We start from the raw sequence: 57433 nt of genomic DNA, 5'->3' as shown, positions 1-57433 counted from the left end.
AGTTCGATGAAACCCGGTTCGCACAGGCCCGCTTCCTCGAGCGCTGCGATTTCGGTGCGCAGGATTTCCAAGACCGCCGGATATTCATCGCGCATGTAAAGATAGATGCGCTCCGCCTCGACCGTGTGCGCAGCAATCAGCGCGCCTTCCAGCGTGCGGTGCGGATCGCTCTCCAGATAGTGCCGGTCCTTGAAGGTGCCCGGCTCGCCCTCGTCGCCATTGATCGTCATCAGGCGCGGGCCGGGATAGGAGCGCACGAAACCCCACTTCTTGCCGGCGGGAAAGCCGGCGCCGCCCAGCCCTTTCAGGCTCGCATCGGACAGCGTTTCGATCAGAGTTTCGGGATCGAGGTCACCGCCACGTACCCGGTCCAAGACCTGATAGCCGCCAAATTCGAGATAGGCGTGCAGAGGGATGTAGCCGGGCATGGCGACATCGAATTCGCCGGTCTCGGCCATGCGCAGCATTTGCGCTGCGTTGGCATGATCGACCTCGCGATCGCCGATGCGGGCGGCGGGTGCGGTGGCGCAACGCCCCATGCAGGGCGCGCGCACAACGCGAATCGTCGCCGGGTCGGCATCGCCTTCAAGCTGTGCGATCAATCTCTCGCTGCCCGCCAGCATGCATGAAATCGAATCGCAGACACGGATCGTCAATGGTGCGGGTTTGTCCTCGCCTTCCCTGACCACGTCGAAATGATCGTAGAAGGACGCGACCTCGTAGACCTCCGCCTGGCTGAGACGCATTTCTTCTGCGAGCGCACGCAGATGGCGCGCTTCAAGGCAGCCGAACATGTCCTGGATGGCATGCAAATGCTCGATCAGAAGATCGCGGCGGCGCGGCGCTTCGCCCAGCGCAGAGCGCACTTCATCCAGCGCGGCATCGTCCAGCTGTCGGCCCTTGGGCAGATGCGACTTGCGGCGCCGGGGCACGGGCTGCATCTGATTCATGATGCCGGTTCTCCTCCAACGCGCCCAGCCTAACGAGCCGGAAACAAGACGACTTTCCCCAGAGCGTCAACCACGCGTCGTGATCGTCGCCCGGCGCGATGTCGCTATGCAAGCGCTGGAGGTCGAAGAATTGATCGTCGGCGCGCCGGGCAACGGCGACAGTGTGCGGACGGGAGAACCCCATGGACCCATTGATCAGCGACGCCGTACCAACGCCGCCCAAACGCAGCAAGCGCGGTGGACGCGCGGCCAATATGCGGCGGGGCGGCGCGGCGATTGCCCAAATGCCCTGGGAGATCCCGATCAACACGGATCGGCCGACCGAGCCGCTTCCGGCGGAAGGCGTAGAGGCGATCCATGACGGCACGATGCGCATTCTCGAAGAGGTCGGCGTCGAGTTCCTGAACATCGAAGCCGTCGAGATCTTCCGCAAGGAAGGATGCCTGATCGACAATGAGACGCCCGAGAGCGCCCGTGTCCGCTTCGGCCGCGACTACATCATGGAGAAGGTCGCGCTCGCGCCGAGCCAGTTCACGATCACGCCGCGCAATCCCGACCGGGTAATCGAGATCGGCGGCAAGCACATCGTGTTCGGCAACGTGTCGTCGCCGCCGAATTGCTCCGACCTCGATCGCGGGCGGCGGATCGGCGACCGTTCGGCCTATCGGGACTTCCTCAAGCTGACGCAGTATTTCAACTGCATCCATTTCGCCGGCGGCTATCCGGTCGAACCGATGGATCTGCACCCGTCCATCCGGCATCTGGACTGCCTCTATGACAAGCTCACGCTGACCGACAAGGTCGTGCACGCCTATTCGCTGGGCACCGAGCGGGTCGAGGATGTCATCGAGATGGTGCGGATCGCCGGCCAGCTGTCGCACGATGAATTCGACGCCAGGCCGCGCATGTACACCAACATCAACTCGACCTCGCCGCTCAAGCATGACTGGCCGATGATCGACGGTTTGATGCGGCTGGCCCGGCGCGGCCAGCCGACGATCATCACGCCGTTCACGCTGGCCGGTGCGATGAGCCCGATCACGCTGGCCGGCACGGTTGCCCAATCGATGGCCGAGTCGCTGTGCGCGGTGGCGCTGGTGCAAACGATCAATCCTGGCTGTCCTGTCGCCATCGGCACGTTCTCCTCGAACGTCGACATGAAGACCGGCGCGCCGGCGTTCGGCACGCCTGACTACATGCGCACGACGCAGATGACCGGCCAGATGGCGCGCCATTACGGCCTGCCGCTGCGCGCCTCGAATACGTGCGTTTCCAATGCGCCCGACAATCAGGCCACCTGGGAAAGCTCGAACTCGCTGTTCGCCGCGATCACGTCGGGCGTGAACGTCGTCTACCATGCCGCCGGATGGCTCGAAGGCGGGCTGTGTGCATCCTATGAGAAGTTCATCATGGATTGCGAACAGTTGCAGCAGCTCATCGCCTATATGAAACCGGTGCGGTGGGATGCCGACGAGATCGCGCTCGACGCCATCGCCGAGGTCGGCCAGGGCGGGCATTTCTTCGGCATCCAGCACACACAGGACAGGTATGAGAGCGCGTTTTATGCGCCCTTCCTGTCGGACTGGAGCAATTTCGAGAACTGGCGCGACCGCGGGTCTGTCCAGACGGCCGAGCGGGCCAACAAGGTCTGGAAGAGCATCCTGGCGGAGTTCGAACCGCCGCCGATGGACCAGGCGATCCGCGAGGAGCTGGAAGATTTCGTCGCCCGGCGCAAGCAGGAAGGCGGCGCGCCGACGGATTTCTGAATAGACGTCGGCCAATGCATCGAGGGGAGCAAAATGAAAACATCCACGCGTGTCGTCGTCATCGGGGGCGGGGTCGTCGGCTGCTCGGTGCTCTATCATCTGGCCAAGGCCGGCTGGACCGACATCATGCTGATCGAGCGCTCCGAGCTGACGTCGGGCTCGTCCTGGCATGCGGCCGGCGGGTTCCACACGCTCAATGGCGATCCGAACGTCGCCAAGCTGCAGGCCTATACGGTCGGGCTTTATGACGAACTCGAAAAGGTCTCCGGCCAGTCCTGCGGGCTGCATCTGACCGGCGGTGTGATGCTCGCCGAAAGCCCCGAGCGGATGGATTTCCTGCGCACGCTGCACGCCAAGGGCCGGCATCTGGGCATGCAGACCGAACTGATCACGCCGTCCGAAGCGAAAGCCATGTTCCCGCTGATGGACGAAAGCCAGTTCGTCGGCGCGCTGTGGGATCCGGTCGAGGGCCATCTCGACCCGTCCGGCACGACGCACGCCTATGCCAAGGCGGCGCGGACGCTTGGGGCCGAGATCGTGCTGCGCAACCCGGTCAAGGAACTGACGCAGGATGCCGACGGCACATGGAACGTGGTCACCGAGCAAGGCACGGTCCGCGCCGAACATGTGGTCAATGCGGGCGGGCTCTGGGCGCGCGAAGTGGGCCGGATGGTGGGTCTCGAACTGCCGCTTCTGGCCATGGAGCACATGTACCTTCTGACCGAGGACATGCCCGAGGTGATCGCGTTCAACGAGGAGTTCGGGCGTGAACTGATCCATGCCGTCGATTTCCGGGGCGAGATCTACACCCGCCAGGAACGCAAGGGGATGCTGCTGGGCACCTATGAGCAGGCCTGCGTGCCGTGGTCGCCGGTCAACACGCCATGGGATTTCGGCCACGAACTGCTGCAACCCGACCTCGACCGGCTGGCACCGTCGCTCGAGATCGGGTTCAAGCATTTCCCGCCGTTCGAAAATGCCGGCATCAAGCAGATCATCAACGGCCCCTTCACCTTTGCGCCCGACGGCAACCCGCTGGTCGGCCCGGTGCGCGGGCTCACCAATTTCTGGTCGGCCTGCGCCGTGATGGCCGGGTTTTCTCAAGGTGGCGGCGTCGGGCTGACGCTCGCCAACTGGATGGTGGAAGGCGATCCGGGTGCCGATGTGTGGGGCATGGATGTGGCGCGCTACGGCGAATGGGCGACGCTGCGCTACACGAACGCGAAAGTGCGCGAAAACTATTCGCGGCGCTTCCGCATCCGCTATCCGAACGAGGAACTGCCCGCCGCGCGGCCCCACCAGACGACGCCCATCCACGACATTCAGGTGAACGAGAACCACGCGGTGATGGGCGACAGCTGGGCGCTTGAAACGCCGCTGTGGTATGCGCCCTCGGTCGAGGAAGCGCATGACGTGGTCAGCTTCCACCGGTCCAACGATTTCGCGCATGTCGCCGCGGAGGTGAAAAACGTGCGTGAGAATGTCGGGATCACGGAAATCTCCAACTTCGCCAAGTACGAAGTCACCGGCGATGGAGCGGAGGCCTGGCTGTCTCACCTGATGACCAACACCATGCCGAAGCTCGGCCGCATGGTACTGACGCCGATGCTCAACGAATTCGGCAAGCTGATCGGCGACTTCACCATAGCGAAGCTTGGCGAAAACCGTTTCATGATCTGGGGCTCTTCGGCCGCGCAGATCTACCACATGCGCTGGTTCGAACGACATCTTCCCGACGACGGTTCCGTCGCGGTCAAGCGGTTCGGCATGAACTTGAACGGGCTGTCGATTGCCGGCCCGAACAGCCGCAAGGTGCTGGAAAAGCTGACCGATCAGGATGTCTCCAACGAAGCCTTCCGCTTCATGGACAGCCGGCAGATGGACGTTCAGGGCTCACCCTGCATCGTCAGCCGCATCTCCTATACCGGCGATCTGGGCTACGAGATCTGGTGCGAGCCGGCCTATACGCGCAAGCTCTATCGCGACATCAAGGAGGCCGGCGCCGAATTCGGCATCAGGGATTTCGGCATGCGTGCGCTTTTGTCGATGCGGCTCGAAAAGAACTTCCCGACATGGGGTCACGAGCTTCGCCCCATTTACGGGCCGTTCGAAGGGTCGATGGACCGGTTCGTCAAATTGTCCAAGAACGACTTCATCGGCCGCGAGGCGGCAGCCAAGGAAAAGGCCGACGGGCCCAAACTGCGCCGTGTCTCGTTCATGATCGATGCCGACACCGCCGACGTGATGCATGACGAGCCGGTCTGGGCAAAGGTGGGCAACACCGATTACGGCACCGTCGGCGCGCCCGAAAAGGTTGGCCCGCGCCGATTTACCGATGACGGCACCGAACTCGACCCGCCCGGCATGGGAACGATCACCGACGGCGAATGGCGCGTTGTCGGCTGGGTGACCTCGGGCGGTTATGCCCACGGTGTCGAAAAGTCGATGGCGCAGGGCTATGTGCCCGCCGCGCTCGCCGGGCATGGCGACGAAGGCATGTTCGAGATCGAGGTGCTGGGCGTGCGCCGCCCGGCGGTCATAGCGGTCCAACCGCCCTTCGACCCCGAAGGCAAGCGGATGCGCGGTATCGCCTAATCGCCGTGTCGCTCAGCAAGCCGTCGCGGCGCCCGACCGTTCGAGCACCCGGTCGCCTTCGGCAATGCGCCCGATGGCCTGTGCGCATTCGTCGACGAGCATCATCGACACCGGCGCGCCCTCGCCGACGATCCGGCCGATCTCCGCAAACAGCCGTTCAAAGCGGCGCCCGCGGGCCAGCCGACTGAGCTGCACGCCGTTGGCGATGCGCAACTTGTCGGCGTTCGGGCACGCAAAGTCATCGAGAAAGCCGATCCATTGGGCCGGCTGGTCGCCGGGCGAGAGATCGAAGAAGGCGGTATCGACCACACCCGGCGCGGGTTCGGCGCTGTCGGCAGCGGTTCGCCAGTGCCGCGTCAGGCACAGCATCATCGCGTAGACATGGGTCGTATGGTAGGAATGAAAGAAGTGCTCGGCGGCCCGCCGGTCGCTGTTGAGCAGGTTGGACAGGCGCTCCACGTCATAGCTGCGCGAGGGAAGGAAGCCCGTTCGGCCGAAGACCTCGACCAGCAGATGCCGGCAGAAGCGAACGGTATTGCCCGGCGTGTCGGTGATCATGGCCGCGCAGGCGACAAACTCCGCCATCAGGTCCAGATCGAATTCCCAAAGGCAATCGTAGAGCGCGATTTCGATGCGCTCCAGAAGCCGGTCACGACAAATCTCGCCGGCAAGCGCTTGGGCGCCGAAGTCGGTCGCATACATGATCTCATGCGTGAAGGCGTAGCGGTCGGCGACGTTCATGTAGAGCGGGCTGATCGCCGAGGTGGCGAGCCCGGCGGCCAGACAGGTCTTCATGGGCGTTTTGGCCGGCCGCGCACGGTGGTGCAGGGCGATCAGCCAGTGATCGTCCATCAGCCGGAATGGCAGCTTGTTGGCGGGCACGAAACTCGGATCGGAAACGGAAAGCGCGAACACGGCATCGAACCGCGTGTCGAGATGGCCCATGCGCGTGAGCAGGACGTGTCCGATCCCGAAGGATGTGCACAGGCGCGGATTGGCGCGCAACATGAACAGATGACGTTCCGACCGCACGATCTTTGCGGCCTCGGCGACCAGATCGGCGAATGCAGCGCCCTTTGCAAGCTGCGGCATGTACCGGTCGACCACATAGAGCAGCAGAACCGTCTCGGCGGCGATCTTGTCGAGCGGATGGATGATCTGCTGCGACCCATCATCGTCCGGCAGAAGGTCGGGCCGCGCCGCGACAAGGCGGAGTGGCGCAACCGTGGCGGCAAGCACCGCGCCGACCATCTCGTGCGGTGCGGAGCCGGCTGCCATGCGCGCCGTTGCTGTCGCGCCGGGACGCGCAGGCGCTTTGCCCGCCCCGGTCGCAATGGTGGACATCGCCGTCGCGCCGTCGATCAGCGATTGACCGGCGTATCGATCGCGTCGCGCGCGATCAGTTTCGTCTTGCCCGAAGTCACCAGGACATATTCCGACCAGGCAATGACGTTGTCCTGGAGCGGACCCGACGGATCGATCACCCCGATGCCTTGCGGCTCCAACAAGTCGCGGATCGGCATGTCCAGATTGATCGCCTTCTTGTTGTGAAGTTCTGTGGCAAGCTTTTGCACATCTGTAATGGTCGGCATGACTTTCTCCAATACTTAGCAATATACAATCATTACTTTATCATTTTGAACGTGAATCATCAAATCATATCTAGACTCAACGAGTCTTATTGAATCACAAGTAGAATCCCATTCTGATACGATCTTTTATTTCAAGGTGAAATGTTCCGTGACAGACGGCGCATCGCCCTTGCAGGGCGACACGCACGCCGGTCGCCACCGGCAACCGGAGCAAAGAGCACCGGAGACTATCGGGTGTTCAATGGGCGACGTCGTCGGGCCCGACCGGACATCGAGATGGCGCGTCAGGCGCTCTTTTTCATGTCGGGGTGCATCGTCGCGCCCAATATGTGCTCCGAACGGCCGATCACCTGCGCCGAATGGCCGACGATCAGCGGATCGGGACCGCGCACGATCCGGCGGTCCTTCTTGGGATAAGGCAGGCTCGACAGGAAATGCTGCATCGTGTTGACGCGCGCCCGCTTCTTGTCGTTCGACTTGACCACCGTCCACGGCGCGTCGGCCGTGTCGGTGTAGAAGAACATCGCTTCCTTGGCTTCGGTGTAGTCATCCCACTTGTCCAGCGAAGCCTTGTCGATCGGCGACAGTTTCCACTGCTTGAGCGGGTCCTTGCCGCGCGACTGGAAGCGGCGCAGCTGTTCTTCGCGCGTGACCGAAAACCAGAACTTGAACAGGCGAATGCCCGAGCGCACCAGCATGCGCTCGAAGTCCGGCGTCTGCCGCATGAATTCGAGATAGTCGTTGGGCGAGCAGAAGCCCATGACGCGCTCGACACCGGCGCGATTGTACCAGGACCGGTCGAACAGGACGATCTCGCCACCCGCAGGCAAATGTTCGACATAGCGCTGGAAATACCATTGCGTGCTTTCGCGTTCGGACGGTTTTTCCAATGCCACCACGCGCGCGCCGCGCGGGTTCAGATGCTCCATGAAGCGCTTGATCGTGCCGCCCTTGCCGGCCGCATCGCGGCCCTCGAACAGGATCACGACCTTCTGGCCGGTGTCCTTGACCCATTCCTGGACCTTGAGCAGTTCCACCTGCAGTTCGGCCTTGTGCTTCTCGTAGGCCGAGCGCCGCATCTTGGTGCGATAGGGGTATTCGCCGCTTTCGAATGCATGCGCGATCGCCTGGGGATCGTTGCGCATTTCGGCAATGGTGGCGGGCCGGCCGGCGTCCAGGCTGGCGTCGCCGGCAATCGTGTCCTGTTCAATCATTTGCGTATCCTGTTCAAAAGCGGAAAGATCAACTGGCAATATCGCCTCATCTCACGCCTTTTTGTGATGCGCCGCAATGCGACTTGCGCCATATGACGAAAGGTCATTGCGAAGCGGCGTCACACCAGTGACATACGAGTCTGATTCTGCGAGGCATCTGAAACCGGTGGTACCGACCATGAACGAGCCTCGACGGTTCCGGACACTGTTCTTGTCCGACATTCATCTGGGAACGCGTGGTTGCCAGGCAGAAATGCTGATCGACTTTCTGCGCGAACACGATGCGGACCGCATCTATCTGGTCGGCGACATTTTCGACGGCTGGCGCCTCAAGAAGGGCTGGTACTGGCCGCAATCGCACAATGATGCCGTGCAGAAGCTGCTGCGCAAGGCGCGCAAGGGCACCGAGATCATCTACATTCCCGGAAATCATGACGAGGTCATGCGCTCCTATCTGGGCTCTCATTTCGGCGGAATCGAAGTGCGCGACCGGGACGTCTATGAAGCTGCGGACGGAACGCGCTATCTGGTCATCCATGGCGACCAGTTCGACATGGTTGTCGTGCATGCCAAATGGCTCGCTCATGTTGGCGACGGGGCCTACACGCTCGCGCTGTGGCTCAATGGCTGGATGAACTGGCTCAAGCGGCTTTGGGGCGGCCAGTACTGGTCGCTGTCCAAATGGCTCAAGCTGAAGGTCAAGCAGGCCGTCAACTTCATCGGCGCATTCGAGGAGACGCTTTCAGGGGAGGCCCGGCGCGCCGGCGTTCAAGGCGTTATCTGCGGCCATATCCACCACGCAACGATCAAGCACGACAATGGCATTCGCTACATCAATACGGGCGACTGGGTGGAAAGCTGCACGGCGATCGCCGAGACCGATCAGGGCGAGATGGTGCTGATCGACTGGGCCGCCATCAGCCGCTCGCGGCACAAGGGGCGGGTCGTCGATCTGGGCGCCGCCAAGAAAAGCAGAAAGGCCGCCGGCGCCAAGACGAAAGCCGCCTGATCCTTGGCAGATGCGGCATTTCCTCTAAAACGACTCTCATCCGAACACTGACAGGGCCATGACCATGGGTTCGCCTTCCGCCACGCCGACGGTCCGCACGCAGCTTGGCGGCGCCGTGCAACAGAACAGCGCGTTTTCCGTAACGGGTGTTCTGGAGCGTGCTTTCGCTCAGACCTTCACCGGGCTCGTCTACCCGCAAATCTGGGAAGACCCGGTCGTCGACATGGATGCGCTCGAGATCGGACCGGACGATGCGATCGTCGCGATTGCATCGGGCGGCTGCAATGTGATGAGCTATCTGACGGCCAACCCGGCTTCGGTCGAAGCGGTCGACCTGTCGCCGGCCCACGTCGCGCTCAATCGGCTGAAATATGCGGCGCCAAGGCTTCTGCCCGACCATGCAGCGTTCTTTCAATTGTTTGGCCGTGCCGACGTGGCGGGCAATGCAGCGCTGTTCGACGATTATCTCGCGCCGCATCTCGATGTGGCGACCGTCGATCACTGGAACGGCCGCAAGGGTATTGTCGGGCGCCGGATCGAGATGTTCGAACAGGGTTTCTACCGGTTCGGCGCGCTCGGCCTGTTCATCGGATGGGCGCACAGGATCGCACGGCTGAAGGGTATCGATTTCTCCCGGTTCATGGCGTGCCGCGACATCGAAGAGCAGACGCGCTTCTTCGAAGACAAGGTCAAGCCGGCGATCGACAGCCGCTTCATCAAATGGGTGACGCGCAACCGGGCATCCTTGTTCGGCCTCGGCATCCCGCCGCAGCAATATGAGGCGCTGGCGGGCGCCGCCGACGGTGACATGCATGCGGTTCTCACCGAGCGGACGCGAACGCTGATGTGCGGTTTTCCGCTGTCGGAGAACTATTTTGCCTGGGCCGCCTTCAATCGCGGCTATGACCCGTCCGGCGAAGGCCCGCTGCCGCCCTATCTGCAGCGGGACAATTTCGAGACGGTGCGCGCCAACGCGCACAAGGCATCGATCCGTAACCGGACGCTGACCGATTTCCTGCGCAGCCAGCCCGGTGCGTCGAAGGACTGCTATGTGCTGCTCGACGCGCAGGACTGGATGACCGACGCGCAACTGAACGATCTTTGGGCCCAGATCACGCGCACTGCGCGCGCCGGCGCTCGCGTCATCTTCCGCACCGCCGGTGTCGAGACAATCCTGCCCGGCCGGGTGTCGGACAGCGTGCTCGGCCGGTGGCGCTATCATGAAGAGCGTTCCCGCAAGCTGCACGACCGGGATCGCTCGGCGATCTATGGCGGCTTTCACCTCTATACGCTGGAAGGTTGACCATGGCCGATGCGGCAGACACCCATTCGGGGCTGATGGATGCGATTTACCGTAACCAGCGGCACATTTACGATCTGACGCGCAAATACTATCTGCTCGGCCGCGACCGCATGATCGAGGACCTCGATGTTCCGCCCGGCGGCACGGTGCTCGAAGTCGCGTGCGGCACCGGCCGCAATCTCGTCCACGCCGCACGCCGCTATCCCGACGCCCGGTTTCATGGCTTCGACATCTCGTCCGAGATGCTCAAATCGGCGCAATCGACGGTGTCGAGGAAAGGCCTTGACGACCGGATCGCGCTCGCGCGCGGCGACGCCGCCGATTTCGATCCCGAAGCCCTGTTCGGCATCGCCCGGTTCGATCGCGTCTTCATCTCCTACTCGGTGTCGATGATCCCGGTATGGAAGGAAGCGATCGCCCACGCCGCCACGGTTCTCGAGCCGGGCGGAGAACTGCATGTGGTCGACTTCGGCGAACAGACCGGCCTGCCCGGCTGGTTCCGAACCGCGCTCCGCGCATGGCTGGCGAAGTTTCACGTCGCGCCGCGCGGCGATCTCGAGCCGGTCATGAAAGACGTGGCCGACAGCCATGGCGGCCAACTCGCCTTCACATCGCTCTATCGCGATTACGCCCGATATGGTCGCATGACGATGTCGGCTGCGCCTGCGTGAGCGCGCGGGCCGATTGGCGATTGCATTGATATAAAGACTTCCTTATGTGGTTATGCGATCGACACCATTAGGACCACGCGCATGACTGCCGACAATCCGCTTGCCGCCCTGATCGCCGAAAAGGGCGTGCTGCTCGCCGACGGCGCGACGGGCACGAACCTGTTCGCCATGGGTCTTGAGTCGGGCGATGCTCCGGAACTGTGGAACACCGACGCCCCCGAAAAGATCACGGCGCTGCATCAGGGGTTCGTCGATGCGGGCTCGGACATCATCCTGACCAACTCGTTCGGCGGCACGCGGCACCGGCTGAAGCTGCATCACGCGCAGGACCGCGTGTTCGAACTCAACAAGGCCGCCGCCGAGATCGCCTGCAAGGTCGCCGCTTCGGCACCGCGCCGGGTGCTGGTCGCCGGTTCGGTCGGGCCGACCGGAGAACTGCTGGTACCGCTTGGCGCGCTGACCTTCGATGACGCCGTCGCTGCGTTTCGCGAGCAGATCGCGGGGCTGAAGGCCGGCGGCGCCGAAGTCATCTGGATCGAGACCATGTCGGCGCCCGAGGAGATGCGCGCCGCCGCCGAAGCGGCCGTCGCCGAAGACATGCCCTACACCTGCACCGTCTCGTTCGACACGGCGGGCAAATCGATGATGGGCCTTCATCCGAAGAATGTCGCCCATGTGTTCGATGCGGTGTCGGACAAGCCGGCGGCCGTCGGTGCCAATTGCGGCGTCGGCGCGTCGGACATTCTGTCGTCACTGCTCGACATGCGCGCCGGCGCGCCCGATGCGACCATCATCGTCAAGGGCAATTGCGGCATCCCCGAATTTCAGGGCGAGAACATCGTCTATTCGGGCACGCCGGACCTGATGGCGGACTATGTGCGGCTGGCGATCGATGGCGGCGCGCAGGTGATCGGCGGCTGCTGCGGCACCTCGTTCGAGCATCTCAAGGCAATGCGCCAGGCGCTCGACACGCACCAGAAGGCCGAACCGCCGACGCTGGAAAAGATCACGGAACGCATCGGCCCGCTGGTCAACAGCCCCGCCGCCGACGGCGATGCGGCACCCAAGCGCGAACGGCGCAGCCGGCGCCGGGGCTGAACGCTAAACGCCCGAGCCGATCGTCTCCACCTCTTGGTCGGGGCCTCCTCCGTGAAGGTCGAGCCATTCGCGGTCGATATCCGGCAGGTCCTTGTCGTCGATCGCTGCCTCGAAGGACTGCAGGCGCTTGTAGATCGACAGCAGTTCGACGATCGTCGTCCATGAGTTGACCAGATACTGAAACGAGTTCGAGACCTGATTGAAGGCGGTCAGGATCTGCTGCAGCACGCCGAAGGTGAAGCCGGTCGCAGCGCCCCCTATGATGGTCGGAATCAGCAGGATGTAGACGAAAATGTTGTCGGCCTGCAGGTACATGAACCGGAAAATGTTGAAATACATATATTCCAGGTACAGCCGGAAATAATTGCGGCGCACGTCGCCGAACAGTTCGCGCACGGTCGGCGGCTGGGCGCGTTCCTCGCGGTCCTCGCCATAGACGAGTTCCTTGCGATAGGCCGCTTCGACACGCTGGTTCTTGAACTCAAGCCCCGGCAGCCGGATACCCGCCAGCGCCAGAACGCCGGTCCCGAGCACGGACCAGACGATGGCAGCCGTGAAAAGCGGAGCGGGAATGGCGCCGACGATGGGCAGTTCTGAGACGAACTCGGAGAGGCCCCAGAGCACCGGCAGGAAGGCGATCAGCGTCATCACCGCGTCAACCGCGGACACGCCGAGGCCCTCCATGATGCCGGCGAAGCGCATCGTGTCCTCCTGAACACGCTGGGACGCGCCCTCAATGTGCCGCACCTGCTTCCAGCGGGCCATGTAGTAGTCGTTCATCGCGGTGCGCCAGCGGAAGATCCAGTGGCTGACGAAGAAACGGAACACGACGATGATGGCTATGAACAAAAAGGCAAGCTGCGCAAAAACCACGATCAGCTCGAACAGATCGGCCTGCGTGATCGTGGACCCCTCGGTCAACGCGTCCTGAACGCCGTCGAAGAACGGACGGCGCCAATTGTTGATGGCGACCGATACCTGCACGTTGAAATAGGTGACGAACAGGATCAGCGCCGAGCCGAGAATCGACCAGAGCTCCCAGGGGTGCTTGGCGCGGCGATGCCAGAAGGCAAAAAAGGCCGCAACAAAGATGATGTAGTAGACGTAGAACCAGAGGAACTCGGGGGTGGTGAAGTGACCAAGGCCGATGACCGGTTCCGCTTCCGGGTTCGGCGTCCCCAAACCGATCAGGGCGCCCCACTGGCTGCCGCCCGCATACCAGATGATCATGGCGACTGCGGTCCAAATCAAGGAGGATAGGAAAAAGAGCCTGGGCTGCGGAAAGAAGGATTTGAACAAGGGCGAACGCCTCTCGGAATGTCAGTCGGTCAAAAACGCATGCAGCCAGTTGTAGGCCAAAAGCCGGTGAAAACCAGCGCCGGCGGTCACTTCGGCGTCAATTCGCCGTGTGCTCCACATCAAAGCGCATTATCGTGGTTGGCCGGCGCGACCGATGACAAAGGTATCCGATGACCGCTTCCGCCCTTGCAGCAGCCGGCCTTTATGCCGGGCTCAACATGCTGATCATGTTCTGGCTCGCCAACGCGATCGGCGTGTTGCGCCGCGGTCACAAGATCGCGGTCGGCGATGGCGGCAACAAGCATCTGGCCAAGATCATGCGCGGGCAGGCGAACGCGGCCGAGAACATGCCCCTTTTCCTGATCATGCTGGTGGTCGCCGCCGCCACCGGTATGGCCGAATGGCTTGTTCATCTGTTCGGCCTTGCCTTTACCGCCGGCCGCGCGCTGCATGCTTGGCATTTCATCCAGCCCAAGGCACCGCTCTGGCAACGGTTCGCCGGGTTTGGCATTGCCGGGCTTTCAACCTTCATCCTGGCCATCTGGATGATCGTTGCCGGTCTGCGCGCGGCATTTGGGGGCTGACACCGCAACCGGCCAGACGCCGTCAGGGGCGCCTGATGGCAAAGGCCATGTTCTCGCCATTGACAGCGATGTAGCCGTCGGCGGTCTTCTCGAAGATCACGCAGCGCCGCGGCATGTTGGCCATGTTCAGGCATACCTGTTCGCCGTCGGACGTCCAGTTTCCGCGCATGTTCATCACACCACGGCGCATCTTGAGCGTGCCGTCGGGATTGAACGTCATTTCGCCGCGCCGGCCATTGAACATGGTCACCTGCCAAGGCTGGCCGTCGGCGATCTCGGTGACGCTTTCGGACGCAAATGTGGGTGAAACGCTCGCCCCACCGGCAAGGACGACGCAAGCGAGGACACAACTCGCGATGAAACGGGTGGACATGGCTCTCTCCGGCTGACCGCTTGACTGTGGCCAAGTATAGCCGGCCTCAAAGCCGATGTGGCGTTACGATTTCGCAATGTTGGCGCGAGCGAACCGTTCGAAGATGTCAGCCATTCAGGACACCCTTCATCGCCGGATAGAGTGCCAGATAGCGTTCATAGATCGGCCGGTACTTTTCGACATTGGCAGCGATCGGCTCGATCGTGCGGCCTGGCCGGACCATGGCGCCGATGCCCTCATCGATCGTTGAAAAATGGCCGGCGCCATGGGCGGCGAGCACAGCGGCTCCGGTCGAAGGCGCATCGGGCGACGAAGGCACGCGCACCGGCACGCCAGCCGTATCGGCATGGATCTGCAGCCAGAGGTCGGATGCGGTCGCGCCGCCGCCCACCGTCATCTGCGAACTCTCATATCCGGCGCGCGCGAACGCATCGAGAATGGCGCGTGTGCCGAAACCGATCCCTTCCATGATCGCGCGGAAGATGTGGTGCTTTTCATGGGCCAGCGTCAGCCCGACGATGGCGCCGCGTGAAAGGGGATCGGTGTACGGCGTGCGGTTGCCCTGAAAATGGTCCTGCACGATCAGGCCGTCGCAGCCGGGCTCGAGCGCGGCGGCCCTGGCGTTCAGATCGTCGAAATCGAGCCCGCCGGTCAGCCGGCCGAGCCAGTTGATGATCGACCCGGTGGATGTCTGCCCACCCTCGACAACGTAACGGTCCGGATAGACGATATCGGGATAGGCACCCCAAACGCCGGGCGCGTGGACGGGCACATTGGTGATGCCGAATTGCAGGTGCGACGATCCGGTGATCAGCGCTAGCTGGCCGGGCTGCGCGACGCCCAGCCCGATCATGCCGATCAGCGCGTCGGCGCCGCCCTGGACGATCTTGACCGAACGCGGCAGGCCGAGGGCTTCGGCCGCAGCCGCCGTCAACGTGCCGATGACCGCGCCGGGCGGAACGACACGGGCAGGCCACTTTTCAAGCAGCGCATCGAGGCCCAGAGCCCTGACAAGGCTCTCGGGCGCGCCGCCGCGGTCGGTCGAGTGATGCCAGCGCAGGCCGACATTGTTGAGGCTGGCCGCCCATTCTCCGGTCAGCTTGTAGGTCAGGAAATCCTGGTACTCGCAGATGCGGTGCGCGCGGTCGAATATCTCGGGCTCGTTGCGCTTGATCCACAGGGCCTTCGGGATCATCCACTCAGCCGAGACCGGCCCCTCACCGTTGCCGTTCAGCGCAAGCGCCGGATCGTCCGTGGCAAGCACCAGATCGGCTTCCTCGTTGGCGCGCACATCCATCCAGATCAGCGCCGGACGCAGCGCATCGCCGTTCTCGTCGAGCGCAACGACGCTGCAACAGGTCGTCGCATAGGCGATCGCCTCGATCGCGTCTGCGGGAACGCCGGCCTCGGCAATCGCCCCGCGCGATGCACTGACGAAATTGGCCCACCAGTCCGCCGGGTCCTGTTCGGCGCGGGCGCCGGCCGAAAACTTCGTCTCGTAAGGGACTGCCACGCTGCTCAGGCATGCGCCGTCAAGGTCATAGATGCGCGCACGCAGGCTTTCCGTGCCCCCGTCTGCCGTCAGAAAGTATGCCACGTCTTTCTCCTCCCGCCGTCCGGCGGGCACGCCGTTTCCGGTCAGCCCTGCCGAAATGCCTCCAATGCCTTGCCGGCATACATCACAGCCGGCCCGCCGCCCATCTCGATCGCCACTTCGAGCGCCTCGATCAGGGCCGCCTCCTCGGCGCCGTGGCGCCGCGCGCCATCGACATGATAGAGGATGCAATCCTCGCAGCCTTCGACGACCGAGATCGCCGTTGCGATCAGTTCCTTGTGGGCGGCACTGAACTGGCCGGGCTTCGTTGCCGCCTTGGCGACGCGCGCAAAGCCGTCGAACGTGTCCGGCGCGGCCTTGGCAAGAGCGCCCATGCGCGCCTTGGCGCGGCGCAGGGCTTCGTTGTGATCGGTCATGGGCGGTCTCCTGCGGTGAGAATGTCGAGTGTTTCGCGCAGCGCCTCGGCATGGGGCATATGGCCGGCACGCGGGAAGTGATGGACCGCGATGCGCGGCGAAAGGGCGGTTGCGTCCCGCCAGTCGAAAACGCGGTCGCGATGGCCGACGAGCACGCGCACCGGCATGCGGGCGGACAGGCGATCGAGGGCGCCGATAATGCTGACGGTCTGGCCCCTTGGTCCGATCATCTGACCAGCCAGTGTCCTGAGGCGACCGCGTTTTTGCACATCGAAGATGTCGGCGACCGCCGCATCGGACAGGGCAGCCGGCGCCTCGGAAAGCATGCGCAGCAGGTGCGCCACCTCGCCGGGGCTCGCCGGATCGGCCATGCCGTCGACGAAGTCGGCGTTGATCGACAGGCCTATGCCGGCCGGCGCAATCAGACTCAAAGACGAGACGGGAAACGTCTCGGCGAGTGCCATGGCGGGGATGGCGCCGAGCGAGTGGGCGACAAGGTGAAACGGCTGGTCGCCGAACAGCGCGCGGACGAAATCGGGAAGCGGCGCGGCGAGCGCGTCGATGTCCGGCGCTTCGCGTTCTGTCGCACCGTGACCGGGCAGGTCGATGGCGACGACATGGCGGTCGGCCTTGGTAAGGCCGTTGATGAGCGAAGCGAACGTGGTGCGGTCGCCGGCAAAGCCGTGGATCAGAAGGATCGGCGTGCCGGTCGCAGGGCCTTTTTCGATGTAGGCGATCCCGTTGGCAAACCGCAGATCGTCCGATCTGCCCTGCCCTGTGCGCGTAACGTCACGGGCCTCGATGCGGCCGCGCCGGCCCGAACCTGTGAGCGTGGCAAGATCGACACCTTGCCGGCGCGCCAGCCGGCGCGCGACCGGTGTCGCCCGTACGGGACCGGTGCCGTTGGCGGCGGACAGTGGCGGCACCGGCATTGCCGCGTCGGGTTTTTCGGGCAGTACGGACGTTTCGGCGCCTGTCGATGGCGCGACGGGCTCTTCTTCGGCCTCGTCGCCGTCATCGTTGCCCGTCCAGTCCGGACCGGCGCCGACATCGACCTTGGCAATCGGCGCGCCGACCTCGACCGTCTCGCCCACTTCCGCCAGCCTTTCGGTGAGCGTCCCCGCGCCGAGCGCCGGGAACTCGACCACCGTCTTGTCGGTCTCCACCTCGATCAGCGGATCGCCGCGCGCGAAACTGTCGCCCACATCGACCAGCCAGCCGACGATCTCGCCGCGTTCCATGGTCTCGCCGAGACGCGGCATGGTGAGGACGGCGCCGCTCATACCAGCATCTTCCGTGCGGTTTCAGCAACGAGATCGGCCGACGGGACGGACGCCGCCTCAAGGGCGGTGGAAACGGAAATGGGCACATCCTCGCCGGCGACGCGGATGACCGGATCGTGCAGGAAATCGAAGCATTCCTCGGTGATGCGCGCCGACAGTTCGGCGGCAACGCCGGCGGTCAACGGGCCTTCAGAGACGACCATCGCCCGGCCGATCGGCTCGACGGCAGCCCTGATCGTTTCGAAGTCGAGCGGGTTGAGCGTGCGCAGATCGATCACCGTCGCCTCGATGCCCTGCCCGGCCAGCGCTTCGGCGGCCTGCATGACATAATGGACCTGACGCGAATAGGTGACGATGACGAGATCGGAACCGGTCCGCCGCACGACCGCCCTGCCCCAATCGGGCGGCGGCGCGTCGAGATCGACCTCATCGGACATTGCATAAAGCGCCTTGTGTTCGATGAAGACGACCGGGTCGGGCTGGCGCAGCGCCTGCCGCAAAAGATGGTAGGCGTCATAGACAGTGCCCGGCATCACCAGCCGCAGCCCCGGCGTGTGCATCACGTATGCCTCAAGGCTCTGGCTGTGCTGGGCGCCGGCGGAGCGGCCGGTGCCGCCCTGGGTCCGCAACACCATCGGTACGCCGATCTGGCCGCCGAACATGTAGCGGATCTTGGCCGCCTGGTTGCAGAGCTGGTCCATCGTCATGCCGATGAAATCGACATACATGAGTTCGGCGACGGGGCGCATCCCGGCCATCGCCGCGCCGACCGCGGTGCCGACGATTGCCGGTTCGGAAATCGGCGTGTCGCGCAGCCGCTCGGGGCCGAACTCGTCGATCAGACCCTTGGTGACCCCGTAGGCGCCGCCATAGCGCCCGACTTCCTCGCCAATGACGAACACATCCTCGTCCTCGGTCATGGCGTCGTGCAGCGCCTTTCTGAGCGCGTCGCGGTAGGTCATTTGGGCCATGGCGTCAGTCCCTTGCGAGCACGCGGTCGATGCGGTCGGCCAGCGGTTCCGGCTCCGGCTCGCCGACGGCAAAAACATCGCGGAACATGGACGACAGAGGCGGCTCTTCCGACAGGTCGGCAAAATCGATGGTCGCGTCCATCTCGGCGGCGGCGGCCGCGTCGATGGCCTCCAGATCCGCTTCGTCATGGCCCGCCTCCAAAAGCGCCGCGCGGGCAAAGGCGATAGGGTCCTTCCTGCGGCCCTCCTCCTCCTCGCCGGGAGAGCGGTAGGGGCTCTTGTCCTTTCGGGCATGACCGAAGAAGCGATAGCAATCGATGGCGAGAAAGCCCGGCGTTCCACCGCGCGCCGCATCGACGATGCGCTGGGCGGCATCGCGGACGGCAACGACATCCAGCCCGTCGACCGTCTCGCCATTGAGGCCGAAGGCGACGGCGCGCTCGTGCAATGCGGTCGCCTTGGTGGCCTGGTCGATGCGCGTGCCCATGCCGTATTGGTTGTTGATGCACACGAAGACGGTCGGCAGATCCCACAGCGCGGCCATGTTCATGCTCTCATACAAAATCCCCTGCTGCATGGCGCCGTCGCCGAAAAAGGCGATCGAGACGGCCCCGGTCCTGCGCTGTTGGGCCACAAGCGCGGCACCAACAACGGCGGGGATACCGCCGCCGACGATCGCGTTGGCGCCCAGATGGCCAAGCCCCATGTCCGCAATATGCATCGAGCCGCCCTTGCCGTGGCAATAGCCGGTCTGCTTGCCGGCGATCTCGGCCATCATGCGTTCCGGATCGGCGCCGCGCGCCAGGAAGATGCCGTGGCCGCGATGGTGCGTCGTGAAGGTGTCGCCATCCTTCATCGCCGCGCAGACTCCGACAGCGGCGGACTCCTCGCCGATCGACAGGTGCAGCATCGAACCGGCGCTCAGGCCGCGCACGAACAGTTCGCCGACGCGCTCCTCAAAGGTGCGCACGCGCCGCATCTGGCGGTACAGGCCGAGCAGGTCGGCGTTCGAGCCGGTGGCGATGTGCGGCTTGGGTGCGTTCATCGGAGCCTCGCAATCGGTGGCGGCCGCGCGTGACTTGAAACCGCACGCGCCGACAAGACGATTAGAACGCGCTTGTTACAAATGTCAACAACAGATACATTTGTACGAGACTTTCGCTTGATCGCCCCGAACGGGAGGATAATTTGCGCCCATGAGCCAGATGACCGAGGGCCAATTGATGAGTCGTGCCGCCTGGCTCTACTATGTCGGCGGCCTGAACCAGGAGCAGACGTCGGCGCGCCTGGGGCTGACGCGCGCCCGGGTGAACCGGCTGTTGCAGCAGGCCCGCGAGACGGGCCTGGTCGCGATCACGGTCGATCGCCGCGACCTGGGTCTGTTGCCGGTCGAGGATGCGATCCGCCGGGAGTATGGACTTGATCACTGCATCGCCACGCCGGCGCTGGGCCTGACGGCGGCGGATCGGGCGGAGAACGCCGCTCTTGCCGAATTTCCGCTGCGCGCGGTCGGCTCGGCGGCGGCGACGTTTCTGCGCGACGCGCTGGCGGCCAAACCCGATGCCGTCGTCGGCACGGGCTGGGGCCGGACGCTGGCGCAGATGGCGCGGCACATGGCCGGCGTCAGTGCGCCCAAGGCGCGCTTCATCAGCCTGATGGGCTCGCTGACCGCCAATTCGGCGTTCAATCCGTTCGAGGTTGTCCAGTCTCTGGCCCAGGCGACGGGCGCCGAGGGCTATTTCCTACCGGTGCCGTTCATCGCCGACAGCGCCGCGGACCGCGACGTGCTTCGCTCACAGAGGGCCGTCGTCACAACGCTCGAACTTGCCCGCTACGCCGATCTGGCGCTGATCAGTGTCGGCGAACTGACCGAGGCGTCGCTGCTGCGGCGTCAGGACATGATCAGCGCGGACGATCTGGCATCATTGCGCCGCGCGGGCGCTGTGGGCGATACGAACGGTATCTTCTTCGATGCCAGCGGACAGCCGGTCGACCATCCGCTCAATGCGCGGACGCTGGCGGTCGGCCTCGACGATCTGCGCCGCGCCGAGACGATGGTGCTTTCGTTCGGCATCGAAAAGATCGGGGCGACGCGCGCCCTGCTGAGAAGCGGTGTCGCCAAGGGGCTGATTATCGACGGCGACGCGGCGATGACGCTTGCCGAAGGGTTGCCTGGGGTCGAAGCCGCGCAGGAAACCTGAGCAGGCTTTTGCTCGCAACCGCCCAACATGGATGCCGCGTTTCAGGCGGCCGCGACGGAGGCCGAAGACGGATCGTGCGGCCCTCCCCGGTGGCGGAACCGCGCCGTCAGCGGATCGGCGTCGTAGTCGGCGACGAACCTGCCGCAACTGGCGGCAAGCCAGGCGACCCCGTCGATGATCGCGTCGGCCTTCTCGTCGGTCAGAAGGTAGCTGAGGTTGAGCCGGACCCAGCCGGGTTTTTCCAATTCATCGCCAGCGCCAATCCGTTCGAAGACATGTTCGGAGCGCGGCGCATCGATGCCGAGCAAGCGGTGACCGTAGGAGCCGGCGCATGCACATCCGCCGCGCGCCTGAATGCCGAGCACATCGCTGAGCATACGGGTGAAAAGCTGGTGATGGACGCGCTGCCCGTTCGGGCCGCTCACCCGGAACGAAAAGATCGGCAGCTGACCGTGCGTCGACGTGTTGCCGAGCAGTTCGAGCCCGGGCACGTCGCGCCATGCATCGATCGCCCTTTGCCTGAGTACCGCATTGCGCGCCGCGATCCGGTCGCAGCCGACGGCGTCGCGCGCGATCATCGCAAGCGCCGCGCGAATGTCGCCGATGACGTTGGGCGTGCCGGCTTCCTCCCGCGCTTCGACCGAGGGGCTATAGACATGATCCCACGGGGAAACGAACGTCACCGTGCCGCCGCCCGGCGCCGTCGGCGTCGTGCGCGCAACGATCGTGTCACGCACGACCATGACGCCCGACGCGCCGGGACCACCGATGAATTTGTGCGGCGAGAAGACGATGGCGTCCTTGGCACAATCGGCGGCCGGCGTCATGTCCATGTCGAGATAGGGGGCGCCGCAGGCATAATCCCAGATCGCCAGCGCGCCGTGCGCCTTCAAGAGCCGCGTGACCGGGTCGGTATCGGTCAGGATGCCGGTGACGTTGGAGGCGGCAGAAAAGCTGCCGACGATCAGATCGGCACCTTTTGCGGCGACAAGCTCGGCTTCGAGCATGGCGAGATCGATACCGCCGCCGGCCGCTTCGCCGATCTCGCCCACTTCGGCGCCGGACTCGCGCCACGGCAATATGTTGGAATGGTGTTCGTACGGACCGATCAGCACGACGATCCGCTCGCCCGACGCCACGCGCCGGCCGATATCGAGCAGCCCGACAATGCGGTTGATGCCGGAGGTCGCGCCGCTGCCGGTGAAGACGGTGTGGCAATCGGGGCCGGCATTGACGGCATCGGCAATCACCGCCCGCGCGGCGGCGCGCATCCGCGTCATTGCCTGCCCGCAATGGGACGCTTCGGTGTGGCTGTTGGCATAACAGGGAAGCACACGCCGCGTGACGAAGTCCTCGATCTGCGCCAGCGCGCGGCCCGAGGCGACATAATCCGCATAGAGCAGCGGTTTTTCGCCATAGGGGGTCTCGAACGCCATGCCGTCGCCGATCAGGCCGGCGCGCTGGATCTCGACCGGATCTCCGGCGGCAAGGCCGGCGCGGAATTCATCGAAAACGGACATCGGTTTCTCCAAAATGTGGTGATGGAGGGTATCCCGACCAAAGGCGATTTTTCTCCCTTTTTGACACGGAAATTATCCGTTCTATGATGATTTTGATAGGTTGGAAGGCATAATATGGATGAGATTGATATTCAACTGCTCGAGACGATGCAGAGACAGCCGGACCTGTCACAGCGCGATCTCGCCGATCGGGTCGGCCTGTCACAGAATGCCTGCTGGCGGCGCCTGAAGAAGCTCGAGGATGGCGGCATCATCAAGGGCCGGAGCCTGAAGCTGAACCGGGAGGCGCTCGGGCTCAGCCTCGTCGTTTTCACGATGATCCGGACGCGGAGCCATTCCGCGCAATGGCTGGAAACCTTCCGGCGGCATGTGTCCAACATCCCCGAGGTGACGGACTTCTTCCGCATCGGCGGCGATCAGGATTATCTCTTGAAGATCGTGGCGCGCGACATGGCCAGCTACGACCATGTCTACCAGCGCCTGATCGACAAGGTCGAACTGGATTCGGTCACCTCATACTTCACCATGGAGGCGATCATCGAAAATCGCGGCCTGCCCCTGCGCGCGGGGTGACACGCAATCGGCACCAGATCGTTCCGCCATCCGGCAGGCGCCGTCCAGATCGAAATCGATCACTCGCCGTAAGGCACCCAGACGTTCTTGACCTGGGTCGCCCGGTGCAGGAATGCGCGGCCATGGCCTTCGGGCTTTGTCCAGTCGCGCGCCATGCCGGGCTCGGTCCATGTCTGCTTGAGGTTGCCGGCCGAGCGCTGCTCCACCATCGCGATTCCATCGCGCGAGCCGAAGTACCACAGCCCGTCCACGCCATCATGATCGGCCAGCGTTGTGACCAGTTCGTCGCGTTCGCCGGTGACGATGTTGATCACCCCGCCGGGCACGTCCGAGGTTTCGAGCACTTGGTAAAGGTCGGTCGCGGCCAGCGGATGGGTCTGCGAGGGGATTGCAACGACGCGGTTGCCCATCGCCACCGCCGGCAGCACCAGAGAGACGAAGCCGAGCAGCGGAAACGGCGTCGGGCAGGCAATGCCCATCACGCCGAGCGGCTCGTGCATGGCGAGCGTGACATGGGCGCTTTTCGTCTGGTGCACCGCGCCGTCGAACTTGTCGGCCTGGGCGGCATACCAGAAGCAGCGCTGGATCGCGGTTTCGACCTCGGTTTTGGCTTTCGCCGGGCTCTGGCCGAAACTCTTGAGCCGGTCGGTGAACTCGTCCGCCCGCGCCGCCAGGTTCTCTGCCAGATAGTAGAGCACCTGCGCGCGGTTGTGGCCGGTCGCCGCGCCCCAGCCCACCGCCTTGTGCGCGGCTTCGACCGCATCGCGAATGTCCTTGCGGTTGCCATGGCCGGCAAGACCGATCGCCTCGCCCTTCGCATTGGTGACCGGATAGGAATAGCCGCCATCGGGCCGTTTCTGCTTGCCGCCGACATAGAGCTTCGCCGTCCGGTCGATGCCGACCACCACGCCGCCGAGCCCCGGCGCGGGCGGTATGGCCGCCGGCGCGTCGTCCGCCTTGGGTGGTTTGGGCGCGGGGAAGGACAGATATTCCATCATCCCTTCGCGGCCGCCCTCCCGTCCGAACCCGCTTTCGCGGTAGCCGCCGAAGCCGGCGCCCGCATCGAACACATTGGTGCAGTTGATCCAGACGACGCCGGCCTTGAGGTCGGCGGCAATGCCAAGGCACAGATTGACATTTTCCGACCAGATCGAGGCGGCCAGCCCATAGCGGGTGTTGTTGGCGAGCGCGATCGCGTCGGCAGGCGTGCGGAAGGTGGTCAGCGTCGCCACAGGTCCGAAAATCTCTTCGGTCGCCAGCGTCGAGGCCGGTTCCACGCCGGTCGCCAGCGTCGGCGGGTAGAAGCAGCCGTCGGGCGCTTCGCCCTGATAGAGGTCGGCGCCCTCCGCGACGCCCTTGGCCATCAGTTCCTCGATCCGCGCCAGTTGCACCGGATGGACGATGGCGCCGACATCTGTCGACTTGTCGAGCGGGTCGCCGACCCGAAGCGCGGCCATGCGCTGCCTGAGCAGCGCGCCGAACCGTTCGGCAACGCTTTCGGCGACGAGGATGCGCGCGCCGGCGCAGCAGACCTGACCCTGGTTGAACCAGATCGCATCGACCACGCCCTCGACGGCGGCGTCCAGATCGGCGTCGGCGAAGACGATGAACGGGCTCTTGCCGCCCAGTTCCAGCGTCAGCTTCTTGCCGGACCCGGCCGTCTCGCGGCGGATCAGCCGGCCGACATCGGTCGAGCCGGTGAAGGCGAGCTTGTCGATGCCCTCATGGGCAACGATCGCGGCGCCGGTCGCGCCGTCGCCCGTGACGATGTTGACGACGCCCCTGGGCAGGCCGACCTCGTCGCAGATTTTCGCGAAAGCCAGCGCCGTCAGCGGCGTGTATTCGGCCGGCTTGAGGACGACCGTGTTGCCGGCGGCGAGCGCCGGCGCGATCTTCCAGGCCAGCATCAGAAGCGGGAAGTTCCACGGGATGATCTGGCCGCAGACGCCCACCGGTTTGGCGTCTGAAAACTCGGTCTCTGCGATTTCGGCCCAGCCGGCATGGTGATAGAAATGGCGCGCCACCAGCGGCACGTCGATGTCGCGCGCCTCGCGGATCGGCTTGCCATTGTCGATGGTTTCAAGAACCGCCAGGAAGCGGGCGTGCTGCTGGATGCGCCGGGCGAGCGCGTAGAGCCAGCGGGCACGCTTATGGCCGGACAGGCCGGCCCACCTGCCCTGTGCGCCGCGTGCGGCCTTCACCGCCGCGTCGACGTCGGCGGCGGTGCCCTGCGTGACGTGCGCGATCGTTTCGCCCGTCGCCGGATTAGAGACCGCGAACGTGTCACCCGGTCTGGTGAAGCGGCCGTCGATGAAATGGCCGAAACCGGCCTCATGCCCGGCCAGCCAGTCCTCGACGATATCGGCGCTTTCGGGCGCCGGGCCATAGTCCATGGTGTCGATCAGGTCTGCGATGGAAGTCATCGGGGCGTCCTCAGGCGATGGCGTGGCGGTGGCTGGCGGCATAGCGCCCGGTAACATGGTGCTCGAGCTGACGTTCGATGTCGGCCAGCATGGACGAGGCGCCGAGGCGGAACAGGTCGGGCCTCAGCCAGTCATTGCCGAGCTCTTCCTTCATCAGGATCTGCCAGGCGAGCGCGTCCTTGGCGGTCTTCATCCCGCCGGCAGGCTTGAAGCCGACCCGGTGTCCGGTCTCCATGCCATAGTCGCGCAGGGCGCGGACCATGATCAGGCTGACCGGCAGCGTTGCGTTGACCCCTTCCTTGCCGGTCGATGTCTTGATGAAGTCGGCGCCGGCCTGCATCGCCACCATCGAAGCGGCATAGACGTTGCGATAGGTTTCGAGTTCGCCGGTGGCGAGGATCGCCTTCAGATGCGAATGCCCGCACGCCTCGCGCATCTGCGCGATCTCGTCATAGAGCGCGTTCCATTCGCGCTTGAGGACATGTTCGCGCGTGATGACGATGTCGATCTCGTCGGCGCCTTCCTCGACCGCATAGCGGATCTCGGCGAGCCGGATCGGCAGCGGCGTCAGGCCCGCGGGAAAGCCGGTGGCGACGGAAGCGACGGGAATGTCCGTGCCCTCAAGCGCGGCGACCGCATGCGGCACCATGGTCGGGTAGACGCAGACCGCGCCCGTCGTCAGGCCCATCCCGGCGATGCCGAGGCCCTCCAGGATGCGCGGGGCGAGCGGCTGTCGCGCCTTTGCGCAAAGCCGGTGGACGCGACCCTCCGTGTCGTCGCCCGAGAGCGTCGTCAGGTCGATGCAACGGATTGCGTTGACCAGCCACGCCGCCTGGTTGGCCTTCTTGACCGAGCGCCGTGCGGTGAGGCTGGCGGCGCGCCGTTCGGCGGCCGAGCGGTTCACGGCGTGACCCTCGAACATCTCAGGCGCCAGCGCGATGCCCGGATTACGCATCCGGTTGTGATCGGCCGTTGGTGGCACCGGGTCGAACACGGTCTGCGAATGGGCCGCAGTTGCAGCGTCAGCGGTCATGGGCATGCTCCAATGCATAGGTGGCAGTCGCGGCGTCGGTGATCAACACGCTGAAAAGCCTTGCACGCAGTGCACCGACGACGACTTGAAATTTCTCGGCCCCCGCAGCAACGCAGATCGCGCGATCGCGCGTTTTCAGGTCCGACAGCGGCAGGCCGATCGTGCGCCCGTCGATTCCGGCGTCGACGATCTCGCCGGTGCGGTCGATGAAACGGCCGACAATGTCGCCCACCGCACCTTTGGCGCGCAGGCTGTCGTATTCATGTTCGAGCAGGTTGCCGGAGTTCAACAGCGCCGAATCCCCATTCAACGCTCCAAGCGAGAAACAGATCGCCTCGACCGATCGCGCGCGGCGCAGCACATCGGCGACGATCCGGTCACGCTCGAGCACCTGGCGGGTTTCGGGCTGGCCGACAATGGCCGGCACGGGCAGCGGGATGAACCGGCCATCGCCCTTGCGCGCGAAGGTCTCGGCCACATCGTTCTGATGCTGATCGCCGGGGATGGGCGCGACGGCACCATTGATCTGCACGACGTCGACGCCGGCAGCCCACCCGTCCGGCAGCCAGTGCGCAACGGCAGCCATCGTCCGACCCCAGGACACGCCGAACGTCGTCGGCCTTGGTTTGAGCGCAGCCAGATACTGGCCGGCAGCCTTGGCCAAACCTTCAAGTCCACCGGAGCCGTCCACATTGTCGGGAAGGACCACCGCATCGGCGAGCCCGAACATGGTGACCAGAGCCGTTTCCAGATTCGGGCACCGGTCGCTGCGCGGCACGATTTCGATCCGCACGACGCCCAGATCGCGCGCCTCTTGCAGCAGGCGGCTGACCTGCCAGCGGTTAAGGCCGGTGCGCGATGCGATATCGGTGTGCGTCAGGTCCTGCTGATAAGCCATCCGCGCGACCTGAACCATCAGCTGGTCGCGTCCCTCATCCACCGGGAGGCGATTGGCGGAGCGCGCCTGCTCATTGCTCACGCAATCGTCCTCGCAGCTTACAACGCAAGAGATAACAAAACTGTCTCGGCATCTTCGTCATACGCCTTGGTCTTCCCGAAACTCCGGCGCGCGGGGCGATGGCCGGTCGTTTCCCAAACCAAATATCACATCTGTGATATTTGGCAACAGATGTGATGGATTGATCGAACCTTGCCCTTGAGTGCGGTCCGGAACTGGTTGCGTGACCATGCGGGCAGCAATGGCAAGGTCGTCACTCGGAAACACCGAATGCGATGTCGCCGCCAAAGGCACCGCACGGCGATTTGATGTTGCGAAAACTACCGGACGCAGTTGCCGAACCACCCGGAGTCAAAACGGTTTAAAGAGCTGTTGAGACCGGCCTCCAACGCGAAACAGCGAAACATTCGCACGATCCTGGACTCATTGCCGACGTACGGAACGCATTTTTATTATTAAAAAGCAGTACATTATTGTTTATCGAGTTGATTTGTGCTAGCAAGCTGAAAACGCATAGCGCTCTATTTGTTTTCAAAATTTGAACCTGACCTGGGGAGGTGGCAATGGCTGATCTGCCGGCTGACTTGCGAACTATTGTTGCGCTGAAATCTTGGGAAGACCCCAAGTTTGCAGCCGAATTGAAAGAAAATCCGAAAGGCGCCGTCGAAGGATTGGCCAAGTCGCTCGGGCTTGACGTGAGCGACGTCAATTTCAAGGTCGTCGACGAGGCTTCGGACGAGTATCTTCTCGTCATTCCCGACAATCCGATGGGCGCCAGCCCCGCCGAGATGCGATCGAAGAACTCCGAGGCGGTGATGCTGCGCGGCGGCGGAACCGTAAATTCCTACACCGCCGATTGCGGCTGCGGCAATTCCTACACCGGCGGCTGCTCTTGCGGCAGCGTTTTCGGAACGCCCTGCCTCGCATGCGCAACGGTCCTTCTTTGCTGACGCTCAGGGCTCGACATCCAACCCACTGATTGCAACGCCGGCGGGCAGGTCGATGCGGCCAGCATCGGACCCGCCGGCACCGGGCGTTTGCTTTACCCATGACGATCCGCGTTCCGTTCAGCGTGCTCGGACCTTCCGAGCGGATCTCGGCGGCTGCCCGTGACCTCGGCGAGCCGACTGAAAGCCAGATCGATCGCTTCAGGTGGTGGCAGGACACGTTCTTTGCCAACACGCCACTCTCGATCGATGACTGGTTCCGGGTCGGCGGCGCCTCTTCCGATCGCTTCGCGGCCAGCATCGACCTTGATGGCGAGGTCGCACTGGACACAAGCCGATTCGCCTGGGCCGATACTTATGACCGCCTGCGTGGCGTCAGCGACCATCGGGATCCTGCCGCGGCCGTCGATTTCTCCCACGCGATTCTGCCCGTCTTGAAAGACGCGACCGCGACGGTCGGGACTTCGGGAATTCTCGACGGCTTCCCCCATCGCGATGCGCTTCTGAAGTCGTTCGTTGAGTATCTGGCAAGGCGCCTGCAACCTGCGGCCTTTCCGGCGATCGGGCTCGCGCTGCACTTTGCCAAATTGACGGGGCGCGTGTCGGCGAGATCAGACAAGGCCGCGATGGAAGAGTTCATCGCCGGCCTTCAGTCCGGCCCCGACCGCAAGGCCCTGCTGCAGAACTTTCCGCTCACCGATCGGATGCTGGCCCAGATATCGGCCTTGTCGGTCGACATGCTCGGCGAATTGACGGGCCGTCTCGAGCACGATGCGCCGCAATTGCGCGCTGTGTTCGGCGTCGAGACCGAGGCGCTGTCCGGCATCGATTTCGGCCTCGGCGACCCGCACGCCGGCGGGCGATGCGTCTGCAAGCTGTCGTTCGGCGATCGCCAGATCATGTACAAGCCGAAGTCACTGGCGTCGGACGTGCAGTTTGCGGCGGTTCTCGACAGTCTCAACCCCCATCTTACGAAATCGCTGCGCCACTTCCGGGTTCTGGACCGGACGGCCTATGGCTGGGCCGAGGTGGTGCATTTTGAGCCGTGCTCCAAACCGCAGGAGATCGACGACTATTACGAGCGGCTCGGCGCGATCCTCGCCATTCACTACGCCCTTGGCGCAACCGATGTGCATTTCGAGAACCTGATCGCCTGCGCTGACACGCCGATCGTCGTGGACACCGAAACGATCATCCAAAGACCGCCGCCACGGCCAGCCGACGAAGACTGGGCCTACTGGAACTGGCACCATATCATGTCCCGCCATGCGACCGTGCTCGGCGTCGGCCTGCTGCCCGATCTGGCGGTCACGCCGGAGGGCGAGGTCTATGACCTCAGCGGAGCCGGCAGCGTCGGCAGCCAGGCCACCCCGTTCCAGCAGCCCCAGTTCGACGGTTTCGACGACGGCTCGCCCGGCATCTCCTACCGCCCGGCAACATTGGAGGCCAAGGAGAACATGCCCGTGCTCGACGGGGCGCAGAAGGCCGTGGTCGATCATGGACCGGCCTTCTTGCGGGGTTTCGAGAACGGCTATCGGGCGCTGCTGCGCGGCCGTTCGGCGCTGATGGCGGACGATGGTCCGTTGGCACGGTTGGCCCGGGTCGGCATGCGCTGGGTCGCGCGCCCGACCGTCGAATATGCGCTGACGCTGCGGGAATCGTTCCACCCCACCTGCATGCGCGACGGGTATGAGCGCGATGTCTGCTTTGCCAAACTGCTCGACAGCGTCCGCGCCGCGCCCGGCCTGCGCAAGCTGGTGCCGTTCGAAGTCAGGGATCTCTGGCAGGCGGACATCCCGTATTTCAAGTCGGACGGCAACGGGCGGGTCCTTCTGGACGCTTTCGGCAAAGAGGTCGACGCGGCCTACTTCGACACGGACCAACCGGCATTCGTGCGCGAGAGAATGGCGCGATTGTCGCCCGAAGATCTGTCGCGCCAGAAGGCCATCATCGCCGGTGCCATCGGCGCGAGGCAGACGATCGGCGGTCCCGAACAACCCTCCGGCACGATCGAAGGGGAGCGGCGCGATCCCCAGCGGTCCGACATCGTGGACTTGCTGGCGGCCGTGGAGCGCGATCTGACCGAAAGCACACTGGTCATGGACGGCAAGCCCACCTGGTTCGCGCCCGTGCAACGCGGCATGATGAACTATTCCTACGATGCCATCGACCGGTCGCTCTACAGCGGCCTTGCGGGGATCGGGCTCTTCTATGCCGAATATGCGCGTCATGCCGGAGCGGAAAGTTCGTGCCGCGATTTGGCGACAAGCATCTTCGACACGTTGTGCGACGGCCTGCAGACCGCTCCGCCGTACCAGAACCTGTCGGCTTTCGAAGGCGTCGCCGGCGCCGTCTATTCGGTCGCGCGAATGGCGCGATGCCTTGATCTGCGGCCGCGCGGCTTGACGGCCGGGCTCGAAGCCATCCGCGACGGGCTCGACACGGTCGGGCAGTCCGACGTGATATCGGGGACCGCCGGTATCATCCTGACCATGCGCTGCCTGCTCGACACGACGCATGCCGATCCGGCCTACGAGATCATCCGCCTTTGCGCGGAACAACTGGTCAGGGACGCAAACCGCAACGCAGGCACGGCAAGCTGGCCCAGCGGCCCAGACAAGCTGCATCTGAGCGGTTATGCCCATGGCGCGGGCGGCATCGCCGCGGCCCTCAAAGTCGCTGGCGACGTGCTGGACGACGAGGGCCTGCATGAACTGGCCAGGGAGGCCATTGCCTTCGAGAACCGGACATTCGACCGCGCACGGCAGAACTGGCAGGACCAGCGGCCGGACGTGAACATCTCTACCGCCTGGTGCCATGGCGCGATCGGGATCGCCCTGTCGCGCCTGGCACTTCGTGATGTGCTTTCGCCGGACGTCTTTCAGGCCGATCTGGAGCGGGCGCTGGCGGCCATCGCAGACAATGGCGCGGGAGGCAGCCACTGCCTGTGTCATGGATCGATCGGCAATGCGATCGTGCTCGACCGTTGCGGCGAGCGGGGGCAGGCCCTGGCGGCTGCACTGATATCCCAAACGATCGCGCAATATCGCCAAGATGGCCGCTGGCGTTGCGGCGTCGGTGGCCACATGCAAACGCCGGGTCTGATGCTCGGCAAGGCCGGCATCGGCATGGGGCTGATCGAGCATCTGCGCGGCGGCGGCGGTCCCTCGACCCTTCTGCTGGAAGCCTGACCCGACACTCGGCAGCCCGGCGGACTGCGGTGGCGCACAACCATCCGGGCCGTGCGCCCTGCCCCGCAATCGGGCTCCGATCCCGCCATTCCACCCCGCCCAACGCACGGGTCGCCGATATTGGAGAAACACGGCAAGACGCCGGCCTTCAGTGCCGGCCGGCGAGGTGACGGCCGGACAAAGCGCCATCGGTACATTCTGCGTGCCTGAAACTGTCTGGAGCGATACAACCGGATACGACCATGGCGCGATATACTAAAAGAAAACTGAAAAAGTGTCTTTTTTCATCGCATAATTATGAGACTAGGTTGACTCTATTTACGCATTCAATAACATCTGAGACCAGTATCAGAGATTAATATTTAAACTTACAAGTCAAATAGTTGCATCAGGCCCTGTCATGAAGGGCGGGACGGCACGATAAATGATGGCAAGCCTCCGGACCGCAAGCCAAAGCGCCGATTATGTCATGCTCCAGCGAGCCCGTGACGCGCTCATGGGCAGCGACGACGTCCGGAGCGGCCGAGGTCCGTCCATGTTCGACCCCGACGTCGTCTCGTTCGCGCACGGAGAAGGCGTCCGCCGCCCCTATCCCGAGGCGATATCGGCAATGATGCGCGCACTGGCCGATCCCGAAAGCATGCCGCTGGAAAACTACATGTTCCTGCAGCGGTTCACCGAGCTCGAAGAGGCGGTCGCCGCCGAGATGTCGGCGATCGGCGTGCCGGGCGCGCACGCGGCCAATGTCGCGTTCGACGCGGGAACGACACGGCTGATCATCGCCGCGCTCGAACTGATGACTGAGCCGGGCGACACGGTCGTGACCTTTTCGGGCCACTATCATCCGCTCGCCTCCTGGTGCGCCTATCGCAATCTCGACCTGCACGTGGTTCCCACCAGCGCCGAGGAAGGACATCGGCCGTCGGCGGCGCGGCTTGAAGCGCATCTTTCGGCACTGTCTGCGGCAAGGCCGCCGGTCCTGGTCCTGTTCAATCCGTCGATGACCGGCGCCATTTGCGACCGGGGCGAGATCGAAATGATCGGCGCGCTGATCGCACGTCACGAGATGTGGGCCATCGAGGATGCGCTGTTCGCCAACTGCACGTTCGGCAAGGGCGCAAACCCGCAGCGATTGGCGGCAACATCGGCGGCAGACCGTGTTTTGACGGTCGCCGGCGCCAGCAAGCTTCATGGCCTGGCCAATCTGCGGATCGGCTGGGGCTGCGGCGCATCGGCGCTCATCAAACCCTTGCGCGACTACATCACCGCCAGTTCGGCATCGCTGCCGCATCTGGTCAAGGTCGCAGCGCTGGCCTCGCTTCGGGCTCCCGGCGGCTTCCGTTCACAGAACGTGCGTGAGATCGGCAGGCGGCTGCAACAGGTTGCGAAAATCGTCGGCCAGATGGACACCCGGCTGCGGACCCTGACGGGCCATCGGGCTCCGCTTCTTGCGGTGGACCACATGCCGGAGGCAGGACACTCGATCCTTCTGGACTTCGGCGGCTTTGTCGATGCGGCCCGCCGGAACGGGCTTCGTTTTTCCGACAGCGCCGATCTGGCCCGCTGGTTCCTGGACAGTTGCAAGGTCGCCTTTTCCCCGGCCCAATCGCACGGGTTCGACGGCTTCCGCCTGCGCGTGAATGTCGCCTCCGTCGGCACGTCGTTCACCTACACGGCCTCGCGCGCGCTGGAAGCCGATTGGGACGATCAATGGTCGCCGGCGCATGAAGCATCCTTCGAAAAGGGTTTTGCCGAAGGCCGGAGCATCATCGACAAGGCCATGACGGACCGGGTCGAGCCGGCCATGGCCCGGGCGCTCACAATCCCGCCGCCAAGCCGACGCCGTTCGTTGAACGGAACGAGGCCGCACGCCGTCAATGGACTCCAAGAAGCGGTCGGGGGCTGCGATGCGGTTCTGATGGATGTCTGGGGCGTTCTGACCGATGGCGAGAAAGCGTTCGAGCCCGGCGTTTCGGCACTGAACCGCCTGATCGAGACGGGCCGGCCCGTGATGCTTTTGTCCAACACCTCCCGGCGCGGAAACGACCTTGCCGAAAAGCTTTCAAGGCTGGGCATTCCGCCGACAAGCTACACCGCGATCATCACCGGCGGCGATCTGGCCTTTGACTGCGCGGTGACGCGGAAGGTCGGCGGTCGCGCATTTGGCGACAAGGTTCTTCTTGTGGGCGAACAACCGGGAGGACACTGGGCCGAAGAGGCCGGCCTCGTCGTCGTCGAGGATGTCGAAGCGGCCGATGTTCTGCTCGGAATGGGCATTCTGAACGAGGCCGGTATCAGCGAGAGCCATCTGGACATATTGCGACGTGCCGCCGGGCGGGGTCTGCCGTTCCTGATCAGCAATGCCGACGCCCGCGTGCGTCTCGGCGACCAGATCCGCATCGGCGCCGGCGCACTGGCGCCCCATTACCGCGCGGCCGGCGGAGAGCCCCACCTGTTCGGAAAGCCGCACGGCACGATCTTTGCGGCCGCCATTGCCCATCTTTCCGCGGCGTTCGCGTCCAGGACATTTTCTCCGGAACGGTTGCTGATGGTCGGGGACTCTCTTGCGACCGATATCGGCGGTGCCGCGGCATTCGGTGCGCGCACACTGCTGGTAACCGCGACCGGCATTCACGGGGCCGCATTGCACAAGGGACCCGATGGCGCACTGTGCGACGAAGCGCTGGCACGGCTGTGCGACGAGCATGCCGCGGTGCCCGATGCAACACTGGCGGACATGAGATGGTGACGGCCCCGCGCAAGACGATCCTGGTGCTCGGCGCCGGCGTCATCGGCGGCAATGTGGCCGACCTTCTCACCCGCATGGACGACCGCTTCCGGGTCATCCTCGCCGCGCGCGATGCCGCGCGGGTCGGCGAACGGGCAAACCTGGCGATCACGGTTGCGCTGAATCTTGGCTTCGAGCCGCAGTTGGAGTGGCGCAGCGTCGATGTGACGGACTTGGACGCGACCGCATCGCTGATTGCGGAAACGGCGCCGGATCTGATCGTGAACGCGACAAGCCTGCAGACGTTCTGGGCGATATCGCTGCTGCCCGGGGACATCCACAAGCGCCTGGAACGCGCCAAGATCGGCCCCTGGCTGCCCAATCATCTGGCGACGACCCGTGCCGTCATGCGCGCCGTCGCCGACAGCGGAACCGCCGCGCCCGTCGTCAACGGCTCGTTTCCGGACGGCGTCAATCCGGCGCTCGCGACGGTCGGTCTCGCGCCGCTTGTCGGCGGCGGAAACATCGCCAACCTGATACCGACGCTCGAGCGCGCCTGCGCCGAAATGCTCGGCGTCGACCGGCGGGAGCTGACGCTGCGCTTTGCGGCCCATCACGTGGCCTGCAACGCGATCTCGAGCACCGGCAAACCCGATCCGGCGCCCTATGCGCTGAGCGTCAGGCACGGAGGCCGCGAAGTGGCCGACGAAATCGACCAGGAAGCGCTCTTTGCCAGCGTGGTGGGCAAGTTCAAGCGCGTCCGGGGCGTTGCAGGACAGGTGGTGGCTTCGTCGGGTATCGCAGCGGTCGCGGCAGCGCTGCTGGACGACGAGCAAACGCACCGGATCCACGTTCCCGGGCCAAACGGGCTTGCCGGCGGATATCCGGCCCATGTCGGCAGTGAGGGTGTCGCGCTCGATTGCGCCGGCGGCTTCGACCAGGACAAGGCGGTCGCGGTCAACACACAAGGCGCCCATGTCGAGGGCATCGAGGACATACGTCCCGACGGGACCATCGTCTTTGCCGAGGAGGAGATGTCCGTATTGACCGAAACCTTCGGCTATCGATGCCGCGAAATGCACGTCGATGACGTCGATGCGGCCGCCGCCGACTTGCAGGCCCGCTACCGCTCCTTTGCCAGTGAGTTGATGCAGTGAACCAGATACGCAGCGCGCCCGATCCGACGAGCGTCGTCACACTCAACAAGCTTGGCCGCACCACGACGCGGCTCAACGAGATCAATCAACGTTTCGTCGACGCTTCGCGCGACGCGAAACGGCCGGTGCTGGACATTGGCTGCGCCATGGGCGTCGCAGCGCTGGCCGCCCTCGAAACCGGTGCCACCGTGCATGCAAACGATGTCGACGACGAGCATCTGCGCCTGGTCCGGGAAAACGCGCCCGCCGCTTCGCGAGACCGGCTGGTCACCGTCCCGGGCCGCTTCCCCGGCGACCTGCACTACCAGGCTGCCGCATTTGACGTCATCCATGCGTCTAACCTGTTGAACTTTTTGACTGGCCAAGACATCGAAAACGGCTTCGCCGCCATTGCGCGCTGGCTGGCGCCGGGCGGTCTGTTTCTGTCGATATCGGGCTCTCCCTATGCCGGCAACGTTCGCGGCTTCATCCCGGCCTATGAAGCGGCCGTCGCCGCCGGTGCCGAATGGCCCGGCGAATGCGAAGACCTGCCCTCCTATTCAAACGATCCGACTGTCAGCGAACTGCCGCGCTTTCTGCACCTGCTCGATCCGGCGGTGCTCGCGCGATCCGCGCGGCGCGCCGGGCTGACGGTCGAACAGGCGGCGTTCTTCAACCGGCGCGGTACGCCGGACTACATCCGTCTGGACGGCCGCGAAAACGTCATATTGGTCGCGCGCAAGCCCGCCTGAGACGAACGGAGGATCTCAATTGCATCTGTAGCTCAACCGGATACGCGGCTGGAACGGGAAACCCGGAAACTTCGGCTCGCTGATCGTGATTCACCAGGGCATCGTCACGAGAAAGCGGTTCGTATGCGGAACGGCGCCTCCTACGGCTCAAGAGCACCAGCTTTGGGGGCTGGAAGGTGCGGGTTCGAGTCCCGTCAGATGCGCCAAACAAACATCTGCCATTGCCGCGGCGGCGCCGGTGAGCGCCAGCGCCGTTCCGGCGGCAACACAATCCGACCCGGATAAGAAAGGAGGTGATTACAAATGGCCAAAGTTCCAGCTTTCAACAAAGCTCCAGCGATCGAAGAGATCCGGGCGACGCTCTCTCGAGCAAGCTCGCGCCTCTCGGCGGTTTCGGCGCCACTGGCTAGCCAGTCGGTTCCAGCCGCGGGATTGCCAGTGGCAGGATTGCCACCTGCGGGAATGCCACCTGAAGGCATGCCACCCGCAGGGATGCCACCGCTCAAGGCGGTGCCACTGGCCGATCTCAAGGACGTCGGCGTTCCAGCTGCGCAACCATTCGCACGCGATGCGATGCCAGTTGCCAGCGCTGCGCCAATCGTCTCGAGAGCGCTGGCCAGCCTCGATGCGGTTCCAGCGCGCTAAGCGCGGTGCCGACATGAGGCCCTGACCGACATCCTGGAAAACGGATGAGGATGCCCTGGAGTGATGCCCTGGACAGATGCCCTGGAACAAAGATGCCCTGGATAGGCCGCGGCGATGTCCGCGGCCTTCTTACTCCCGCCAACCGAGCGCGGCGACGCCGCGCAACAGCACACGCCGCAAAAGCGCGTCGCCCTCGACATCGGCATAAAGCGCGTCGCCCTCGGCATCGGCATCGGGCGCCAGGCGCTCGTCGGCGAGCCGGATGAGCTGACGGACCAGAAGTTTGGGTTCGGCCTTCAAGGCGGCGGTCTCGGTCATGCGTGCGATGCGCTCGTTCTGGAAAGCGAGGAAGCGGACTTTCGGCGTGATCGCATCAACGCCGTTCGCATTGTTGGTTGCGGCGATGGCCCGCGCGATCCGCAACCCCGGATTCAGGTCCTGATCGAGCAAGGCGTCAGGCGAAATGTCGATGCTGTCCTCCAGATCGGCTTCGAGCATCGGTGCCATGACGGCGGCGCGCGCCATGGCGACCGCTTCCTGCGGATCGCCATAAAAGCCCGACCGGGTCAGGACGGCGTCCACCTCATCGCAAAGATCGTCCAGCAAAAGCACCGAGCCTGAACTTGACTTCATGTCCGAGCCTTCGAGGCGAACCAGCTGGTGGGGCACGATCCGGTAGCGTGATGGAAAACCGGTTTGTCGCATGTTTTCCAATGCATCGAGCCGGATTTCGGTGCTCGTGCGCCACTCCTGGCCCATCACATGGACGACAGGATCGGCATCGCTGAACCCGTCGCGCAAACCGTCCCAAAGGGCCAGAGCGCGCAGATGTTCGGTGGGAAAGCCATCGGAGCGCGAAAGCGGGCAGCGGGCGTAATCGGCGCGACCGGTTTCCAGCACGGCGGCGCCTGAGGCCTCGCGAAAGGCCAGCCCCGCCGCGGCCAGCCTGCCGATCGTCGCGTCGGCGCCGGACACGGCATCCGATTCGTAGACAAGCCGCTCAAAACCGATTCCGAGCCGCGCCAGCGTCGCCTCCTGCTCCCGGACCACGCGTTCGATCACCGATTTCCACAGCGCGCGAAGGTCGGGATCATGGGCACGCCAGCGATCGAGCACCATGTCGGCCTCGTCATCGTGCCGCGCGACTTCACGGGCGATCGGCGCGTCGGCCTCCGCCTGGCCATCCGTCGATACCTGAGCGTCGCGCACATAGGTCGCATAGAGTTCGCCAAGGCGCGGGGCCAACGGCCCCGGGGCTGCGAGCGCTGGCCCGGCGCCAGCCGCCATCAGACCCGCCAGTGCCTCGGCAACATTGCGCCCGATGTCGCAGACAACGCTTTGGCATTCCACCTCGGCGCCGAGCGAACGCCAGAGGGCGGCAATGGCACCGCCTATGGCCGCATTGCGAAGATGGCCGACATGGAGCGCCTTGTTGGCATTGGGATCGCAAAAGCACACAACGACGCGGCGCGCGGCATGGGCGCCGGAGGCACGATCGCCACGGGCGTGTCTGTCGAGCAATTCCGATACGAAAGCGTCGGTGAAGCGTATGGCGAGCTTCTGCCTTGCAAGCCGTGCCGTCTCGACCTGCGGGCTCGCCGACAGATCCCGGACAAGTCCCTCGCCCGCGCTCTTGTCGATCTTCGACTTGACGAACACGCTGACATCGAACGGGCCGGCGGCGCCGCGGCGGAAGTCGGTCTGCAGGGCAACCGGGCCCAAGCGGGCGCGCACCTCGGATTCGACGGTATCGAGCAGGCGGCCATCTTCGGGAACGATCTCGATTGCTGCCATGCCGCACCGGTCTTCTTCCATAGCCTTTGCCGGCAGGTCCTGTTTCGAAAAACGCCGACGAGCCTGCAATCTTGGGATGTATTTTGATCAATACAATCCTTGATTGCAAATCCGATGATCGACGCCGGGGATGGGCCGTCTCTCGGGGGCATCAGGCGCAGGCCGGAGGCTGTCTCACACGCAGAAGGAACGCGAGACAATCCGACCGTGCCCGATCCGAATGGCCTTTTCGGGCCGGCACTTGCACAGTCGGTCACTGACACATGTCCGATCGCGTCAACCAAGCGTCGGAATGGCGAATTGAGGCGCGTTGGCTGCATTGGTCGGCCAGCGCGTCGTCGTGGTCTTCATGCGCGTGTAGAAGCGGATGCCTTCCATGCCGTGCATGTTGTGGTCGCTGAAGTTGGACGCCTTCCAGCCGCCGAAGGAATGAAACGCCATCGGGACGGGGATAGGCACGTTGACGCCCACCATGCCGACCTCAATGTCCTGGCTGAACCGGCGCGCCGTATTGCCGTTGGAGGTGAAAACCGCCGTTCCGTTGGCATAATCGTGGCGATCGATCAGCGCGATCGCCTCTTCATACGATGGCCGCCGGACGACCGACAGAACCGGACCGAAAATCTCGTCCTTCCACACGTCCATGTCCGGCGTGACATGATCGAGAAGCGTCGCCCCCATGAAGAACCCGTTCTCGTAACCCTGCCGGTCCTGGCGGAAGTCGCGGCCATCGGTGACGATCCTGGCGCCCTCCTCCTCGCCGCGCCCGACATAGCCGCGAACCCGGTCCAGATGTTCAGCTGTGATCAGCGGCCCCATCTCGGAGGACGGGTCGCTGCCCGGGCCGATCTTGAGCGCCTCGATCTTGGGTACGAGACGCTCGATCAGAGCGTCGGCGACGGCATCGGTGACCGGAACGGCAACAGAGATCGCCATGCAGCGCTCGCCGGCGGAGCCGAAGGCAGCGCCCATCAACGCGTCGGCGGTCATGTCCATGTCGGCGTCCGGCATGATCACGGCATGGTTCTTGGCGCCGCCAAGCGCCTGGACGCGCTTGCCATTGGCCATCGCCGTGCGGTGGATGTACTCCGCAACCGGCGTCGAGCCGACAAAGCTGACCGCGCGCACATCGGGATGATGCAGCAGCGCATCGACGGCCTGCTTGTCGCCCTGCACGACATTGAAGACACCATCCGGCAGACCGCATTCGGCCAGCCACGCCGCCAGCTTCAGCGCCGGGGACGGCACCCGTTCGGACGGTTTGAGGACGAAGGTGTTGCCGCAGGCAAGCGCGACCGGGAACATCCACAACGGCACCATGGTTGGAAAATTGAAGGGTGTGATGCCGGCGCACACGCCCAGCGACTGCCGGATGCTGTGGGTATCGACGTCCGAGCCGACATTTTCCGAGAACTCGCCCTTGAGCAGGTGCGGCGCGCCCACCGCGAACTCCACCACCTCGATGCCGCGTGTGACCTCGCCGAGTGCGTCCGCGTGGGTCTTTCCATGCTCGGCCGAAATCGTCTCGGCAAGCTCGTCGGCGCGCTCCCACAACAGCGTCTTGAAACGGTCGAGAATGCGGGCACGGCGCAGCGGCGGTGTTTTCGACCAGTCCGGCCAGGCTTTTCGGGCCGCAGCAACGGCGGCTTCGACCTCGCTGCCATCGGCGAGTGCGACCGACTTGTCGGACGCTCCGACCGCCGGGTTGAATACCGGCACCGTGCGCCCGGACGCGCCGTCGCGCATCGCCCCGTCCAAATAGTGGCCGATTACCGTCATGTTCTGGCTCCTTCATCCTTGTTGGCTGACGGGCTATCATTTCCTATCATCCACAAATATAGATAATGGAAGCGAACTGTTATCTGAATTCGGATATCAAATGGACTGGGACGATCTCCGCCATTTCCTGGCAGCCGCGCGGGCCGGCCAGATCCTCGGCGCCGCCCGGCGGATGGGCATCAGCCAGTCGACCCTCAACCGGCGCATATCGGCGCTCGAAGAAGACCTCGGCACACGCCTGTTCGAACGCTCGACCAGCGGCAGCACCCTGACCGAGGCCGGATCACGGCTGCTCGAACACGCCGAACGCATGGAAGCGGAAACCTTGCGGATCCGGGCAGGCCTTGCCGGCCCCGATGCTCCGCTGACCGGAACCGTACGGATCGGCGCGCCCGACGGGTTCGGCGTGGCCTTCCTCGCCGGGCGCATCGGCACGTTCGCCGCGCGCCATCCGCACCTGACGGTGCAGATCGTTCCGGCATCCCGCAACTTTTCCCTGTCGCGGCGCGAAGCCGACATTGCCGTAACCGTGGGGCGGCCATCCAAGGGAAGGCTGCGCGCCAAGAAGCTGACCGACTACACGCTGGGCCTTTATGCGTCCGCCGACTATCTGGCCCGGATGTCGACGCCCCGCACCCACGACGATCTTCGGAACCATACACTGATCGGCTATGTCGACGACCTGATCTTCGCTTCGCAACTGGACTTCGCCGTCGACCTGCCGGTGAAGTGGCAATCGCGGATCGAGGTGTCGGGCGCCACAGGTCAGTTCGAAGTCGCGCGCGCCGGCGCGGGCATCGGCATCCTGCACCGCTTCATGGCCGAGGACGACCCGGCGCTGGTCCGGGTTCTGCCGGAGATCGCGCTGACGCGCAGCTATTGGGCCGTCTGGCACGAAAGCCATCATGCCAGCCGCCGCGTGCGGGCCGTCATCGACTTCCTGGACGAGGCCGTGCGCGATGCCAGAAGCTGTTTCTGACGCCGACGCCAGCCGCCGCGGCGCCGTCAAACGGGCACGAAAGAACTGACCCGTTTAAGGCAGCGCAGCGAAAAGCTCGACTTGGAGTGCCGCAGACCTGCGATCTTGAACAAACGCTCGCGCAGGAACTCCTCGACACCGCGTGTCCCATCGGCGACGATCTTGACATGGAAGTCGTGATCGCCCGCCATGAGATGGACCTCGAGCACCTCGGGAAAATCGGCCATTGCCTTGCCGAACGCCTCAAGCACGCCGGTTTCGTGCTGGTCGAGCGAGACTTCCACCATGACCGTTTCGCCGACACCGAGGGCTTCATGATTGAGGACCGCGGTGTAGCCGGCGATGACGCCCTTTTCCTCCAGACGTTTGACCCGCTGCCAGCACGGGCTCGCCGACAATCCGACGGCCTTGGCCAGTTCGGCATTGGTCAGACGACCGTTCGCAACCAAGGCCCTGAGGATGCGACGATCGATTTCGTCAATTGGTTTCGACACGGTTGATTCTCATGTTGTTTCCATATTTCGAAAAAGATAATTCTGCGAAAACGTGGAATTGGCAAGCGATAAAGGAACACATTTCTCGTAGGCTGGGCTAGTCTTCCGAGACGGAAAGCCCTGCCGGGTACGCATTGGGAGCAGCAGTTTGGACTTCGCGCTTTCCGAGGGGCAGCAAATGCTCTTCGACACGGCCTTCGAATTCGGTCAGGAACAGATCGCGCCGCACGCCCAGGCCTGGGAGCGCGCGGGCACGATCCCGCGAGAGCTGCTCGAAAACGCCGGCGCGCTTGGTTTCGGCGCCCTTTATGTGCCCGAACAAATGGGCGGGGCGGGTTTGTCACGCCTTGACGCGACGCTCGTGTTCGAGGCGCTGTCGGCGGCGTGCCCGTCTGTTGCAGCCTTCATCTCGATCCACAACATGTGCACACACATGGTCGCGCACAATGGCACCGACGCGTTCAAGGAAGCATGGCTGGAGAGCATGACCTCCATGCAGTCGATCGCCTCTTACTGCCTGACCGAGCCGGGCTCCGGGTCCGATGCGGCGGCGCTGCGGACCAGAGCAGTCAAATCCGGCGGAGCCTATACATTGAACGGCACCAAGGCGTTCATATCGGGTGGCGGGTTTTCCGATCTCTATCTGGTCATGTGCCGCACCGGCGAGAACGGCCCGCGCGGCATTTCGGCGATCGTCGTCCCCGACGGCGCCGATGGGCTGAGCTTCGGCGCGGCGGAGCGCAAGATGGGCTGGCGCGCCCAACCGACCGCGCAAGTGCAACTCGACGACTGCACCGTGCAGGAGAGCCATCTGCTGGGCGCGGAGGGGGAAGGCTTCGCGCTCGCCATGGCGGGCCTGGACGGCGGGCGGCTGAACATCGCAGCCTGCGCGCTGGGGGGTGCGCAGGCCGCCTTGCGCACGGCGCTCGACTATGTCGGCGAGCGCCAGGCGTTCGGCCGGACCATCGACCAGTTCCAGGGATTGCAGTTCCGCCTCGCCGACATGGAAACCGAACTGCAGGCCGCGCGCGTCTTCCTGCGGCAGGCCGCGTGGAAACTCGACACGAAGAGCCATGACGCGACCGTCCACTGCGCCATGGCCAAGCGCTTCGTCACCGACACCGCCTTTCGTGTCGCCAACGATGCTTTGCAGCTTCTCGGCGGCTATGGCTATCTTGAGGATTACGGCATCGAGAAGATCGTTCGCGACCTGCGCGTCCACCAGATTCTCGAAGGCACGAACGAGATCATGCGCGTCATCACGGCGCGATCGCTTCTGCGGGAGCGTGGACGCGGATGACCGAAGAACCGGAAATCCTGATCCGGCGGCAGGGCCGCGTCGGCCAAATCACGCTGAACAGGCCAAAGGTGCTGAACGCGCTGTCGCCGGCCATGATCGAGGCCATTTCGAATGCGCTGTCCGACTGGGCGCGTGATCGCGACATTGCGATGGTGCTGATCGATGCGGCGGGCGAGCGTGCCTTCTGCGCGGGCGGCGACATCAATGTGCTGTATGAGCGCGCCCTTGCGGGCGATCACGAGTTCGGCCGCGCCTTCTGGCGCGCCGAGTACCGCATGAACGCGCAGATCGCGCATTTCCCCAAACCCTTCGTCGCCCTTGTCCACGGCATCGTCATGGGCGGCGGCGTTGGCGTGTCGCTGCACGGCTCTCACCGCGTCGTTGCCGACACGGTCACCTTCGCCATGCCCGAATGCGCGATCGGGCTGATCCCCGATGTCGGCGCATCGCTGCTGCTCGGGCGCACGCCGGGGCATTTCGGCGAGTTTCTCGGTTTGACCGGGCGCCGTCTGGATGCCGCCGAGATGGTGCATTGCGGTCTGGCCGACCAGATCGTCGCGGCCGGAACAATGGACGATCTGCGTGCCGCGCTGCTCGAAAGCGGCGATCCGGCGGAGGCAAAGAAGTTTGCGGTCGATCCCGGCCATGCAGCCATCGCCGCCGAGAAGTCCTCGATCAACGCGGTGTTCGGTATTGAGACCATCGAACTGATCCATGAGGCATTGCGCGCGCTGGACAATGACTGGGGCGCAGAGGTCCGGGGTCAACTCGACGCGGGCTCGGTGCTGTCCCAGCACATCGCCCTGTCGACGATCCGCAAGGCGCGCCGGCACGGATCGGTCGTTGCCGCCCTCCGGGACGAATTCCGGTTCACGTCGCGGGCGACCGAACGCGCCGAACTGATCGAAGGCATCCGCGCCGCCGTCATCGACAAGGACCGCAATCCGCAATGGCGCTACAGGATGCTGCAAGACGTGCCGGACCCGCTGCTTTCCGAGTTTTCCGAAAAGGCGCCCGGCGGAGACTTTTCCTATCTGGAGCGACCCGCATGAAGATCGCATTCCTCGGACTTGGCAATATGGGCGCACCGATGGCGCGCAACCTCGTCGCCGCCGGACATGATCTGATCGGTTTCGACGCCCAATTGACCGCGGTCGACGGGATCGAACTCGCTGCGTCGGCAACCGACGCCGTCGCCGATGCCGAGGCGGTGATCACCATGCTCCCCAACGGCGACATCCTGCGCCAGGTCTATGCGCACATCGTTCCGGCGGCGCCCGCCGGGAGCCTTTTTGTCGACTGCACGACCGCCGATGTGGACAGTGCGGTCGCCGCGGCCCGTGAAGCCGAACAAGCCGGACATCTGGCGCTGGATGCCCCGGTATCCGGCGGCGTTGCAGGGGCGCAGGCCGGCACGCTGACATTCATGGTCGGCGGCTCGCCGGCCGCATTCGAGCGGGCCGCGCCACTGCTCGACACGATGGGTCAGCGCGCCATTGCCTGCGGCCCGTCCGGCTCGGGACAGGCCGCCAAGATCTGCAACAACATGCTGCTCGGCATCACCATGGCCGGCACCTGCGAGGCGATCGCTCTGGCCGACAGTCTCGGGCTCGACCGGCAGGCCTTCTTCGACGTGGTCTCGACGTCGTCGGGCCAGTGCTGGTCGATCAACACCTACTGCCCGATGCCGGGCATCGGACCCGCCTCCCCGGCCGACAATGATTACAAGCCCGGCTTTGCCGCCGAACTGATGCTCAAGGATCTCGACTTGAGCCAGAAGGCCGCCGGCGCGTCCGGAACCGCGACGCCGCTTGGAGCGACGGCATCCGATCTCTACAGGGCGTTCGTGGAAGGCACCGGCACGGGCAAGGATTTCTCCGCGATCCTCAAACATATCGAAGCCATGAAGAGGCGGTCATGAGCGGGCCTGCGATCGTCTGGGAACGGCGCGACCGCGTCCTGCTGATCACCCTCAACCGACCCCGGCAGCTCAACGCGCTCAATCGGGACACGGTGCGCGAGCTCAACGCGCTGCTGGTGCCGGCGGACAAAGACCCGGCGCTCGGCTGCGTGGTCATTACCGGCAACGACAAGGCATTAGCCGCCGGCGCGGACATCAAGGAGATGCAGGACAAGTCCTATCAGGCCATGGCGCGCGACGATCATTTCGCCGAATGGGAGACATTTGCCCGCCTGCGCACACCGCGCATCGCCGCCGTCAACGGCTACGCGCTGGGTGGTGGCTGCGAACTGATGCTGATGTGCGATTTCGCGATCGCCGGCCGCTCGGCGAAATTCGGCCTGCCGGAGATCAAGCTCGGTGTCATGCCGGGCATGGGCGGCACGCAGCGGCTGCCCCGGCTGGTGGGTCGCGCGCTGGCCATGGATCTGATTCTGACAGGCCGGATGATGGACGCCGCCGAGGCGCTCGCCGCCGGCCTTGTTGCGCGCCTCGTCGATGACGATGCGGTCGTGGAAACCGCCTTGAAGGCGGCCGAGACCATCGCCGGCTATTCGAAACCGGCCACGCTTCTGGCCCGCGATGCCGTGAACCGTGCCGACGAGGTCTCGCTGTCGGAAGGCGCACTCTTCGAACGCCGGGTGTTTCACTCGCTTTTTGCGACCGAAGACCAGCGCGAGGGCATGGCGGCCTTCGTCGAGAAGCGGAAGCCGACCTTCACCGGCAGCTGAGACTGCCCGACCAACTCGGAGGAGCAAGCGATGGACATCGGAGCACACACCCCTGTCGTCGTTGCCGGCGGCGCGTCGGGCCTGGGATCGGCGGTCGTCCGGCATTTCGCCGGCCTTGGCGCACCGGTCGGTTTTCTGGATCGTGACGAGGCTGCGGGCAAAGACCTCGCAGACGAGCTGGACGCCGTTTTCGCGCCGGCCGATGTGTCCGACTGGGACAGCGTGAACGCAGCGCTTTCGGCCCTGCGTGCGGTGAACGGTCAGGAGCGCATCTGCGTCAACTGCGCCGGGATCGCGCCCGCCGCGCGAACGGTCTCGCGCAGCGGCGCGCACGATCCGGCGCTTTTCGCCAAGGTCGTCGCGGTCAATCTCGTGGGGACCTTCAATGTCGCAACGCTCAGCGCAACGGGGATGAGCACGCTCGAGCCGGCCAACGAAGACGGCGAGCGCGGCATCATCATCAACACGGCCTCCGTCGCCGCCTTCGAGGGGCAGATCGGCCAGGTGGCCTATGCCGCTTCCAAGGGCGGTGTGGCAGCAATGACGCTGCCTATGGCGCGCGATCTTGCTGGGGTCGGCATCCGTGTCGTCACTCTGGCACCTGGCATTTTCGCGACGCCGATGGTCTCGGCTTTTTCGACCGAGGTTCAGGACGCGCTCGCCCAAAGCGTGCCGTTCCCGCGCCGGCTCGGCCAGCCCGAGGAATTCGCCCGCATGGCCGCCGCGCTGGTCGAAACGACGATGATGAATGGCGAGGTCGTGCGCATCGACGGCGCCATCAGAATGCAGCCGAGATAGAAAGACGATGACCGATCATCCCCTCAGCCTCCATGTCCCGGAGCCGGGCTGCCGGCCCGGCGACGAGCCCGACTTCTCCGACTTCGAAGTGCCGAAGGCCGGTGCGGTCCGCAGGCCGGCCATCGACGAGGCGCCCGAAAAGATGCGCGACATGGCGTTTTCCATCGTCCGCGTCCTCAACCGCAAGGGCGAGGCGGTCGGTCCGTGGGCCGGCACGCTGTCGGGAGACGAGCTCAAGCAAGGACTGCGGGACATGATGACGCTGCGGCATTTCGACGACCGCATGCTCAAGGCGCAGCGGCAGGGCAAGACGAGCTTCTATGCCCAGCATCTGGGCGAGGAAGCGGTCGCCTGCGCCTTTCGCCGGGCGCTGGAAGACGGCGACATGAACTTTCCGACCTATCGGCAGGCGGGGCTTCTCATCGCCGGCGGCTACCCGCTGGAGACGATGATGAACCAGATCTTCTCCAATGCCCGCGATCCGCTCGAAGGCCGGCAGCTGCCGATCTTCTATTCCTCAAAAGACCACGGCTTCTTCACGATCTCGGGCAATCTGGGCACCCAGTTCATCCAGGCCGTGGGCTGGGCGATGGCGTCGGCGATCTCGGGCGACACGCGCATTGCGGCGGGCTGGATCGGCGACGGGTCCACCTCCGAAAGCGACTTTCACGCCGCCATGGTGTTCGCGTCGACTTACAAGGCGCCGGTGGTTCTGAACGTCGTCAACAATCAGTGGGCGATCTCCACTTTCCAGGGCATGGCGCGCGGCAATGCCGGCACGTTCGCCGCGCGCGGGCACGGCTTCGGCATTCCGTCGATCCGGGTCGACGGCAACGATTTTCTCGCCGTTCACGCCGTCGCCAAATGGGCGGCGGCTCGGGCCCGCGCCGGGCACGGACCGACGCTGATCGAGCATGTGACCTATCGCGCCGGTGCGCACTCGACCTCCGACGATCCCGCCGCCTACCGGACCAAGCACGAATTCGATGCCTGGCCGCTCGGCGATCCGGTCGCCCGGCTCAAGGCGCATCTGGTCACGCTGGGCATCTGGTCGGACGAGCGGCACATCCAGGCCGACGCCGAAATCCTCGACGAGGTCATGGCCGCGCAGAAGAAGGCCGAGGCCTGCGGCACGATGATCTCGGGTCCCGCGCCCTCGCCGCGCAGCATGTTCGAGCGTGTCTATGCGGAGATGCCCGACCATCTGCGGCGGCAGCGTCAGGAAGCGGGGTACTGACATGGCGCAAATGACGATGATCGAGGCCATTCAGAGCGCCCATGACGTCGCCATGGACCGGGACGAACGGGTCGTCGTCTTCGGCGAGGATGTCGGCTATTTCGGCGGCGTGTTCCGCTGCACGGCCGGGCTTCAGGAGAAATATGGCAGCCATCGCTGCTTCGATGCGCCGATCAATGAAAGCGGTATTGTCGGTGCGGCGATCGGCATGGCCGCCTACGGATTGAAACCGGTCGTCGAAATCCAGTTCGCCGACTACATGTACCCGGCTTACGACCAGATCGTCAGCGAAGCGGCGCGCATCCGCCACCGCTCCAATGGGGACTTCACCTGCCCGCTCGTCATCCGCATGCCCACCGGCGGCGGCATCTTTGGCGGCCAGACCCACAGCCAAAGCCCCGAAGCGCTTCTCACCCATGTGTCGGGTCTCAAGGTCGTCATCCCGTCCAATCCGCGCGATGCCAAGGGGCTCTTGATGGCGGCGATCGACGATCCCGATCCGGTGATCGTTCTCGAGCCCAAGCGCCTTTATAACGGCCCGTTTGACGGGCATCACGACCGTCCCGTCGTGCCGTGGAAGAAGCATGCGCTCGGCGATGTCGATGACGGCCATTTCTCGATACCGCTCGGCGAAGCCGCCATCTACCGCCCCGGTTCCGATCTGACCGTCCTGACCTACGGCACGATGGTCTACGTCGCCGAGGCGGCCGCGAACGAGACCGGACTCGACGTCGAGATCATGGATCTGCGGACCCTTTTGCCTCTCGATATGGATGCCATTGAAACATCGGTCGCCAAGACGGGCCGGTGCGTGATCATCCATGAAGCGACGCGGACATCGGGCTTTGGCGCGGAACTGAGCGCCGTCGTCCAGGAAACCTGTTTCTACGCGCTCGAAGCGCCGGTCACGCGCGTCTGCGGCTGGGACACGCCCTACCCGCATGCACAGGAATGGGCCTATTTCCCCGGCCCCGATCGTGTCGCCGCAGCGTTCCGTGCCGTCATGGAGGCCTGATCATGGGTGTCTACACCATCATGTTGCCCGATGTCGGCGAAGGGATCGCCGAGGCCGAACTGGTCGAATGGAACGTCGCCGTCGGCGACACGGTCCGGGAGGACGATGTGCTCGGCACGGTGATGACCGACAAGGCCGCCGTCGAGGTGCCGTCGACGGTGACCGGCCGTGTCGTCTGGCTGGCCGGACAACCGGGCGACACACTCGCCATCGGGTCGAAATTCATCCAGCTCGATATCGACGGCGAAGGCGACGACGAACCGGCCGGCGACGATGCGCCTGCCGCCGAAGCCAAAGCCGAAGAAGAAGCCGTTCTTGAAGCCGCTTCAGCCGCACCTGCCGAACCCGAGCCGCAGCCGGCTGGACGAGGATCGCCATCCCCGGAACCGCAACCGGTGCCCCGGCGAGCCGAACGGGCGCCCGCGCCGGTCCCGAGACCGCTTGCCGCGCCAGCGATCCGCAAGCGGGCGCGCGAGGCCGGTGTCGATCTGCGGCAGGTCGCCGGCACCGGACCTGCGGGCCGGATCGGCCATGACGATCTCGATGCCTTCATCGCCGGTGGAGGGCGACAGGGCGCTGGCAAGGTGCGCCGGCTCGCGACCGGTACGACGACGCGCAAGGTGGTCGGCATGCGCCGCCGCATCGCCGAGAAGATGGCGCTTTCCAAGAGCCGCATCCCGCACATCACGATCGTCGAGGAGATCGACGTCACCGCGCTCGAGGCGCTGCGCGCCCAGCTGAACGCCCAACACGCGCCCGAGCGCGGCAAGCTGACCGTGCTGCCGTTCATTGCGACCGCGCTGGTGCGCGGCATCGAAGCCCATCCGGGCATGAATGCCCGCTTCGACGATGAAGCCGGAGAGATCGAGGAACACGCGGCCGTGCATATCGGCATCGCCACCCAGACAGAAGCCGGCCTCGCCGTGCCCGTCATCAGCCATGCCGAGGCGCGGACCCTGTGGGACCTTGCCGCCGAGATCGACCGGCTGGCGACCACGACCCGCGACGGCAAGGCGACCCGCGACGAGCTGACCGGATCGACGATCACGATCACGTCGCTCGGGCCCCTCGGCGCGATTGCGACGACGCCGATCATCAACCATCCCGAGGTCGCAATTGTCGGCGTGAACAAGATGGCGATGCGCCCGATCTGGGACGGCGCGGCGTTTCAGCCACGCATGATGATGAACCTGTCCTGTTCGTTCGATCACCGCGTGATCGACGGCTGGGACGCCGCCAATTTCGTCCGCACGCTCAAGACGCATCTGGAAACGCCGGCGCTCCTGTTCATGGAGGCCGGGCAATGAGCGCCGGCACGTGCGGCCTGCTGGTGCTGGGCGCGGGTCCGGGGGGCTATGTCTGCGCGATCCGTGCCGGGCAGATTGGCATCGACACCGTCATCGTCGAGGAAACAGCGCCCGGCGGAACGTGCCTGAATGTCGGCTGCATCCCCTCCAAGGCACTGATCCACGCGGCCAACGAGTTCCACAAGATTACGCACGCATCGGACCAGTCCGCCCTTGGAATCAAGGTGGCCGATCCGACCATCGACCTTGGCAAGACGGTCGACTGGAAGGACGCGATCGTGCGCCGCCTGAATGGAGGCGTCGAAGGCCTTTTCAGGAAGGCCGGCGTGCGCCTCATCCGCGGACGCGGTGAAATCCTCGACGGCAAGACGGTTCGGGTCGTTACGGAGGATGGCGAGGAGACGATCCAGACGGAAGCACTGGTGCTGGCCTCCGGATCGGCGCCGGCGGCGCTGCCCACGCTGCCCTTCGGCGGCAAGGTCATCAGTTCGACCGAAGCGCTGTCCCTGGCCGAGCCGCCGTCCGCGCTGGCGGTCGTCGGCGGCGGCTATATCGGGCTCGAACTGGGCACGGCCTATGCCAAGCTCGGCTCGCGCGTGACGGTCATCGAGGCCGAAGAGCGCATACTGCCGCAATATGATGCCGCGATCACCCGCCCGGTTGAACAGAGCCTTGAACGTCTGGGGGCGACGGTCCTGACCCGCACCAAAGCGCTGGAGCCCACCAAGAAAGGACTTCGCGTCGACCATGCCGCCGATGGTCCGCGCGAGATCGAAGCGGACCGGATCCTCGTTACGACCGGCCGGACGCCGCGCATCCGCGAGGCCGGCATCGATGGCCTTGCCCTGACGATAACGCAAGACGGTTTCATCGCGATCGACGACCGCTGCGCGACCTCCATGCGTGGCGTCTACGCGATCGGGGACATCACGGGCGATCCGATGCTGGCGCACAAGGCCATGGCACAGGGCGAGCTTGTCGCGGAGGTCGTGGCCGGGCATCGCGCGCGGTGGGACCGTACCTGTATCCCGGCGGTGTGCTTCACCGATCCCGAGATCGTCACCTGCGGGCTGCTTCCCGATGAGGCGGCGGAACAGGGATTCGACGTTGCCGTCGGCCAGTTCCCGCTCGCCGCCAGCGGACGCGCCATGACCATGGAGGCTGCGTCGGGCTTCGTGCGGGCCGTCGCCGAGCGCGGCACCGGTCGCATCCTCGGTTTGCAGGCGGTCGGCCGCGACATTTCCGAACTGTCAACGGCGTTTGCGGTCGCCATCGAAATGGGCGCCGTTGTTGACGATATTTCCGGTGTCATTCACGCCCACCCGACCTTGGGCGAAGGACTGCAGGAAGCCTGTTTCGCCATCGGCGGCAAGGCGATCCACGTCTAGCGGACAACAGGGCGCCGCCGGCGGGCGGCGCATCCTGCGTCAGTTGAAGAGCCGGTTTGGCAGCCACAGCGCCAGATTCGGAAACTCCAGCACCAGCGCGAGCGCAATCAGCTGCAGCAGCACGAACGGAACGATGCCGCGGTAGATGTCACCGATCGTGACCAGATCGCGCGCCGTCCCCTTGGTGTAGAACAGCGCAAAGCCGAATGGGGGCGTCAGGAAACTCGTCTGCAGATTGATCGCAATGAGGATCGCAAACCAGTAGACGGTATCCACCGATGCAACGTGATCGCCGAAGTCGAGCAGTTGCACGATCGGCGCGAAGATCGGCAACACGATCAGCGTGATCTCGATCCAGTCGAAGAAAAAGCCCATGACGAAGACCATCAGCATCAGGATGCCAAGGATGCTCCACGGCCCGAGCACTCCCGTGTCGATGAGCGACAGGACAAGCTCCTCTCCGCCGAAGCGGCGGAACAGATAGCTGAACGCGGTCGCGCCGACGAAGATGAAAAAGATCATGGAAACCGTGGTCAGCGAGCGGCCCAGAACCTGGTTGAGGCCGGGCAGGCTCAGACGGCGCCGGAAAAGCGCGAGCGCAAGCGCTCCGAGCGCGCCCACGCCGGCCGCTTCCGTCGGCGTGGCCCAACCGCCGAGGATCGAGCCGAGAACCAGGCCGATCAGAAGCGCGGGCGGTATGAAGCCGTAGGCCAGCTTGCGGGCAAGCGCCCGTTTCTCGTCATCGGTCAAAGGCGTCGATGCGCGGGGCGCAAGCTTGGGCCGCATAAAGCTGATCGTGACGATATAGACCAGGTAGAGACCCGACAGGATCAGCCCCGGAACGAGCGCCGCCATGAACAGCTTGCCGACCGAGATCGTCAAGAGGTCGCCCATGATCACAAGCATGATCGAGGGCGGGATGAGAATCCCAAGCGTTCCCGATGCGGCGATCGTTCCCGTCGCCAGCGACGGCGCATAATTGTTGCGCAGCATCATCGGCAGTGCCAGCAGGGTCAGCATGGCGATCGATGCGCCGATGATCCCCGTCGAGGCGGCCAGGATGGTCCCCATCAGCGTCACCGACAAGGCAAGACCTCCCGGGACGCGGCGCATCAGCGTCTGAAGCCCATCCAGCAGGTCCTCGGCGATGCCGCTCTTCTCCAAGAGCGTGCCCATGACGACGAACATCGGTACCGCCACCATGACCGGATTGGCGACGATGCCGCTGAATATCCTGTTGATCAGCAGCGGCAGGTGGACGAAGCGGATCTCGCCCATCGCCAGCCCGATCCCGGCAAAGACCAGCGACACGCCGCCCAGGACGACCGCGACGGGCAGGCCCGAGAAGATGAACAACGCGAGGCTGACGAACATGATGATGGGCAGCCATTCAGCAAACATGCCAAAGTCCTCAGGTGGCGCCGCGAGCGGCTACGGATCGGGATAAAACGGAGTGTCCGGCGTCTTGCCGCCGGATCGCAGCGCGTCGATGCAGCGTGCCAGGATCGACAATGCCGACAGGATCACGAGCGCGAAGCCGATCGCCAGGAACGATTTGATGATCCAGCGGTTGGGAAGCCCGCTGCCGCCGACCGAGCCCTCGCCCGTCGCCCAGGCCCGCAGCGCGTAGTCGATCGAGAAGTGAAGCAGAAACCCGAGATAAGGGATCAGGAACAGGACAATACCGGCCGTTTCAAGCCAGATCTTGGTCCGCTGCGGAAAACTCTCGCGCAACAGATCGACACGGACATGCGCGTCTTTCAGATAGGTCGCGCCGAAACCGAGCAGCATGGCCGCGCCGTGCAGGTGCCATTGCAGTTCCTGCAGCAGGGTCGATCCGGTGTTGAAGAACTTCCGGCCGACCACGTCGTAGCCGATGACGAAGGCCAAGCCGAGCAACAGCCAGCCGCCGACGAAATGGCCCGCGCGCGGAAGGGCCGCACATGTACGCGCAATTGTCTGAAACATGGGTCCGTCCGGTCGCTTGGGCCCCTCCCGACCGTTCGGCCGGAAGGGGCAGCATGCGGATCAGCGAGGCGTCAGCGCAGATAGCCGAGATCGCGCCAGATGGCGTAGTTCTCTCGGAATTCGCTGTAGGAAGCCCACGTCCGCGCGAAGTCGGCGTCTTCGGACAGTTCATCGACGACCTCGAGCCATGCCGTCCGCATCGCTTCGAGGATCTCCGGAGACCAGGTGTGCAGCGTCACGCCCTGCTCCTGCAACTGCGCCAGCGCGTCGAACTGGATCGCCTCGCCCCAGGCGATCGATTCGGTGACGGCCGAGCGGCAGACTTCGTTGACGATCGCCTGATTGCGCTCGCCCAAATCGTTCCAGACATCCAGATTGATCAGCAGAGAGAAGAGCGAGGTCTGCTGATGCCAGCCCGGGAAATAGTAGTGGGAGGCATAATTGTTCATGCCGAGAGCGAGATCGAGGGCCGGCATCGAGATTTCCGCGGCATCGATCGTTCCCAGTTCGAGTGCCGGAACGGTGTCGCCGACCGGCAGGGTCTGGGCCGAGACGCCGAGCTTTTCCATCACACGGGCGCCAAGGCCGAAGAAGCGCATCTTCTTGCCCTGCAGGTCATCGAGCGTTTCGATGGGTTCGCGGAACCAGCCCGATGCCTCCGGCGGGATCGTCGAGCACAGGACCGGCTTGACGTTGTGGCCGGCGGAGATCTCTTCCCAGATTTCCTGGCCGCCACCGTGATAGTACCAGGCAAGATATTCGGGGGCCTCGGGGCCGAACGGCACGGAGGTGAACATCGCCGCCGACGGAATGATGCCCTGCGCGAAGCCCGGTGAATACCAGGCGGCATCGACGGCACCGGTGGAGACGGCATCCCACGCCTCGGGCGCCGGCACGAGCGCGCCGGGCTCGTTGAAGTTGAGCGACAGGTCACCGCCGCTGATCAGGTCCATGCGCTTGCCGATTTCCTGACCGATCTCGCCGATAATCGGGAATGTGCCGGGATAGACGCTGGTCATTTCCAGCGTCTGTGCGTGCGCCAGTGTCGTTGCACTGACCGCAGCGGCGAGCGCCGCGAGGCGCATGTGTGATTTGATGGACTTCATGGTCTTCCTCCCTTGTTGAAAAGCTGTCGGTGCTATGCCGGAGCACCCGGACTTCGGCCGCCATCGGCGGCGAGCCACTCCTCGATGGCCAGTTCGAACGTCACGCATACGAGGTTCTTGCCGCGCACGAAGCGCCCGCCGCCGATGCGGCCGTCAGGTCCTGCGATCATGCCGTTCAGGACGGCCACCGGTTTTCCGCCGGAGGCCGCCCGGACTTCACCCGCAAGGCCCACCACTTCGACGGCAGGGCCGTAGACCACGGTCTCCGATCCGTCACCGCAATCCACGCAGGCGTCCGTGAGGCTGCCCAGGCTGCCGCGCACGAAGCCATTGAGGACTCCGGCCTCGTCGCAGACCGCCTCGACGGCCTCGACCAAATCCTCGTTTGGCCTGACGCGGCCATAGACCACGCGCCCCACCGAACCCGCCTCGGCGCGTACAAACCCGCCCATCAAGCCGCCTCCCCGATGGTGACGGGCGCAAACACGGCATGGTTGGTTTCGGCGTCGGGCGCCTGCCGCACGTCGATCCGCTCGAAGATGGTCGCGCGCAGCCGCAGCCCCTCGGCGCCAACGATGCAGCGAACCGGGTCGAGATGCCCGCCCCCAAGCGCACCGGTCGCCGGCAGTGAAAACCATGCATGGCTGTGAACCATGCGGGTGCCATCGACAGACCATCCGATGGTTGCCGAGCCGCCAAGCACCATCGTGTCGGTGAAGCTCATCCAGCCCGAATAGGTCGCAACCGTATGCCCGGTCGCATCGGACGCGGCGAGACAGTGCACGCACTGTGAAAACGCGCCCGACAGGAGCGTGAACACGGCGGCTGGCGCGTCGCCGGCGGCATCGACCAGACCGGTCAGAAGATCGATGCCCGCCGGAAGCGCGACAATGGCAGCCCGCGCCGACGGTTCGCTGGCGGTCACGAGCCGCAATGCTGCGGCAGGACCGGGGTGGCGCATGGAACGCGGCTCAAAGCGCGTGGCGACATCGGCGATCATCGCGCCTCCTCCGCCAGATCGTCCTCGGCCTGCAGTCGCTCCAGAAGCGCCTGCCTGACGAGGTTCTTCGTCACCTTTCCGTAGCCCGATCGCGGCAGCTGTTCGAAGCGCTCGAACCGCTTGGGGATCTTGTAGGATGCGATCTTTCCGGTCAGGTGGGATTTCAGGTCGGGCAGCGGGGCATCCGGGCTGCGCAGCACGATCGCCGCCACGCCGATCTCGCCCCATTTGTCGTCCGGAATCCCGACGACGCTGACCTCGCAGACATCGGGATGGGCGGCCAGCTTCTCTTCGATTTCCAGCGGATGGATGTTCGAGCCGCCCGAGATGAACATGTCGGACTGGCGCCCGGTGATGTACAGGAAGCCTTCGTCATCGAGATGGCCGACATCGCCGGTGCGGAACCACCCGTTCCGGAAGGCGGCGGCATTGGCGGTGTCATTGTTGTAGTACCCGCTGAACACGGCCGGCCCGATGACGCATATCTCGCCGGTTTCGAACGGGCCCAGACGGCGCCCTTCGGCATCCTGGATCTCGATCCGCATGCATGTCCGCGTGTAGCCGCAGGTCCCGATCCGCGCCTCCGGACCGTCCTCGACCGCATGCAGGTGCGGCGGCAGGACCGTGATGTTGCCGGTCACCTCGCCCAATCCGAAATACTGGACCAGACAGGGGCCGAGCTTGCGCAGGGCCTGTTTCTGATGCGCTCGCAGCATCGGCGCGCCGGCATAGATGACGTGTCGCAGGCTGGTGTGGTCGAACCGGTCGGCCGCTTCGTGCTCGGCCAATGCGGACAGGATGCTCGGCACGGTGAAGATGTTGGTTATCCGGTACTTCTCGATCAGTGCGAACACGGCAGCCGGATCGAGGCTGCCGGGATCGGACAGGACGGTGCCGACACAGCGCGCCACCTGAACCAGCTGGTGGATTCCGGCGCCATGCGAAAGCGGCGCGACAACGAGCGAACGGTCCGCCTCGGTCATGCCGGGCATCAGATCGGCAAGGTGGTTGTTGATCACGAATGCCATCTGGCCGTGGGTCAGCACGCCCGCTTTGGGGCTTCCCGTCGTGCCCGAGGTCAGGAAGAACCAGCAGGGATCGTCACGCTCGACAGGCGCCGCATGGAACCGGTTGCCGTGACCCGCGCGCACCAGATCGCCATAACGGTATTCGCCCGGCCGCGGTTTGCCGATACAGATGGCCAGCCTGGCACCGGCCGCAAGCGCCGCATCGGCATGGCCGGCAAAAGCCTCATCGTAGATGACGGCCGACGCGTCGGTTGTCTTGGCGATATGGGCCACGTCATCGGGCACGACGCGATGGTTCGTGGGCACCCAGACGGCGCCGATCTTGAAGATGGCGAACATCGTCTCGAACATTTCGTTCGAGTTGCGCGCGTGAACGACCACCTTGTCGCCACGGCCGATACCCAGCTTGCACAGCGAGTTCGCCGCCCCATCGACGCGGGCGTCCATTTCCGCCCACGTCCAGACGCGATCACCGCTGACGATCGCCTGGCCCGTGGGATAACGGCGGGCCGCTTCGGTGAGCAGGTCACCCAGATTCATCACTCGGTTCGAGACGCGCTGCATGACCGGAGCTCTAGCGAAGACGCTCGAGGATGGAGACGTAATTGGCGACCGCAGCACCGCCCATGTTGAAGACGCCGGCCAGTTGGGGCGCATCGAGCTGCATCTCGCCGGCATCGCCGCATAGCTGCATCGCTGCCATGACATGCTGCGACACGCCGGTTGCGCCGATCGGGTGACCCTTGGACTTGAGGCCACCGGA

49 protein-coding genes and 1 tRNA gene (2 of these 50 only partly in view) are annotated in these 57433 nt (G+C 64.6%); 25 read left to right on the top strand and 25 right to left on the bottom strand.

The window, feature by feature from the left end; genetic code table 11:
* Positions 1 to 950: the 5' portion of an NADH-ubiquinone oxidoreductase-F iron-sulfur binding region domain-containing protein gene (locus tag ACOQOU_RS13745; protein ID WP_306025297.1), read on the bottom strand. It extends 733 nt beyond the left edge of the window; only the first 950 of its 1683 coding nucleotides appear in the window; its start codon is at positions 948 to 950; the stop codon falls past the left edge of the window.
* Positions 951 to 1132: 182 nt separating this feature from the next.
* Between ACOQOU_RS13745 and ACOQOU_RS13740 the strand changes: the two genes are divergently transcribed.
* On the top strand, positions 1133 to 2716 hold the full coding sequence (locus ACOQOU_RS13740) for a trimethylamine methyltransferase family protein (RefSeq protein ID WP_306025296.1): 1584 nt from the start codon (positions 1133 to 1135) through the stop codon (positions 2714 to 2716).
* 33 nt (positions 2717 to 2749) lie between these two features.
* The gene (locus ACOQOU_RS13735; RefSeq protein WP_306025295.1) at positions 2750 to 5311 is read left to right on the top strand and encodes a GcvT family protein; all 2562 of its coding nucleotides are present in this window, start codon (positions 2750 to 2752) and stop codon (positions 5309 to 5311) included.
* A gap of 12 nt (positions 5312 to 5323) precedes the next feature.
* Here the strand turns inward: ACOQOU_RS13735 and ACOQOU_RS13730 are convergent, their stop codons facing one another.
* The 3 genes from ACOQOU_RS13730 to ppk2 all read right to left on the bottom strand — a co-directional run bounded on the left by ACOQOU_RS13730 (position 5324) and on the right by ppk2 (position 8117).
* Positions 5324 to 6589 (bottom strand): DUF6895 family protein, encoded by a 1266-nt coding sequence (locus ACOQOU_RS13730; protein ID WP_306025294.1) that lies wholly within the window; start codon positions 6587 to 6589, stop codon positions 5324 to 5326.
* An 83-nt stretch (positions 6590 to 6672) separates the two neighbouring features.
* Positions 6673 to 6903 (bottom strand): hypothetical protein, encoded by a 231-nt coding sequence (locus ACOQOU_RS13725; RefSeq protein WP_109766580.1) that lies wholly within the window; start codon positions 6901 to 6903, stop codon positions 6673 to 6675.
* Positions 6904 to 7187: 284 nt separating this feature from the next.
* Positions 7188 to 8117 (bottom strand): polyphosphate kinase 2, encoded by a 930-nt coding sequence (ppk2, locus tag ACOQOU_RS13720; RefSeq protein ID WP_109766579.1) that lies wholly within the window; start codon positions 8115 to 8117, stop codon positions 7188 to 7190.
* Positions 8118 to 8295: 178 nt separating this feature from the next.
* Between ppk2 and ACOQOU_RS13715 the strand changes: the two genes are divergently transcribed.
* The 4 genes from ACOQOU_RS13715 to bmt all read left to right on the top strand — a co-directional run bounded on the left by ACOQOU_RS13715 (position 8296) and on the right by bmt (position 12198).
* Positions 8296 to 9126 carry a UDP-2,3-diacylglucosamine diphosphatase gene (locus ACOQOU_RS13715; RefSeq protein ID WP_109766578.1) on the top strand — a complete coding sequence of 277 codons (831 nt, stop codon included), beginning with the start codon at positions 8296 to 8298 and terminating at the stop codon, positions 9124 to 9126.
* A 58-nt stretch (positions 9127 to 9184) separates the two neighbouring features.
* Positions 9185 to 10429, top strand: a complete 1245-nt coding sequence (locus tag ACOQOU_RS13710; protein ID WP_196780341.1) for a DUF3419 family protein — start codon at positions 9185 to 9187, stop codon at positions 10427 to 10429.
* Between the two features lie 2 nt (positions 10430 to 10431).
* A complete protein-coding gene (locus ACOQOU_RS13705) occupies positions 10432 to 11100 on the top strand; it encodes a class I SAM-dependent methyltransferase (RefSeq protein ID WP_109766577.1) in 669 nt (222 codons plus the stop codon).
* Between the two features lie 81 nt (positions 11101 to 11181).
* On the top strand, positions 11182 to 12198 hold the full coding sequence (gene bmt, locus ACOQOU_RS13700; RefSeq protein WP_306025293.1) for a betaine--homocysteine S-methyltransferase: 1017 nt from the start codon (positions 11182 to 11184) through the stop codon (positions 12196 to 12198).
* A gap of 3 nt (positions 12199 to 12201) precedes the next feature.
* Here bmt and sbmA read toward each other — a convergent pair whose 3' ends face one another.
* Positions 12202 to 13497, bottom strand: a complete 1296-nt coding sequence (gene sbmA / locus ACOQOU_RS13695) for a peptide antibiotic transporter SbmA (protein WP_306025292.1) — start codon at positions 13495 to 13497, stop codon at positions 12202 to 12204.
* Positions 13498 to 13667: 170 nt separating this feature from the next.
* On the opposite strand from sbmA, the gene ACOQOU_RS13690 reads away from it, so the two are divergent.
* Positions 13668 to 14081 carry an MAPEG family protein gene (locus ACOQOU_RS13690; protein ID WP_306025291.1) on the top strand — a complete coding sequence of 138 codons (414 nt, stop codon included), beginning with the start codon at positions 13668 to 13670 and terminating at the stop codon, positions 14079 to 14081.
* 22 nt (positions 14082 to 14103) lie between these two features.
* On the opposite strand, the gene ACOQOU_RS13685 is transcribed toward ACOQOU_RS13690, so the two are convergent.
* The 6 genes from ACOQOU_RS13685 to ACOQOU_RS13660 form a co-directional block, all read right to left on the bottom strand.
* On the bottom strand, positions 14104 to 14454 hold the full coding sequence (locus ACOQOU_RS13685) for a hypothetical protein (protein WP_306025290.1): 351 nt from the start codon (positions 14452 to 14454) through the stop codon (positions 14104 to 14106).
* A gap of 106 nt (positions 14455 to 14560) precedes the next feature.
* On the bottom strand, positions 14561 to 16051 hold the full coding sequence (locus ACOQOU_RS13680; protein ID WP_306025289.1) for an FGGY-family carbohydrate kinase: 1491 nt from the start codon (positions 16049 to 16051) through the stop codon (positions 14561 to 14563).
* A gap of 41 nt (positions 16052 to 16092) precedes the next feature.
* Positions 16093 to 16425 (bottom strand): carboxymuconolactone decarboxylase family protein, encoded by a 333-nt coding sequence (locus ACOQOU_RS13675; protein WP_306025288.1) that lies wholly within the window; start codon positions 16423 to 16425, stop codon positions 16093 to 16095.
* A complete protein-coding gene (locus ACOQOU_RS13670; protein ID WP_306025287.1) occupies positions 16422 to 17708 on the bottom strand; it encodes an acetoin dehydrogenase dihydrolipoyllysine-residue acetyltransferase subunit in 1287 nt (428 codons plus the stop codon). Before ACOQOU_RS13670 ends, ACOQOU_RS13675 begins: the two co-directional genes overlap by 4 nt.
* A complete protein-coding gene (locus tag ACOQOU_RS13665) occupies positions 17705 to 18679 on the bottom strand; it encodes an alpha-ketoacid dehydrogenase subunit beta (protein ID WP_109766568.1) in 975 nt (324 codons plus the stop codon). The genes ACOQOU_RS13670 and ACOQOU_RS13665 overlap by 4 nt, the downstream gene beginning before the upstream one ends.
* A 4-nt stretch (positions 18680 to 18683) precedes the next feature.
* Positions 18684 to 19724 (bottom strand): thiamine pyrophosphate-dependent dehydrogenase E1 component subunit alpha, encoded by a 1041-nt coding sequence (locus tag ACOQOU_RS13660; protein WP_306025286.1) that lies wholly within the window; start codon positions 19722 to 19724, stop codon positions 18684 to 18686.
* Positions 19725 to 19875: 151 nt separating this feature from the next.
* Between ACOQOU_RS13660 and ACOQOU_RS13655 the strand changes: the two genes are divergently transcribed.
* The gene (locus ACOQOU_RS13655; protein ID WP_306025285.1) at positions 19876 to 20880 is read left to right on the top strand and encodes a sugar-binding transcriptional regulator; all 1005 of its coding nucleotides are present in this window, start codon (positions 19876 to 19878) and stop codon (positions 20878 to 20880) included.
* A gap of 41 nt (positions 20881 to 20921) precedes the next feature.
* Here the strand turns inward: ACOQOU_RS13655 and ACOQOU_RS13650 are convergent, their stop codons facing one another.
* The gene (locus ACOQOU_RS13650) at positions 20922 to 22400 is read right to left on the bottom strand and encodes an aminotransferase class V-fold PLP-dependent enzyme (RefSeq protein WP_306025284.1); all 1479 of its coding nucleotides are present in this window, start codon (positions 22398 to 22400) and stop codon (positions 20922 to 20924) included.
* A 114-nt stretch (positions 22401 to 22514) separates the two neighbouring features.
* Here ACOQOU_RS13650 and ACOQOU_RS13645 point away from each other — a divergent pair, with 114 nt between their 5' ends.
* A complete protein-coding gene (locus tag ACOQOU_RS13645; RefSeq protein WP_109766565.1) occupies positions 22515 to 22973 on the top strand; it encodes an Lrp/AsnC family transcriptional regulator in 459 nt (152 codons plus the stop codon).
* Between the two features lie 59 nt (positions 22974 to 23032).
* On the opposite strand, the gene ACOQOU_RS13640 is transcribed toward ACOQOU_RS13645, so the two are convergent.
* From ACOQOU_RS13640 to ACOQOU_RS13630, 3 genes are all read right to left on the bottom strand, one after another.
* On the bottom strand, positions 23033 to 25396 hold the full coding sequence (locus tag ACOQOU_RS13640; RefSeq protein WP_306025283.1) for an aldehyde dehydrogenase family protein: 2364 nt from the start codon (positions 25394 to 25396) through the stop codon (positions 23033 to 23035).
* 10 nt (positions 25397 to 25406) lie between these two features.
* The gene (gene deoC, locus ACOQOU_RS13635) at positions 25407 to 26351 is read right to left on the bottom strand and encodes a deoxyribose-phosphate aldolase (protein ID WP_109766676.1); all 945 of its coding nucleotides are present in this window, start codon (positions 26349 to 26351) and stop codon (positions 25407 to 25409) included.
* 67 nt (positions 26352 to 26418) lie between these two features.
* Positions 26419 to 27408, bottom strand: coding sequence for a sugar-binding transcriptional regulator (locus ACOQOU_RS13630; RefSeq protein WP_306025282.1), 990 nt, complete (start codon positions 27406 to 27408; stop codon positions 26419 to 26421).
* Between the two features lie 542 nt (positions 27409 to 27950).
* Here ACOQOU_RS13630 and ACOQOU_RS13625 point away from each other — a divergent pair.
* The 6 genes from ACOQOU_RS13625 to ACOQOU_RS13600 all read left to right on the top strand — a co-directional run bounded on the left by ACOQOU_RS13625 (position 27951) and on the right by ACOQOU_RS13600 (position 36347).
* On the top strand, positions 27951 to 28337 hold the full coding sequence (locus tag ACOQOU_RS13625) for a hypothetical protein (protein ID WP_158585225.1): 387 nt from the start codon (positions 27951 to 27953) through the stop codon (positions 28335 to 28337).
* Positions 28338 to 28435: 98 nt separating this feature from the next.
* Positions 28436 to 31525: a type 2 lanthipeptide synthetase LanM gene (lanM, locus tag ACOQOU_RS13620; protein ID WP_306025281.1), complete on the top strand. Its 3090-nt coding sequence runs from the start codon at positions 28436 to 28438 to the stop codon at positions 31523 to 31525.
* A gap of 535 nt (positions 31526 to 32060) precedes the next feature.
* Positions 32061 to 34274: a TIGR01459 family HAD-type hydrolase gene (locus ACOQOU_RS13615; protein ID WP_306025280.1), complete on the top strand. Its 2214-nt coding sequence runs from the start codon at positions 32061 to 32063 to the stop codon at positions 34272 to 34274.
* Positions 34268 to 35410 carry a saccharopine dehydrogenase NADP-binding domain-containing protein gene (locus tag ACOQOU_RS13610; protein ID WP_306025279.1) on the top strand — a complete coding sequence of 381 codons (1143 nt, stop codon included), beginning with the start codon at positions 34268 to 34270 and terminating at the stop codon, positions 35408 to 35410. Before ACOQOU_RS13615 ends, ACOQOU_RS13610 begins: the two co-directional genes overlap by 7 nt.
* Positions 35407 to 36141: a class I SAM-dependent methyltransferase gene (locus ACOQOU_RS13605; RefSeq protein ID WP_306025278.1), complete on the top strand. Its 735-nt coding sequence runs from the start codon at positions 35407 to 35409 to the stop codon at positions 36139 to 36141. Before ACOQOU_RS13610 ends, ACOQOU_RS13605 begins: the two co-directional genes overlap by 4 nt.
* 21 nt (positions 36142 to 36162) lie before the next feature.
* Positions 36163 to 36347, top strand: a tRNA-Pro gene (locus ACOQOU_RS13600).
* Positions 36348 to 36915: 568 nt separating this feature from the next.
* Here the strand turns inward: ACOQOU_RS13600 and argS are convergent.
* Positions 36916 to 38580: an arginine--tRNA ligase gene (gene argS, locus ACOQOU_RS13595; RefSeq protein ID WP_306025277.1), complete on the bottom strand. Its 1665-nt coding sequence runs from the start codon at positions 38578 to 38580 to the stop codon at positions 36916 to 36918.
* 276 nt (positions 38581 to 38856) lie between these two features.
* Positions 38857 to 40359 (bottom strand): CoA-acylating methylmalonate-semialdehyde dehydrogenase, encoded by a 1503-nt coding sequence (locus ACOQOU_RS13590; RefSeq protein WP_306025276.1) that lies wholly within the window; start codon positions 40357 to 40359, stop codon positions 38857 to 38859.
* Positions 40360 to 40459: 100 nt separating this feature from the next.
* On the opposite strand from ACOQOU_RS13590, the gene ACOQOU_RS13585 reads away from it, so the two are divergent.
* On the top strand, positions 40460 to 41338 hold the full coding sequence (locus tag ACOQOU_RS13585; protein WP_109766556.1) for a LysR family transcriptional regulator: 879 nt from the start codon (positions 40460 to 40462) through the stop codon (positions 41336 to 41338).
* Positions 41339 to 41364: 26 nt separating this feature from the next.
* Here the strand turns inward: ACOQOU_RS13585 and ACOQOU_RS13580 are convergent, their stop codons facing one another.
* The gene (locus ACOQOU_RS13580; RefSeq protein WP_109766555.1) at positions 41365 to 41832 is read right to left on the bottom strand and encodes an Lrp/AsnC family transcriptional regulator; all 468 of its coding nucleotides are present in this window, start codon (positions 41830 to 41832) and stop codon (positions 41365 to 41367) included.
* Between the two features lie 148 nt (positions 41833 to 41980).
* Here ACOQOU_RS13580 and ACOQOU_RS13575 point away from each other — a divergent pair, with 148 nt between their 5' ends.
* Genes ACOQOU_RS13575 through lpdA form a run of 9 tightly spaced genes read left to right on the top strand, consistent with a single transcriptional unit; the run spans position 41981 to position 51568 of the window.
* Positions 41981 to 43132 carry an acyl-CoA dehydrogenase family protein gene (locus ACOQOU_RS13575; RefSeq protein WP_306025275.1) on the top strand — a complete coding sequence of 384 codons (1152 nt, stop codon included), beginning with the start codon at positions 41981 to 41983 and terminating at the stop codon, positions 43130 to 43132.
* Positions 43129 to 44184, top strand: coding sequence for an enoyl-CoA hydratase/isomerase family protein (locus tag ACOQOU_RS13570; RefSeq protein WP_306025274.1), 1056 nt, complete (start codon positions 43129 to 43131; stop codon positions 44182 to 44184). The genes ACOQOU_RS13575 and ACOQOU_RS13570 overlap by 4 nt, the downstream gene beginning before the upstream one ends.
* Complete coding sequence (mmsB, locus tag ACOQOU_RS13565) at positions 44181 to 45053, top strand: 3-hydroxyisobutyrate dehydrogenase (protein ID WP_306025273.1); 873 nt, start codon at positions 44181 to 44183, stop codon at positions 45051 to 45053. The genes ACOQOU_RS13570 and mmsB overlap by 4 nt, the downstream gene beginning before the upstream one ends.
* Entirely contained in the window at positions 45050 to 45823 is a 774-nt protein-coding gene (locus ACOQOU_RS13560) for an enoyl-CoA hydratase-related protein (RefSeq protein ID WP_306025272.1), read from the top strand. Before mmsB ends, ACOQOU_RS13560 begins: the two co-directional genes overlap by 4 nt.
* A gap of 30 nt (positions 45824 to 45853) precedes the next feature.
* Positions 45854 to 46621: an SDR family NAD(P)-dependent oxidoreductase gene (locus ACOQOU_RS13555; protein WP_109766550.1), complete on the top strand. Its 768-nt coding sequence runs from the start codon at positions 45854 to 45856 to the stop codon at positions 46619 to 46621.
* A gap of 7 nt (positions 46622 to 46628) precedes the next feature.
* A complete protein-coding gene (locus ACOQOU_RS13550) occupies positions 46629 to 47858 on the top strand; it encodes a 3-methyl-2-oxobutanoate dehydrogenase (2-methylpropanoyl-transferring) subunit alpha (RefSeq protein ID WP_109766549.1) in 1230 nt (409 codons plus the stop codon).
* 1 nt (position 47859) lies between these two features.
* Positions 47860 to 48873 carry an alpha-ketoacid dehydrogenase subunit beta gene (locus ACOQOU_RS13545; protein ID WP_109766548.1) on the top strand — a complete coding sequence of 338 codons (1014 nt, stop codon included), beginning with the start codon at positions 47860 to 47862 and terminating at the stop codon, positions 48871 to 48873.
* Between the two features lie 2 nt (positions 48874 to 48875).
* On the top strand, positions 48876 to 50180 hold the full coding sequence (locus ACOQOU_RS13540) for a dihydrolipoamide acetyltransferase family protein (RefSeq protein ID WP_109766547.1): 1305 nt from the start codon (positions 48876 to 48878) through the stop codon (positions 50178 to 50180).
* Positions 50177 to 51568 carry a dihydrolipoyl dehydrogenase gene (lpdA, locus tag ACOQOU_RS13535; protein ID WP_306025271.1) on the top strand — a complete coding sequence of 464 codons (1392 nt, stop codon included), beginning with the start codon at positions 50177 to 50179 and terminating at the stop codon, positions 51566 to 51568. The genes ACOQOU_RS13540 and lpdA overlap by 4 nt, the downstream gene beginning before the upstream one ends.
* A gap of 39 nt (positions 51569 to 51607) precedes the next feature.
* On the opposite strand, the gene ACOQOU_RS13530 is transcribed toward lpdA, so the two are convergent.
* The 7 genes from ACOQOU_RS13530 to ACOQOU_RS13500 form a co-directional block, all read right to left on the bottom strand.
* A complete protein-coding gene (locus ACOQOU_RS13530) occupies positions 51608 to 52969 on the bottom strand; it encodes a TRAP transporter large permease (RefSeq protein WP_306025270.1) in 1362 nt (453 codons plus the stop codon).
* A 30-nt stretch (positions 52970 to 52999) separates the two neighbouring features.
* Positions 53000 to 53536, bottom strand: a complete 537-nt coding sequence (locus ACOQOU_RS13525; RefSeq protein WP_109766544.1) for a TRAP transporter small permease subunit — start codon at positions 53534 to 53536, stop codon at positions 53000 to 53002.
* A 71-nt stretch (positions 53537 to 53607) separates the two neighbouring features.
* Positions 53608 to 54642: a TRAP transporter substrate-binding protein gene (locus tag ACOQOU_RS13520; protein WP_196780343.1), complete on the bottom strand. Its 1035-nt coding sequence runs from the start codon at positions 54640 to 54642 to the stop codon at positions 53608 to 53610.
* A gap of 32 nt (positions 54643 to 54674) precedes the next feature.
* Entirely contained in the window at positions 54675 to 55094 is a 420-nt protein-coding gene (locus ACOQOU_RS13515; protein WP_306025269.1) for a PCC domain-containing protein, read from the bottom strand.
* Positions 55094 to 55642, bottom strand: a complete 549-nt coding sequence (locus ACOQOU_RS13510; protein WP_306025268.1) for a hypothetical protein — start codon at positions 55640 to 55642, stop codon at positions 55094 to 55096. The genes ACOQOU_RS13515 and ACOQOU_RS13510 overlap by 1 nt, the downstream gene beginning before the upstream one ends.
* Positions 55639 to 57234, bottom strand: a complete 1596-nt coding sequence (locus ACOQOU_RS13505; RefSeq protein ID WP_306025267.1) for an acyl-CoA synthetase — start codon at positions 57232 to 57234, stop codon at positions 55639 to 55641. The genes ACOQOU_RS13510 and ACOQOU_RS13505 overlap by 4 nt, the downstream gene beginning before the upstream one ends.
* Before the next feature lie 10 nt (positions 57235 to 57244).
* Positions 57245 to 57433, bottom strand: partial view of an acetyl-CoA acetyltransferase gene (locus ACOQOU_RS13500; RefSeq protein ID WP_306025266.1) — the end only. 981 nt of this gene lie beyond the right edge of the window; only the last 189 of its 1170 coding nucleotides appear in the window; its start codon lies beyond the right edge, outside the window — the gene reads right to left on this strand; the stop codon is at positions 57245 to 57247.

This window comes from Oceaniradius stylonematis (assembly GCF_965223445.1).
GTDB lineage: Bacteria > Pseudomonadota > Alphaproteobacteria > Rhizobiales > Rhizobiaceae > Roseitalea > Roseitalea stylonematis.
Note: the sequence above shows the minus strand (reverse complement) of the source record. Positions and strands in the feature narration are given on the sequence as shown.

Excerpts from the sequence above, each read along its gene's own strand:
- ACOQOU_RS13735 (WP_306025295.1), top strand. The coding sequence starts at position 2,750 with ATGAAAACATCCACGCGTGTCGTCGTCATCGGGGGCGGGGTCGTCGGC.
- mmsB (WP_306025273.1), top strand. The coding sequence starts at position 44,181 with ATGAAGATCGCATTCCTCGGACTTGGCAATATGGGCGCACCGATGGCG.
- ACOQOU_RS13715 (WP_109766578.1), top strand. The coding sequence starts at position 8,296 with ATGAACGAGCCTCGACGGTTCCGGACACTGTTCTTGTCCGACATTCAT.
- ACOQOU_RS13545 (WP_109766548.1), top strand. The coding sequence starts at position 47,860 with ATGGCGCAAATGACGATGATCGAGGCCATTCAGAGCGCCCATGACGTC.
- ACOQOU_RS13685 (WP_306025290.1), bottom strand. The coding sequence starts at position 14,454 with ATGTCCACCCGTTTCATCGCGAGTTGTGTCCTCGCTTGCGTCGTCCTT.
- ACOQOU_RS13560 (WP_306025272.1), top strand. The coding sequence starts at position 45,050 with ATGAGCGGGCCTGCGATCGTCTGGGAACGGCGCGACCGCGTCCTGCTG.
- ACOQOU_RS13690 (WP_306025291.1), top strand. The coding sequence starts at position 13,668 with ATGACCGCTTCCGCCCTTGCAGCAGCCGGCCTTTATGCCGGGCTCAAC.
- ACOQOU_RS13675 (WP_306025288.1), bottom strand. The coding sequence starts at position 16,425 with ATGACCGATCACAACGAAGCCCTGCGCCGCGCCAAGGCGCGCATGGGC.
- ACOQOU_RS13570 (WP_306025274.1), top strand. The coding sequence starts at position 43,129 with ATGACCGAAGAACCGGAAATCCTGATCCGGCGGCAGGGCCGCGTCGGC.
- ACOQOU_RS13510 (WP_306025268.1), bottom strand. The coding sequence starts at position 55,642 with ATGATCGCCGATGTCGCCACGCGCTTTGAGCCGCGTTCCATGCGCCAC.
- ACOQOU_RS13585 (WP_109766556.1), top strand. The coding sequence starts at position 40,460 with ATGGACTGGGACGATCTCCGCCATTTCCTGGCAGCCGCGCGGGCCGGC.
- ACOQOU_RS13505 (WP_306025267.1), bottom strand. The coding sequence starts at position 57,234 with ATGCAGCGCGTCTCGAACCGAGTGATGAATCTGGGTGACCTGCTCACC.
- ACOQOU_RS13740 (WP_306025296.1), top strand. The coding sequence starts at position 1,133 with ATGGACCCATTGATCAGCGACGCCGTACCAACGCCGCCCAAACGCAGC.
- ACOQOU_RS13665 (WP_109766568.1), bottom strand. The coding sequence starts at position 18,679 with ATGGCCCAAATGACCTACCGCGACGCGCTCAGAAAGGCGCTGCACGAC.
- argS (WP_306025277.1), bottom strand. The coding sequence starts at position 38,580 with ATGGCAGCAATCGAGATCGTTCCCGAAGATGGCCGCCTGCTCGATACC.
- ACOQOU_RS13730 (WP_306025294.1), bottom strand. The coding sequence starts at position 6,589 with ATGGCAGCCGGCTCCGCACCGCACGAGATGGTCGGCGCGGTGCTTGCC.
- ACOQOU_RS13520 (WP_196780343.1), bottom strand. The coding sequence starts at position 54,642 with ATGAAGTCCATCAAATCACACATGCGCCTCGCGGCGCTCGCCGCTGCG.
- ACOQOU_RS13615 (WP_306025280.1), top strand. The coding sequence starts at position 32,061 with ATGTTCGACCCCGACGTCGTCTCGTTCGCGCACGGAGAAGGCGTCCGC.
- deoC (WP_109766676.1), bottom strand. The coding sequence starts at position 26,351 with ATGCGTAATCCGGGCATCGCGCTGGCGCCTGAGATGTTCGAGGGTCAC.
- ACOQOU_RS13655 (WP_306025285.1), top strand. The coding sequence starts at position 19,876 with ATGAGCCAGATGACCGAGGGCCAATTGATGAGTCGTGCCGCCTGGCTC.
- lpdA (WP_306025271.1), top strand. The coding sequence starts at position 50,177 with ATGAGCGCCGGCACGTGCGGCCTGCTGGTGCTGGGCGCGGGTCCGGGG.
- ACOQOU_RS13640 (WP_306025283.1), bottom strand. The coding sequence starts at position 25,396 with ATGACTTCCATCGCAGACCTGATCGACACCATGGACTATGGCCCGGCG.
- ACOQOU_RS13670 (WP_306025287.1), bottom strand. The coding sequence starts at position 17,708 with ATGAGCGGCGCCGTCCTCACCATGCCGCGTCTCGGCGAGACCATGGAA.
- ACOQOU_RS13540 (WP_109766547.1), top strand. The coding sequence starts at position 48,876 with ATGGGTGTCTACACCATCATGTTGCCCGATGTCGGCGAAGGGATCGCC.
- bmt (WP_306025293.1), top strand. The coding sequence starts at position 11,182 with ATGACTGCCGACAATCCGCTTGCCGCCCTGATCGCCGAAAAGGGCGTG.
- ACOQOU_RS13650 (WP_306025284.1), bottom strand. The coding sequence starts at position 22,400 with ATGTCCGTTTTCGATGAATTCCGCGCCGGCCTTGCCGCCGGAGATCCG.
- ACOQOU_RS13660 (WP_306025286.1), bottom strand. The coding sequence starts at position 19,724 with ATGAACGCACCCAAGCCGCACATCGCCACCGGCTCGAACGCCGACCTG.
- ACOQOU_RS13645 (WP_109766565.1), top strand. The coding sequence starts at position 22,515 with ATGGATGAGATTGATATTCAACTGCTCGAGACGATGCAGAGACAGCCG.
- ACOQOU_RS13710 (WP_196780341.1), top strand. The coding sequence starts at position 9,185 with ATGACCATGGGTTCGCCTTCCGCCACGCCGACGGTCCGCACGCAGCTT.
- ACOQOU_RS13610 (WP_306025279.1), top strand. The coding sequence starts at position 34,268 with ATGGTGACGGCCCCGCGCAAGACGATCCTGGTGCTCGGCGCCGGCGTC.
- ACOQOU_RS13725 (WP_109766580.1), bottom strand. The coding sequence starts at position 6,903 with ATGCCGACCATTACAGATGTGCAAAAGCTTGCCACAGAACTTCACAAC.
- ACOQOU_RS13530 (WP_306025270.1), bottom strand. The coding sequence starts at position 52,969 with ATGTTTGCTGAATGGCTGCCCATCATCATGTTCGTCAGCCTCGCGTTG.
- ACOQOU_RS13550 (WP_109766549.1), top strand. The coding sequence starts at position 46,629 with ATGACCGATCATCCCCTCAGCCTCCATGTCCCGGAGCCGGGCTGCCGG.
- ACOQOU_RS13625 (WP_158585225.1), top strand. The coding sequence starts at position 27,951 with ATGGCTGATCTGCCGGCTGACTTGCGAACTATTGTTGCGCTGAAATCT.
- ACOQOU_RS13515 (WP_306025269.1), bottom strand. The coding sequence starts at position 55,094 with ATGGGCGGGTTTGTACGCGCCGAGGCGGGTTCGGTGGGGCGCGTGGTC.
- ACOQOU_RS13705 (WP_109766577.1), top strand. The coding sequence starts at position 10,432 with ATGGCCGATGCGGCAGACACCCATTCGGGGCTGATGGATGCGATTTAC.
- ACOQOU_RS13555 (WP_109766550.1), top strand. The coding sequence starts at position 45,854 with ATGGACATCGGAGCACACACCCCTGTCGTCGTTGCCGGCGGCGCGTCG.
- ppk2 (WP_109766579.1), bottom strand. The coding sequence starts at position 8,117 with ATGATTGAACAGGACACGATTGCCGGCGACGCCAGCCTGGACGCCGGC.
- ACOQOU_RS13590 (WP_306025276.1), bottom strand. The coding sequence starts at position 40,359 with ATGACGGTAATCGGCCACTATTTGGACGGGGCGATGCGCGACGGCGCG.
- lanM (WP_306025281.1), top strand. The coding sequence starts at position 28,436 with ATGACGATCCGCGTTCCGTTCAGCGTGCTCGGACCTTCCGAGCGGATC.
- ACOQOU_RS13525 (WP_109766544.1), bottom strand. The coding sequence starts at position 53,536 with ATGTTTCAGACAATTGCGCGTACATGTGCGGCCCTTCCGCGCGCGGGC.